This window comes from Nannocystis sp., from assembly GCF_016714285.1.
GTDB lineage: Bacteria > Myxococcota_A > Polyangia > Nannocystales > Nannocystaceae > Nannocystis.
In genome coordinates this window covers 1-57,671 of sequence record NZ_JADJNN010000010.1, presented here as the reverse complement: position 1 = coordinate 57,671, position 57,671 = coordinate 1, and the positions used below count along the sequence as shown (strand labels likewise).

Annotated in this window: 46 protein-coding genes (1 of these 46 running past the window's edge); 25 read left to right on the top strand and 21 right to left on the bottom strand. The window is 71.7% G+C overall.

The window, feature by feature from the left end:
• The 3 genes from IPJ59_RS18430 to IPJ59_RS18420 all read right to left on the bottom strand — a co-directional run.
• On the bottom strand, positions 1–270 hold the 5' portion of the coding sequence (locus IPJ59_RS18430; protein WP_293272697.1) for a TPM domain-containing protein. The gene continues 261 nt to the left of window position 1, outside the view; 270 of the gene's 531 nt are visible here — the first part of the coding sequence; its start codon is at positions 268–270; its stop codon lies off the left edge, out of view.
• 16 nt (positions 271–286) lie between these two features.
• Positions 287–949, bottom strand: coding sequence for a TPM domain-containing protein (locus IPJ59_RS18425; protein WP_293253080.1), 663 nt, complete (start codon positions 947–949; stop codon positions 287–289).
• Positions 950–1,065: 116 nt separating this feature from the next.
• Positions 1,066–1,662 carry a LemA family protein gene (locus tag IPJ59_RS18420; protein WP_293253078.1) on the bottom strand — a complete coding sequence of 199 codons (597 nt, stop codon included), beginning with the start codon at positions 1,660–1,662 and terminating at the stop codon, positions 1,066–1,068.
• A gap of 235 nt (positions 1,663–1,897) precedes the next feature.
• Here IPJ59_RS18420 and IPJ59_RS18415 point away from each other — a divergent pair, with 235 nt between their 5' ends.
• The 5 genes from IPJ59_RS18415 to IPJ59_RS18395 are packed head-to-tail and all read left to right on the top strand — an operon-like array spanning position 1,898 to position 6,844.
• Positions 1,898–2,443 carry a hypothetical protein gene (locus IPJ59_RS18415; protein ID WP_293272696.1) on the top strand — a complete coding sequence of 182 codons (546 nt, stop codon included), beginning with the start codon at positions 1,898–1,900 and terminating at the stop codon, positions 2,441–2,443.
• Positions 2,444–2,452: 9 nt separating this feature from the next.
• The gene (locus tag IPJ59_RS18410; protein ID WP_293272695.1) at positions 2,453–4,459 is read left to right on the top strand and encodes a S8 family peptidase; all 2,007 of its coding nucleotides are present in this window, start codon (positions 2,453–2,455) and stop codon (positions 4,457–4,459) included.
• Between the two features lie 19 nt (positions 4,460–4,478).
• The gene (locus IPJ59_RS18405; protein WP_293272694.1) at positions 4,479–5,639 is read left to right on the top strand and encodes a ComEC/Rec2 family competence protein; all 1,161 of its coding nucleotides are present in this window, start codon (positions 4,479–4,481) and stop codon (positions 5,637–5,639) included.
• A gap of 44 nt (positions 5,640–5,683) precedes the next feature.
• The gene (locus tag IPJ59_RS18400; protein ID WP_293272693.1) at positions 5,684–6,322 is read left to right on the top strand and encodes an SIMPL domain-containing protein; all 639 of its coding nucleotides are present in this window, start codon (positions 5,684–5,686) and stop codon (positions 6,320–6,322) included.
• A 27-nt stretch (positions 6,323–6,349) separates the two neighbouring features.
• Entirely contained in the window at positions 6,350–6,844 is a 495-nt protein-coding gene (locus IPJ59_RS18395; RefSeq protein WP_293272692.1) for a hypothetical protein, read from the top strand.
• Between the two features lie 50 nt (positions 6,845–6,894).
• Here IPJ59_RS18395 and IPJ59_RS18390 read toward each other — a convergent pair whose 3' ends face one another.
• Both IPJ59_RS18390 and IPJ59_RS18385 read right to left on the bottom strand, forming a co-directional pair.
• Positions 6,895–7,263: a hypothetical protein gene (locus IPJ59_RS18390; RefSeq protein WP_293253060.1), complete on the bottom strand. Its 369-nt coding sequence runs from the start codon at positions 7,261–7,263 to the stop codon at positions 6,895–6,897.
• Between the two features lie 139 nt (positions 7,264–7,402).
• Positions 7,403–8,755 carry a sensor histidine kinase gene (locus IPJ59_RS18385; RefSeq protein ID WP_293253057.1) on the bottom strand — a complete coding sequence of 451 codons (1,353 nt, stop codon included), beginning with the start codon at positions 8,753–8,755 and terminating at the stop codon, positions 7,403–7,405.
• A 207-nt stretch (positions 8,756–8,962) separates the two neighbouring features.
• Here IPJ59_RS18385 and IPJ59_RS18380 point away from each other — a divergent pair, with 207 nt between their 5' ends.
• The 3 genes from IPJ59_RS18380 to IPJ59_RS18370 all read left to right on the top strand — a co-directional run bounded on the left by IPJ59_RS18380 (position 8,963) and on the right by IPJ59_RS18370 (position 10,751).
• On the top strand, positions 8,963–9,292 hold the full coding sequence (locus tag IPJ59_RS18380) for an ArsR/SmtB family transcription factor (RefSeq protein WP_293253054.1): 330 nt from the start codon (positions 8,963–8,965) through the stop codon (positions 9,290–9,292).
• Between the two features lies 1 nt (position 9,293).
• On the top strand, positions 9,294–9,818 hold the full coding sequence (locus tag IPJ59_RS18375) for an SRPBCC family protein (protein ID WP_293272691.1): 525 nt from the start codon (positions 9,294–9,296) through the stop codon (positions 9,816–9,818).
• Positions 9,819–9,953: 135 nt separating this feature from the next.
• Positions 9,954–10,751 (top strand): SPFH domain-containing protein, encoded by a 798-nt coding sequence (locus tag IPJ59_RS18370; RefSeq protein ID WP_293253049.1) that lies wholly within the window; start codon positions 9,954–9,956, stop codon positions 10,749–10,751.
• Here the strand turns inward: IPJ59_RS18370 and IPJ59_RS18365 are convergent.
• Together IPJ59_RS18365 and IPJ59_RS18360 are read right to left on the bottom strand one after the other, a co-directional pair.
• Entirely contained in the window at positions 10,723–11,676 is a 954-nt protein-coding gene (locus IPJ59_RS18365) for a hypothetical protein (RefSeq protein ID WP_293272690.1), read from the bottom strand. The genes IPJ59_RS18370 and IPJ59_RS18365 overlap by 29 nt on opposite strands.
• A gap of 17 nt (positions 11,677–11,693) precedes the next feature.
• Positions 11,694–12,833, bottom strand: a complete 1,140-nt coding sequence (locus tag IPJ59_RS18360) for an MYXO-CTERM sorting domain-containing protein (protein ID WP_293253044.1) — start codon at positions 12,831–12,833, stop codon at positions 11,694–11,696.
• Positions 12,834–12,983: 150 nt separating this feature from the next.
• Between IPJ59_RS18360 and IPJ59_RS18355 the strand changes: the two genes are divergently transcribed.
• The 5 genes from IPJ59_RS18355 (at position 12,984) to IPJ59_RS18335 (ending at position 19,698) form a co-directional block, all read left to right on the top strand.
• Entirely contained in the window at positions 12,984–14,027 is a 1,044-nt protein-coding gene (locus IPJ59_RS18355; protein WP_293253041.1) for a hypothetical protein, read from the top strand.
• Positions 14,024–14,902, top strand: coding sequence for a hypothetical protein (locus IPJ59_RS18350; RefSeq protein ID WP_293253038.1), 879 nt, complete (start codon positions 14,024–14,026; stop codon positions 14,900–14,902). The genes IPJ59_RS18355 and IPJ59_RS18350 overlap by 4 nt, the downstream gene beginning before the upstream one ends.
• Before the next feature lie 96 nt (positions 14,903–14,998).
• A complete protein-coding gene (locus IPJ59_RS18345; RefSeq protein WP_293272689.1) occupies positions 14,999–17,266 on the top strand; it encodes a serine/threonine-protein kinase in 2,268 nt (755 codons plus the stop codon).
• A gap of 135 nt (positions 17,267–17,401) precedes the next feature.
• On the top strand, positions 17,402–18,430 hold the full coding sequence (locus IPJ59_RS18340) for a histidine kinase (protein WP_293253032.1): 1,029 nt from the start codon (positions 17,402–17,404) through the stop codon (positions 18,428–18,430).
• 23 nt (positions 18,431–18,453) lie between these two features.
• Complete coding sequence (locus tag IPJ59_RS18335; RefSeq protein WP_293253030.1) at positions 18,454–19,698, top strand: Mur ligase family protein; 1,245 nt, start codon at positions 18,454–18,456, stop codon at positions 19,696–19,698.
• Here the strand turns inward: IPJ59_RS18335 and IPJ59_RS18330 are convergent.
• The gene (locus tag IPJ59_RS18330) at positions 19,685–20,284 is read right to left on the bottom strand and encodes an LDL receptor domain-containing protein (RefSeq protein ID WP_293272688.1); all 600 of its coding nucleotides are present in this window, start codon (positions 20,282–20,284) and stop codon (positions 19,685–19,687) included. The two genes, IPJ59_RS18335 and IPJ59_RS18330, sit on opposite strands and share 14 nt — an antisense overlap.
• Before the next feature lie 257 nt (positions 20,285–20,541).
• Between IPJ59_RS18330 and IPJ59_RS18325 the strand changes: the two genes are divergently transcribed.
• Together IPJ59_RS18325 and IPJ59_RS18320 are read left to right on the top strand one after the other, a co-directional pair.
• Entirely contained in the window at positions 20,542–24,462 is a 3,921-nt protein-coding gene (locus IPJ59_RS18325) for a serine/threonine-protein kinase (protein ID WP_293272687.1), read from the top strand.
• 11 nt (positions 24,463–24,473) lie between these two features.
• On the top strand, positions 24,474–27,554 hold the full coding sequence (locus IPJ59_RS18320; RefSeq protein WP_293253022.1) for an NAD(P)-binding protein: 3,081 nt from the start codon (positions 24,474–24,476) through the stop codon (positions 27,552–27,554).
• Between the two features lie 40 nt (positions 27,555–27,594).
• Here IPJ59_RS18320 and IPJ59_RS18315 read toward each other — a convergent pair whose 3' ends face one another.
• Both IPJ59_RS18315 and IPJ59_RS18310 read right to left on the bottom strand, forming a co-directional pair.
• Positions 27,595–28,695 (bottom strand): fibro-slime domain-containing protein, encoded by a 1,101-nt coding sequence (locus IPJ59_RS18315; RefSeq protein WP_293253019.1) that lies wholly within the window; start codon positions 28,693–28,695, stop codon positions 27,595–27,597.
• A gap of 171 nt (positions 28,696–28,866) precedes the next feature.
• Positions 28,867–29,844: a class I SAM-dependent methyltransferase gene (locus IPJ59_RS18310; protein WP_293253016.1), complete on the bottom strand. Its 978-nt coding sequence runs from the start codon at positions 29,842–29,844 to the stop codon at positions 28,867–28,869.
• A 137-nt stretch (positions 29,845–29,981) separates the two neighbouring features.
• On the opposite strand from IPJ59_RS18310, the gene IPJ59_RS18305 reads away from it, so the two are divergent.
• Positions 29,982–31,127, top strand: coding sequence for a Rieske 2Fe-2S domain-containing protein (locus tag IPJ59_RS18305; RefSeq protein WP_293253013.1), 1,146 nt, complete (start codon positions 29,982–29,984; stop codon positions 31,125–31,127).
• Positions 31,128–31,148: 21 nt separating this feature from the next.
• Here IPJ59_RS18305 and IPJ59_RS18300 read toward each other — a convergent pair whose 3' ends face one another.
• Both IPJ59_RS18300 and IPJ59_RS18295 read right to left on the bottom strand, forming a co-directional pair.
• Complete coding sequence (locus IPJ59_RS18300; protein ID WP_293253010.1) at positions 31,149–31,424, bottom strand: hypothetical protein; 276 nt, start codon at positions 31,422–31,424, stop codon at positions 31,149–31,151.
• 80 nt (positions 31,425–31,504) lie between these two features.
• Positions 31,505–31,984, bottom strand: a complete 480-nt coding sequence (locus IPJ59_RS18295; RefSeq protein ID WP_293272686.1) for a MarR family winged helix-turn-helix transcriptional regulator — start codon at positions 31,982–31,984, stop codon at positions 31,505–31,507.
• 102 nt (positions 31,985–32,086) lie between these two features.
• Here IPJ59_RS18295 and IPJ59_RS18290 point away from each other — a divergent pair, with 102 nt between their 5' ends.
• The 3 genes from IPJ59_RS18290 to IPJ59_RS18280 all read left to right on the top strand — a co-directional run bounded on the left by IPJ59_RS18290 (position 32,087) and on the right by IPJ59_RS18280 (position 35,651).
• On the top strand, positions 32,087–33,019 hold the full coding sequence (locus IPJ59_RS18290; RefSeq protein ID WP_293272685.1) for an alpha/beta fold hydrolase: 933 nt from the start codon (positions 32,087–32,089) through the stop codon (positions 33,017–33,019).
• 5 nt (positions 33,020–33,024) lie between these two features.
• Positions 33,025–35,046, top strand: coding sequence for a peptide-methionine (S)-S-oxide reductase MsrA (gene msrA / locus IPJ59_RS18285; protein ID WP_293272684.1), 2,022 nt, complete (start codon positions 33,025–33,027; stop codon positions 35,044–35,046).
• Positions 35,047–35,117: 71 nt separating this feature from the next.
• Positions 35,118–35,651 (top strand): cupin domain-containing protein, encoded by a 534-nt coding sequence (locus tag IPJ59_RS18280; RefSeq protein ID WP_293272683.1) that lies wholly within the window; start codon positions 35,118–35,120, stop codon positions 35,649–35,651.
• Between the two features lie 28 nt (positions 35,652–35,679).
• On the opposite strand, the gene IPJ59_RS18275 is transcribed toward IPJ59_RS18280, so the two are convergent.
• Positions 35,680–36,657, bottom strand: coding sequence for an SMI1/KNR4 family protein (locus tag IPJ59_RS18275; protein ID WP_293252995.1), 978 nt, complete (start codon positions 36,655–36,657; stop codon positions 35,680–35,682).
• Between the two features lie 850 nt (positions 36,658–37,507).
• Between IPJ59_RS18275 and IPJ59_RS18270 the strand changes: the two genes are divergently transcribed.
• Positions 37,508–38,356 carry a hypothetical protein gene (locus tag IPJ59_RS18270; protein ID WP_293272682.1) on the top strand — a complete coding sequence of 283 codons (849 nt, stop codon included), beginning with the start codon at positions 37,508–37,510 and terminating at the stop codon, positions 38,354–38,356.
• Positions 38,357–38,387: 31 nt separating this feature from the next.
• Here IPJ59_RS18270 and IPJ59_RS18265 read toward each other — a convergent pair whose 3' ends face one another.
• The 7 genes from IPJ59_RS18265 to IPJ59_RS18235 all read right to left on the bottom strand — a co-directional run bounded on the left by IPJ59_RS18265 (position 38,388) and on the right by IPJ59_RS18235 (position 49,164).
• A complete protein-coding gene (locus tag IPJ59_RS18265; RefSeq protein WP_293272681.1) occupies positions 38,388–41,279 on the bottom strand; it encodes a M16 family metallopeptidase in 2,892 nt (963 codons plus the stop codon).
• A gap of 18 nt (positions 41,280–41,297) precedes the next feature.
• On the bottom strand, positions 41,298–41,729 hold the full coding sequence (locus tag IPJ59_RS18260) for an organic hydroperoxide resistance protein (RefSeq protein WP_293272680.1): 432 nt from the start codon (positions 41,727–41,729) through the stop codon (positions 41,298–41,300).
• Between the two features lie 37 nt (positions 41,730–41,766).
• On the bottom strand, positions 41,767–42,564 hold the full coding sequence (locus IPJ59_RS18255; RefSeq protein WP_293272679.1) for a hypothetical protein: 798 nt from the start codon (positions 42,562–42,564) through the stop codon (positions 41,767–41,769).
• On the bottom strand, positions 42,564–44,168 hold the full coding sequence (locus tag IPJ59_RS18250) for a YHYH protein (RefSeq protein WP_293272678.1): 1,605 nt from the start codon (positions 44,166–44,168) through the stop codon (positions 42,564–42,566). Before IPJ59_RS18250 ends, IPJ59_RS18255 begins: the two co-directional genes overlap by 1 nt.
• Positions 44,169–44,310: 142 nt before the next feature.
• Positions 44,311–45,702, bottom strand: a complete 1,392-nt coding sequence (locus IPJ59_RS18245; protein ID WP_293272677.1) for a sigma-54-dependent transcriptional regulator — start codon at positions 45,700–45,702, stop codon at positions 44,311–44,313.
• Positions 45,702–46,952 (bottom strand): sensor histidine kinase, encoded by a 1,251-nt coding sequence (locus IPJ59_RS18240; RefSeq protein WP_293272676.1) that lies wholly within the window; start codon positions 46,950–46,952, stop codon positions 45,702–45,704. Before IPJ59_RS18240 ends, IPJ59_RS18245 begins: the two co-directional genes overlap by 1 nt.
• 199 nt (positions 46,953–47,151) lie before the next feature.
• Complete coding sequence (locus IPJ59_RS18235) at positions 47,152–49,164, bottom strand: VCBS repeat-containing protein (protein WP_293272675.1); 2,013 nt, start codon at positions 49,162–49,164, stop codon at positions 47,152–47,154.
• A gap of 103 nt (positions 49,165–49,267) precedes the next feature.
• On the opposite strand from IPJ59_RS18235, the gene IPJ59_RS18230 reads away from it, so the two are divergent.
• Together IPJ59_RS18230 and IPJ59_RS18225 are read left to right on the top strand one after the other, a co-directional pair.
• Positions 49,268–50,131, top strand: coding sequence for a hypothetical protein (locus IPJ59_RS18230; RefSeq protein WP_293252959.1), 864 nt, complete (start codon positions 49,268–49,270; stop codon positions 50,129–50,131).
• 9 nt (positions 50,132–50,140) lie between these two features.
• Positions 50,141–51,364: an esterase/lipase family protein gene (locus tag IPJ59_RS18225; RefSeq protein WP_293252956.1), complete on the top strand. Its 1,224-nt coding sequence runs from the start codon at positions 50,141–50,143 to the stop codon at positions 51,362–51,364.
• Between the two features lie 15 nt (positions 51,365–51,379).
• Here the strand turns inward: IPJ59_RS18225 and IPJ59_RS18220 are convergent, their stop codons facing one another.
• On the bottom strand, positions 51,380–54,295 hold the full coding sequence (locus IPJ59_RS18220) for a serine/threonine-protein kinase (protein WP_293272674.1): 2,916 nt from the start codon (positions 54,293–54,295) through the stop codon (positions 51,380–51,382).
• Positions 54,296–54,379: 84 nt separating this feature from the next.
• On the opposite strand from IPJ59_RS18220, the gene IPJ59_RS18215 reads away from it, so the two are divergent.
• The 3 genes from IPJ59_RS18215 (at position 54,380) to IPJ59_RS18205 (ending at position 57,571) form a co-directional block, all read left to right on the top strand.
• Positions 54,380–54,916 (top strand): GNAT family N-acetyltransferase, encoded by a 537-nt coding sequence (locus IPJ59_RS18215; RefSeq protein ID WP_293252950.1) that lies wholly within the window; start codon positions 54,380–54,382, stop codon positions 54,914–54,916.
• A gap of 132 nt (positions 54,917–55,048) precedes the next feature.
• Positions 55,049–56,536, top strand: a complete 1,488-nt coding sequence (locus IPJ59_RS18210; RefSeq protein ID WP_293272673.1) for an eCIS core domain-containing protein — start codon at positions 55,049–55,051, stop codon at positions 56,534–56,536.
• Positions 56,537–56,635: 99 nt separating this feature from the next.
• Positions 56,636–57,571 (top strand): FHA domain-containing protein, encoded by a 936-nt coding sequence (locus tag IPJ59_RS18205; protein ID WP_293252944.1) that lies wholly within the window; start codon positions 56,636–56,638, stop codon positions 57,569–57,571.
• Positions 57,572–57,671 lie beyond the last annotated feature (100 nt).

The window sequence follows — 57,671 nt, the reverse complement described above, 5'->3', positions numbered from 1 at the left end:
AGCGCCGACCACGGCGTGGATCGCTGCGTCGCCGATCACCGCGAGGCCCCGCCGCGACGGGACCAGGAAGATGAGCACACCGTTATGCGCACGTGTCGAGCCGATGCCGAGCCGCACGAACGCACGTTCAGCGGTGTCGCGGATGCTGCCCCAGAAGAATGGGGCCAGCGCCACCCGGATCTCCGCCGAGGTCCGCGACTCGGCGCGGGCGATCGCCGCCTCGACCGCAGGTGCGTCCACGAGTCGCAGCAGTTGGCGTCGGGTCAGCATGGTCACGCTCCGGAACTCACCAGCGGCCGGTGGCCCCACCACCACCGGAGCGGCCGCCGCCGCCGCGAAAACCACCACCCCCGCCGCCGCCACCACCACCGCCACCACCCATGCCGCCGCGGCCGAGCATCAGCAGGAGCATGAGGGCGCGCCGGGGGTGGGTGATCAGGAGGATGAGGAACAGCCCGCCGAGGATCAGCGCGACGATCGTCTCGAGGCGGCCGAAGCTCGGCGCTCCTGCGTCGTCGTCGCGTCCGTCGGCGGGCAGCGCCCCCGGTCGACCCTCGATGGTATCGACCAGCGACTCGACACCATGGACGACCGCCCCGTCCCAGTCGCCGCGCTTGATGAGGGGGATCATCGTCGTACGAATCACCGCGGACGCGGCGAGATCGGTGACGCTCGCCTCGAGCGCGTAGCCGACCTCGACCCGCAGCGCGTGATCGTCGGTCATCGCAAACACGGCCAGGCCGTCGTCGAGGCCAGCCCGGCCGATCTTCCACGCCTCGAAGGCCCGGACCGCGAAGTCCTCGATCGCCACACCATCACTGCTGCGACCGATCCACACGACGATCTGGTGCCCGCTGCCGGCCTCGTAGCGCGCCAGGCGGCGGGCGAGCGAGCCCCTGACCTCCGGCGACAGCACGCCCGCCTGATCGGTGACCGCAGACTCGGGCATGGGTGGCACGGCAGCCGCCGCGTGCACGGCCCCGGCGACCAGCCAGCCCGCGACCAGCGACGCGCGCGGTGTCCATGCAACGATCGCTGCGACGCCTCGCATGGTCACCCCTCCCGCTAGAATTCGACCTTGGGCGCCTCGGCCGCGCCCGCGGCCGCGGTGAAGTAGGCCTTGGCCTTGAACCTGTCCCCGAGGACACCCGCGAACACGACCGTGGGGAACGACTCACGCCGGGTGTTGAAGTCGCGCGCGGCCTCGTTGAAGCGCCGACGTTCGACCGAGATGCGGTTCTCCGTGCCCTCGAGCTGCGACTGCAGGGCGAGGAAGTTCTCGTTGGCGCGCAGCTGCGGATACGCCTCCGAGACCGCCACCAGGCGCGTGAGCGCCGACGAGAGCTGGTCCTGGGCCGCCTGGTAGCGCTGCAGGACCTGCGGGTCGGCTGCGGCACCGACGCCCGTCACGCTGCCGACCCGCGCCCGCGCCTCGGTGACCGCCTCGAGGGTCTCGCGCTCGTGAGCCGCCGCACCCTTGACTGTCTGGACCAGATTCGGGACCAGGTCAGCGCGGCGCTGGTAGGCGTTCTCGACCTGCGCCCACTGGCTGTCGACCTCCTGGTCGAGGGTGACGAGGGTGTTATAAGTCGAGATGGTACCCCCACCGATGAGGAGCACGAACACCACGACGGCGCCAATGATCAGACCGCGACGTTGCATCCGTCCGCACGATGATGCCGATGTGCGAGCGCGTCCAGTGAAAACTTCAGCGGACCCGCTGCTCCCCTCCGTAAAGCGCGTGCAGAAGCTGCGTATCGCCGCAAGCGATTCAGGTCGCGCGCACTGGAGCCTCGATTTCCCTCACGATTGCCCGCCATCGCGGTGGCATGAATGCTGCTCCAGGAGCGACGCCGCGGGCCGACGCTCGCTGGCCTGAACTCCCAGGGACCACGTCATGCCAGCCACCATCGACATCCAGAAGTTCGTCGCCGACATCGACCTCCACCGCAAGCGCATGCAGGGCACGAACCGGCGCTTCACCGGCCTCGATGCCGGCGCTCTTGCTGCGCGCCTGGCGGTCCGCCGCGCCGGGTTGCCCGTCGCCGCGCCGCTGCCGATGATCACCTGGCAGGGCTGGAGCAGCTCGACCAGCGCCGGCGGTATCATCGACTACACCGTCGGGATCGCCAACCCTTCGGCCAGCGATGAAGTCTGTCTGTTCGCCCACGCGTTCGTCGGCCCGGCCAACTTCATCGCCGACCCTGGAATGGCCGTGCAGGCCGTCGATCCCCGGTTTCCGCGGCTCACCGAGCCGGCGTTCGCGGGGCTGCAGATCGCCGCGGGCGCGACCGCGTCGCTCAACTTCCAGCTGCGGGTGCCCTCGGAAACCGAGCCCAGCAATTACCTCGGTAACACCTTCCTGTTCCGCGCCGACTGGCACGACGTCGGCACATACCTCGATCGCGGCTTCTGGCCCTTCGGCGTCGGCGGCCCGCAATAGCGATCCACGATGGACGAGACGATCCACGCCGCCAGCATCGCCCTGGAACGGATGATCCAGCGGGCGCTCCGCAGCACCCGCTTCACGCAGGACTCGCCGGTGCTGCCGGATGTGTGGATCGCTTACGGCCTGCGCAGCGGGGCGCTGGATCTCCTGCTCACGCCGAATTGGCAGAGCGGCGCCGTCGCCCTCGCGGGGGCGCTGTACGCCCAGCTACGCGGTGGTCCGCGGCGCGCCGATGGCAGCGAGCCTGCCCGCGTCGCGACCATCGCTGTCACCCAGAGCACGGTCGCCGCCAGCCTCACCCTCGCCGAGTTGGTGTGGGCCGCGCTCCCGCTGAGTCGGTGGTGGCACGAATACCTGATCGAGCCAGTAAGCGGGCCGCCCCACGGCGAGCTCGTCGCGCTCTGGCGTGACCCCGCGACCCAGCCCCACCTGCGCGCCGCGCTGCTCAGCGAGCTCGACGCGCTCGGCAAACCAGCGGGCGCACCGAGGCTGCCGATCGCGCTCGACAGCGGCCGCGAGCTCACCGTCCAGGAGCATCGCGCGCGCCACATCACCGGCGACCTGGTGTGGCTCGTCGAGGTCGCCGGCACGCTCGCGCGCCTGGACGCCGCCCGGGCCGACGGGGCCACGCCGCTGACGACCGGCACCGCGGACGCGATGACGGCCGAGCTCAGGGCGATCCGCGGGAGCTCGGAAGAGGTGCTGACCGCCTTCTTCGCGCTGTTCACGGGCATGCCCGTCGCACCCGGGCCGCAGGCGAGCCTGTGGCGGGTGAACCGCAACCGTGAGGGCATGCTGGCGATGTTCTACTCGACCGCCGTGGTCAAGGCCGACGCGGCGCGGAAGGTCTTCGGGGTCCGCGGCGCGGGCGTCCGCTGGGCGGTCGTCGATAGCGGGATCGACGCGACCCACCTGGCATTTCGCCGCCGCGACCCGAATGGCGAGGTGCTGCGCGACTGGACCACCGGCACGCGCGTGCTGGCCACCTACGACTTCTCCCGCGCCCGCGCGCTGCTGAGCGAACATACGATGGAGACGCTCGGCGGCATCGCCGGCGCGTTCCGGGCCAGCGGCGGCGCGGTCCAGGCAGCCGCGGTGCCGCTGTCGACGCTCCACGGCATCGACTGGGATGAATGGGAGGATCGCCTGCGGGTCCCACACACCGCGGACGGCTACCGGCCGCCGACGAACCGCCACGGGACGCACGTCGCGGGGATCCTCGCCGCGGATTGGCGGCCCGAGGACAGCCCCGACGACGACCTCTCGCCCTCGCTGCTCTCGCCGCAGCACGAGCAGCCGCGCACCGGTATTGCCCCGGAGGTCGAGCTCTACGATATCCGCGTCGCCGACGACGACGGCAAGTGCAATGAATTCGCCGTCATCGCCGCCCTGCAGTTCATCCGTGCGATCAACGCGCGACGCGAGCACCTGGAGATCGTCGGGGTCAACCTCAGCCTGTCGCTGCTGCACCACGCGGCCAACTACGCCTGCGGACGCACGCCCGTGTGCGAGGAGTGCGAGCGCGTGGTCGCCAGCGGCGTCGTCACGGTGGCCGCCGCGGGCAACCAGGGGCGAGCGCGCTATCTGACGACCGACGGCGAGCTCGACGAGGGTTATCGTAGCATCAGCATCACCGACCCCGGCAACGCCGCCTCGGTGATCACGGTGGGAGCGACCCACCGACGCGACCCGCACGGCTTCGGGGTGAGCTACTTCTCGAGCCGCGGACCGACCGGCGACGGCCGCCAAAAGCCCGACCTGGTCGCCCCGGGCGAGAAGGTGATCTCGACGGTGCCCGGTAACCGCGAGGAGGCGATGGACGGCACCAGCATGGCCGCGCCGCACGTGAGCGGGGCCGCCGCGCTGCTGCTGTCACGCCACCCGGAGTTCGCCGGCCGTCCGGCGGAGATCAAGCGGATCTTGTGCGCGGCCGCCGTCGACCTCGAGCGCGAGCGCTACTTCCAGGGCGCCGGCCTCCTCGATATCCTGCACGCGCTCGAGTCCATCTGAAAGGCGAGGCGACGACACCATGCTGTTTACACTCGAGGCGCTCGACGCGAGCGAGGGAGATTGCCTGCTGCTGCTATACGGGACCGCCAGGCAGCCGCGCCTCGTGGTGATCGACGGCGGGCCCCGTTCCACCTGCGACGCCGCCCTGTTGCCGCGGCTGCTCGCGCTGCGCTCCGCGTTCCCCGCCGACGCGCCGCTGCCGGTCGAGCTCCTGGTGGTCACCCACGTCGACAGCGACCATATCGCCGGCGTCGTCGCGCTGACCGGCCGCTTGCTCGAGCTCCGCGCCGCCGGGGCCGAGCCCCCGCTGGTGATCAAGGAGCTGTGGCACAACAGCTTCGACGGCGTGCTCGGCGAGCAGCAGGTGCGCCGGGCGATCGACTTCGTCAACCGCCTTTCGGAGGCCGAGACCAGCGCCGACGTGGTCGCCAGCGCCAGCGAGGGCCGCAAGCTCCACGACGACGCCGTCGCCCTCGGCATGGCGATCAACGCGGAGTTCGCCGACCTCGTGGCCCGGGCCGACGACGGCGGGGTCCAGGTCCCCTGCGGCGACGGCCTCACCCTCACCGTGCTCGGCCCGGCGCGCCAGCAGCTCGACGACTTTCGCCGCGAATGGGACGCGACCCTGGGCAAGCAGGCGAGCGCGCACGGGCAGGTCGCGGCGACCCCCGACACCAGCCGGCCGAACCTCGCCAGCATCGTGCTGCTCGCCGAGTGCCGCGGTCGCAGCATGCTCCTCGCCGGTGACGCCCGCGGCGACCATATCCTCGCGGGCCTCGAGGCCGCCGGCAAGCTGCCACCCGGCGGGACGATGCACATCGACGTGTTCAAGCTCCCCCACCACGGGAGCTGCCGCAACAACAGCGAGGAGCTGCTGCAACGCGTCACCGCGGACACCTACGTCATCTCGGCCAACGGCAAGCACGCCAATCCGGACCGCGAGACGCTCGAGCGCCTGGCCGTCGCCCGCGGCGTCACTCAATACACGGTCGTGTGTACATTCCCCGAGGCGGCGTACAAGCTGGTGAAGCCCGACGCGGCCGGGGCTGAAGAGCGACGCGAGGCGCTGCTCGGCTTCCACGAGTGGGCCCAACGACAGACGGCGCGCGGCGTCACGATCAGGTATCGCGAGGCGAGCGCGCTCTCGCTGGCGATCGAGCTCGGCGACGAGGAGCTATAATCGCACCGCCCCGTGCGTGGCATGGGCCTTGCTATGAGTCCTCCATGAGCAAAGAACACAAGCAACACCTCGGCACGCTCTCGGTCACCGGCGATGGCAGCGTCACCGCGCGCCCGGACATCGCCAGCGTGCGCCTCGGCGCCAGCTCGCAGGCCAAGACCGCCGGCGAGGCGACCGCACACAACGCCGAGGTCGCGACCCAGATCATCGCCGCGATCAGGGCCGTCGGCATCGACGACGCCGCGATCCACACCGCCGCGCTCTCGCTCGAGCCGGTCTACGAGTGGGACGAGCCGGGCAAGAAGAACGTCCTCGTCGGATACCGCGCGAGCAACAGCGTCGTCGTGCGGGCGCCGATCGACAAGGCGGCCGAGGTCTTCGACGCCGGCGTCAGCGCCGGCGCGAACGAGGGCACCGGCGTCTCGTTCGGGCTGCGGGACGACGGCGAGCTGCGGAAGAAGGCGCTGCAGCTGGCCACCAGCGACGCGCTGGAGCGCATCCAACTGGTGGCCCAGGTGCTCAAGGTCGACCTGATCGGGCCGCTCGAGGTCCAGATCTTCGACAGCGAAGCGCCGCAGGCGACCGAGCTCGTCCGCAAGGTGGCGAGCGCGAGCACACCGATCATGCCCGGCGAGCTCGAGGTACACGAGCGCGTCCGGATCGTGTTCCAGACCAGGACGTAGGGAGAGATCATGGCCTCACACCCGCGAATGAGTCGACACCTGCACCCGCTCGCGCTCGTCCTGCTGGTGGCATGCGCCTCCACGCGGGCGAAGGCCTGCCACGACGGCGACGATACCACCACGCAAACCACCACCGCCGCCACCGCCGCCACCACGAGTCCCTCGACCGGCGCAGCGACGGCCGGGGAGATCGACGACACCGACGTGGTGGCGGTCGATCGCGCCCTCCAGGCTCTTCTCGGCGGCATCTATCGCGAGGCCAGACGCAGCAGCTGGAAGCGCGAGAGCGGGCCGGGCAGCATCGTTTTCACGCTCGAGTACAGCCTCGGCCAGGCGCACAGCAAGGCCTCGGTGGCGGCGCTGTCGGCCGGCATGACCAGCCACGGCTTCACCGTCGACCGGGTCCTCGACGACGACGCCGTGACCACGGTGTTCGCCGCCCGTGATGGCTTCCCGGTGAGCGTCACCGTCGACGTCGGCGCCAGCACCCTCGTCGCCACGGTCGAGCGCGCGGGCCCCTGACGCTTGCGGCCGCGGCGAGCACGACCTCGTGCTCGCCAGCGTCGCGCCCCTCAGACCTGCGCGTGCGGCACCGGGAAGTGCTTGCGGGCATACGCGACCAGCTGCGCGTCGCTCGGGTGGTCCGAGGCTTCGACGCCCACCACGGTGCGGGCCAGCCCCTCGTGGTGGTGCTGCTGGAGGTGATGGACGAACTGGTCCTTGGCGACGCCCGGCCCGAGCACGAGCAGTCGCTTCATGCCAGCGAGGTGCTGGGCGACCTCATGAAAGAAGTGCTCCTCGAACTGGCCCTGTCGCGGGGTATGGGAGTGGATGTGCTTCTCGGGCTCGTCTCGGTGAAATACCTGACCCCGGACTTCTTCGCCCGAGACCTCGAAGACCTTGGCGGTCTTGCTGTCGATCCAGATGATGGCAGAACGCATGCCGGGACCATAAACCCGAAACGCCGCGGCGCACCGGCGCCCGCCCTCCGGTCGACGAGAGCCTGAGCACGCCCGCGACGACTGCGAGGCGCACGAGCTGCGTTGCGGTGCAAGATATTCATCGGCCGCTGGCCGCGAATCACCGGTCAAGCGCCGCATCGGCGACGGCTCGCAGCGGGAGCCACACGCCGAACTCCGTGCCGCGCCCGTACTCGCTGGTCACCGCGATCCGGCCCCCGAGGAGCTCGACCAGTCGACGCGCGATGGAGAGGCCGAGCCCCGAGCCCTTCTCGCGCCGCTCGAGCGAGCTATCGACCTGGACGAAGGGCTCAAAGATCTGCGCCAGCTGCTCCGGCGTCATGCCGATCCCCGTGTCGCGGACCCACAGATGGACCGAGCCGACCGAGCCGACCGGGCCGACCACCGCAGCGCCGAGCGTGATCTCCCCGCGCTCGGTGAACTTGCAGGCATTGCTCACCAGGTTGAGCAGCACCTGTCGCAGTCGGCGGGCGTCGCTCGCCACCGGCGGCAGCGGGCCCGCGACCGCGAGCTTCAGCTCGGTGTGCTGGGCGCTGGCGAGCGGCCGCATCGTATCAGCGACCTTTGTCAACATATCCTGGAGGTCGATCTCGGTGATATCCAGATCGACCGCGCCGGCCTCGATCCGCGAGATGTCGAGCAGCTCATTGATCAGGGCCAGGAGGTGCTCACCGGCGTCGCTGATCCGCGTCACGTCGGCGACGAGCGAGTCCTGCCCGGTTTCGGCGAGCTCCTCGCGCAGCAGCTCGCCGTGGCCGAGGATACTGTTCAAGGGCGTGCGCAGCTCGTGGCTGACGTGGCGCAGGAACTCCGTCTTGCTGCGATTCGCCGCGTCGGCCACCTGCCTCGCATCCTCGAGCGCGACGTTCAACGCGCGCAGCTCCGCCTCGGCCTGCTTGCGCGCGCCCTCGTAGACCCACGCCAGGTACGCGCTCATGAAGGTCGCCAGCGCACCCACCACAATGAAGGTGCGAGACAGCGTCGCCAGCAGCTCGGGGTCGGGGTTCGGCAGCAGCGACCCGAGCACCAGCGTCGCGCCCGCAAGCGCCGCCGCGCTCAGCAGACCGACCACCGGCCCGAGGAAGAACGCAGCCAGCAGCGGGACGATGGGATAGACCAGCAACGCCGGCGCCGGGAACACCCCGAGCAAGATGATATAGGTCGGCAACGTCACCAGCAGGAACGCGGTGATAAGCCCGGCCGGGATGCGATAGGAGCCGGTCTTGTATTGCAAGTACGGCAGCAGCCCCAGCGCCAGCACCGTCATGAAGGTGATCACGAGGTTCAGGTCGGGCGGCGCGGTCACCATTCGCACCACGTTGATGACCAGCGCGCACACCGTCAGGCCGAGCGAACCCACCACCAGAGTCCTGGCGCGGAGCCTGGTCTCGTGGTTCGCCAGCAGCGTCGCCGGGATCATCCGCTCGATCAGGCCTGGAGGGTCGTACGCCACGGACGAACCACAGTCGCAGATGAACGCTCGCGGCGGCAACCCCTCGGAGGGACACGGCGCCCCTCGTCATGCGCGCACTCGACGCACAGGACAGCTGTCCGATCACCGACAGCGCCGCAAGCCCGATCGCTCGCAAGGAGCTTGACAGAGGCCTCTGTCGGCTGTACTAAACCGATCGGTTACGAAACCAACTGGTTCACAAAGCAGATGCAGCCCGCTCGCCTCAACACCACCTTCGCGGCCCTCGCGGACCCCACGCGACGGGCGATCCTCGCCCGGCTCGCGCTGGGCGAGGCCTCGGTCTCGGAGCTGGCGGAGCCGTTTGCGATGAGCCTGCCGGCGATCTCGAAGCACCTCCGGGTGCTGCAGCGCGCCGGCCTGATCGCCCGCGGGCGCGACGCGCAGCGGCGGCCGTGCCGGCTGGTCGCGGCGCCGCTCCAGGATGTCAGCGAGTGGACCGAACATTACCGACACCTCTGGGAGCAGAGATTCGATCGTCTGGACGACTATTTGCGCGACCTTCAAGGGAAGAAGTGACATGAACGCAAAGATCCAAAACAACTCTGACGCACTCGACGAATTTGTGATCTCGCGTGAGTTCGCCGCACCGCGCGCGCTCGTGTTCAAGGTGTGGACGGAGGCCGAGCACCTGGCCCGCTGGTGGGGCCCCAAGGGCTTCACCCTGGGCGTGGCCCGCCTCGACCTGCGCCCCGGCGGCGTGTTTCACTACTCGATGCGCTCCCCGCAGGGCCACGAGATGTGGGGCAAGTTCGTCTACGACGAGATCTCGCCGCCCTCGCGGATCGTCTTTGTCAGCTCCTTCTCCGACGCAGCTGGCAACCTGACCCGCCACCCCGGCAGCGCGACCTGGCCGCTCGAGGTCAGGAGCACCCTGACGTTCAGCGAGCATCAGGGCATCACCACCATCACCCTGCGAGGCGAGCCCATCAACGCCAGCGCGGACGAACGCAGGACCTTCCGCGACGGGCACCGGTCGATGCAGGGCGGCTTCGGCGGCACCTTCACCCAGCTCAGCGAGTACCTGGCGACCCTCCGCGGATAGCCCCGGCCTCGCCGGGCACCAGGGCAGCGACGTGATGGCGATGCTTCCATGTCGTGGTCGCGCGCAGCGACGCGCCGCTGCTCGCCAGCGAAGCGGCCACCTGAACGAGCCGCGACTCGGGTACGATGCCGAGGCATGGGAGACCTCGGCCTGATCGCAATCGTCGCGGGCGCGATGCTGCTGGTGATCGTCGGCGTGCTCGTCGCGCTGACGCGGCTGTACCAGCGGGTCGACCGCGGCAGCGCCCTCATCATCAGCGGCGCGCGCGAGGCCCGGGTCAGCTTCACCGGCGCCCTGGTCCTGCCACTGCTGCACCACGCCGAACACATCGCGCTGGGCATCCAGGCGATCGTCGTCGAGCGCTCCGGCGCCCAGGGGGTCGTGTGTCGCGACAGCATCCGCGCCGACCTCCGGGCCACCTTCCTGGTCCGCATCAACCAGACCATCGAGGACGTGCTGAAGGTCAGCCAGTCCGTCGGCTGCGCGCGCGCCTCTGATCCCGCGGTGCTGCACGAGCTGTTCGCGGCCAAGTTCACCGACGCGATCGAGACGGTCGCGCGTGCCATGGACTTCGCGGAGCTGCACCGCCGCCGCGACCTGTTCCGCGACGAGGTCCTGGCCGTGATCGGCCAGGACCTGCAGGGCTTCGTCCTCGACGACGTGGCGATCGACCGCATCGAGCACACACCCCTCACGGCGCTCGACCCCAACAACCTCTTCGACGCCGAGGGCATCCGCAAGCTCACCGAGGAGACCGCGCGCCACAATGTGGTCACCCACGAGCTGCGCCAACGCGAGCGCATGGACATCGCCCACCAGGAGCTCGTCGCCGCCGAGGCCGACCTGCGCGTCAAGCAACAGCACGCCGAGGCCGAGGCCCACCACCGCCGCCAGCTCGACAGCTTCACCGCGCCGCGACCGGCAGGCAAATGAGCCGCGCGCTGCTGCGGGCGTAGCGAAACTCGCGACTGGCCGCGAGCTGCACGCTGACATACTCGCCGAAGCGCGCACGCGTCATCCGGGCCAGCGCCACCCCGCGGATCCCCGTCGTGTCGAACACGTCGAAGGCGTCGGCCTCGCCGCGGGCCAGCACGATCATCATGTGGTGGTGGAGGCGGAGCCGGCCGCGGGCGTTCGCCTCGTGCGACACCGTGCACAGGTGCATCGCCCCGGCCGCGCTCAAACGGTCGAGGTCCTCCGCCCGATCCGGCGCCAGCGTGATCAGCCGCGGCCCCGCCGGCAGCTGGCTCGGCCGCAGGCGCACCGCGATGTTGCGCAGCGCCAGCCAGCCGTAGTCGCGCTGCGGCTCGCACTCAGTGGGTCCGCCCGCGACCGCGTCCGCCTCGACGTCGCAGCGGTCGAGCTCGCCGATCGCCAGGTCCGGCACCAGCGTCAGGCGCACGCCCTCGAGGAAGCCGCCCGCGCAGCCGAGGTCGTGGCGGTCACCGGGCTGGGAGATCAACGCACCCGACACGCGGGTCACGAAGCCAGGCCGCGGCCCGTGCAGGTCGATGAAGCCGTGGCGGTCCCAGTCGAGCGCGCTCGGCCAGCGGTACGGCGCCATGGTCGCTGCGAGCCCCGCGAGGATCTCCCGCGGACCACCCCCGACCAGCGCGGCCGGCAGCGCCGCTGCGAGCGACGGATAATACGCGAGCGACGGATACCGGTCGGCGAGCGCCGGATCGACGACCACAGGCTCGCTCCGCGGCGCCGCCGGGGCGCTCGGCCCGACCTCCGCGATCGTCCCTGCCGTCGGCGCCGCGGCGCTCGGCCCGACCTCCGCGATCGTCCCCGTCGTCGTCGCCGCGGCGACCACCCGCGACGGCGCCGCGGGCTCGCAGGCGACGAGCAACAGCACAAAACAGCCGGCGCGCCTCATCCGCGAGCGCGTCTTCGCCGGGCCAACCCGACCAGTCCGACCAGCGCCAGCAAGCCTGCGTCGCCAGTCGGCCGCACCGCGCAGGCGCAGCCCTTGTCACCGTCGCCCTCACCCGCCGTCGCCGAGCCTGACCCCGAGCCGTCGCTCGCACTGTCACCGCCGTCCGAGCCCGTCGGCTGGGAGGGATCGTAGGGTACGCACATCATCGGGTCCCAGGTGTTATCCGCGGTCGCACATTGCTCGAGCACACATTGCAGAGTCGCCGCGGGGTCGAGCACCTGGGGCCCGAGCATCTTGACCATGTCCTGGCCGAAGCACTGCTCCTCGCTCGCCGTGACCGCACCGCTCGCCAGATAGCTCGCCTCGATGACCGCGCAGAACGGCGCATCGCGGGACACGCTGAACTGCGGCACGCGGTTGCTCGTCTCGACCTTCCCGTCGACCTTCAGCGTGTACACGATCTGCTCCGCCGTCGGGCCCGCAGCCGCCGCCTGGCCGCTGATCTCCACCGTTAGATAGCCGTGACCCAGGGTCGGGGCGCACTCCTCGGCGTCCCAATAAAGATCTGGGCCGCCGCAACCATAGCCGCTCGAGGGCGCGGTCCCCTCGCAGCACACCAGAAGATCGAGGGAGGCCACCGGCGAGATCTCGACCTGGGCGACGCCCGAGAATTCGACGGGCACGAGCGCCACCCCCGGCGCGACGTCGATGTTCACCATCGCCTCGATGGGGATCGTCGGCTGCCCGCATCCCGCCCCCTCCTCGGGGTTGGTCACCATGCCGGCCACGGCATACGCGGCGTCGGTCTGCCAGGGAGCTGCGGGCCGCCACACCAGCACGCCATGCATCGAGCTGGCCTCGAGCGCGCCGGCGATCGGCTGCCCGTCCTGCGTCACCGTCAGCTCGATCGCGGGCAGCGACGCCAGGTCCTCGCCGAAATGCGTGCCCTGCAGCACGATCACCCCGTCGCTCGGTATCTTCGCCACGTTGACGACCGCGAGGTCTACCCAGTGCTCGTAGCGACTACAATCGTAGGTGCTGCAGGCCTGCGCAACGGCCGGCGTCACGGTCGCGGCGAGGATCGGGGCCAAGATCGGGAACGCGAGCGCCTGGGCGACCAGCTTCTCAGAGTCCATGCGCGACCTTATACACCCATGCGCTCGCGCCGTCATCCGCCTGCGACCCGCCGACCACCTCGGCGCTCGTTGCTGAGCGCCCCTTCGCGACCAATTCTCGGCTATCGTCGCCGACCGGGCGGCGACCTGGCATCGCGGCCCCAACACGAGATGTCGATACCACCCACAGCGTCGCCGGGCGACAAGCTCATCAACCTGAACCCACACGATCGCTTCGTGGCGACCGAGCTGCTCAGGCGCGCATACCTCCGCTACGAGGGGTCACGAAACCCGTCGGCGATCAACCATGTCCACCTCGGCGATGGCCTCGAGCTCGGCATCGTCTCGAGCGCGGTCCCCGAGCTCGCCAGGGGCATCTCGTCCATGTTGAGCCGCTCCCTTGAGGACGCGAGGAGCGACCGGGGCGGGCACCTGCCCGTCGCGGTGGTCCAGCGGGTCCAGACCGAGATCATCTCGCCGTACGGCGTCGCCAACCTGTGGGGGACGACCGGCCACCGCTTCGTCCTCTCGCGCACGGTCGACGCCGCGACCAGCGAGTTGCTGGCCACGATCCTCGTCGGCCGGCGCAAGGGCACGATCTTCTTCCTCACCGGCCGGTACAACAACCTGAGGCACTCGAAGATCGCCGAGGAGGTCGACTTCCAGCAGCCCGCGGGCGGCGATCCGACGCAGCGGTGGTTCGACCAATTCGCGTTCCCCGACCTCCCCCGCTTCAAGCCCACGGCGTATCACCAGATCGCCAATTTTGTGGTCGCCAGGGAGCACCGCGGCGAGGGCCTGGCCGAGCGCCTCCTCGCCGCGATCGTCGAGAAGTACGCCCGGAACGCCATCGAGGCCCGCGGCGGTAGCATCGAGCACTCGCAGTATCTGCTGTGCGGACGGGGCCTCTGGCAGATCGGCGATCCGCCGTGGCTCTCGCGCATGGAGAAGCTCGGCTTCTACCTCCGCTGGGGCGCCGAGAGCTTCTTCATCGAGCACGACTGGGCCCCGCTGCCACCCACCTTCGATCGCGGGCAGAGGATCTCCAACCTCGATTACAACCGCTCCTTCGGGCTGCCGCGAAGATACGAGGAGGGGCGCGCCCCGCCGGCGTCGACCGAGCATATCCTCGACCGCGTCGACGCCGTCGTTCGCCTCTCGCAAGACCCGCGGGCGAAGCTCCAATACTTTCAGACGATGTTCGATTTCCGATGAAGACCTACCTCAGACAAGCACGATCGATCGCGGCCCAGGAGGTCGCGCAATTCACGGGCGAGGGCGCGTACCACGGGTCCACCAGGCCCAGGCCCGCGCCCGTCGCCGAGGCTGCCCCCGCCCCGGTCGTCGACGAGATGTGGCCGCGCTCCCTCGACAGGTACAGCGCGACGGAGCGCCGCAGCATCGACACCTTCACGGCCCGCTTCGCCAACCGCTACGAGACGGTCGCCGCCCTCCCGGTCCCCACCCAGGAGGCGGTCATGGCGGACGGCGTCACCTTCTGCTGGTGCCCCATCGACGAGGCGATCCGCGAGGCCGGGCCGCTGACGCGCAGCGTCCTCGACGAGATGCAGCGCCACGTCTCGGGCCGCAAGCGCTATGTCTATATCGACTCGAAGATCCAGTATTTCCGACCCGGCGACGTCCCGGTCGACAGCCAACACTGGCACGTCGACGGCACGATCGTCGCGCGTGACCCACGCGTGCAGCGCCTCGGCCACGCGCTGCTCCACGACATGCGGGCGCGGCTGGAGGGCCCCGCGGAGCCCCCCACGTATCTCTCCTACCAATCCTCGGAGCACTGCGCGACGCTGTTCGTGACGGCGCCCGTGTCGCTGACGCTACCCGAGCTGATCCCCAACTTCGACGACCTCGATCGCCAGGTCCGCGCGCTCGCCCCTACGAGCGTGTCGCAGCCGGCCGCGGTGATCGTCCGCTTCGACGGTGGCTCCTTGCACCGAGCCGTCGCCGCCAGCGACACGGGCTGGCGGTTGTGGGTCCGCTGCGCCGAGACCGACCGCCGCGTCGAGCTCAGCTCGTCGATCATCGAGTGCTACGGCATGGTCTACAGGACCGCGACCGGCGCGACCTGAGGACCTTCACCGATACCCCGCGGATTCGCCCGGACAATCCCCCGGCGATGCGGTATCGTCGACTGGATGAGCGGTCCTGGTCTCGAGGAACGTACCGTGATCGGAGCGGACGACGCCGAGACCGACGATTGCGACATCCCGCCGGTCGTCGCCGGCCGCTACCAGGTGCACGAGCGGATCGGCGAGGGCGGGATGGGCATCGTCTGCACCGCCCTCGACCTCGACCTCGAGGAGATCGTCGCCGTCAAGTTCCTCCGCTCCGACCTCGCCGACGACGACTCCCTGCGCACCCGCTTCCGCCGCGAGGTGAAGCTCGCCCGCCGCGTCACCCACCCCAACGTCGCCCGCGTCTTCGAGTTCGGCCGCGACGGCGCGCTGTGCTTCCTCACCATGGAATACGTGCCCGGCGAATCGCTGCAGGCGCTGCTGCAGCGCGAGGGCCCGCTCACGCCGCCACGCGTGCTCGGCCTCGCCGTCGGCCTGTGCGAGGGCCTGGCCGCCGCCCACGCGGCCGGCGTCGTCCACGGCGACATCAAGCCCGCCAACATCCTCGTCGCGCCCGAACGCGGCGCCGTGCTGACCGACTTCGGCATCGCCCAGGCGCTGTCCGACGCCGGCCGCCAGGAGTCCGGCACCACCGGGACCCCGTTCTACATGGCCCCCGAGCAGGCCCGCGGCGAATCGATGACACCGCGGACCGACGTCTATTCGGTCGGCGTCGTCCTGTTCGAGCTGCTGACCTGCGTCAGCCCGTGGCAAGACAACGACGCCGTCGGCCTGCTGCAGGGCAAGCGCCGCGGGCACGAGCCGGACCTGACGCGCGTCGCCCCGGAGCTCGCGCCGGAGTGGGCGCAGCTGATCGGCGACTGCCTGCGCAGCGACCCGGCGGCGCGCCCCGAGGACGCGCGGGCCCTGCTCATCCGCCTCGCCGCGATGCGCGGCAGCTCGCTGGCTCCCACGCAAGGGGGACCCGCAACCGCCGACGCGCGGGCCCCCCTCGCCGTCGGCGACGGCCCGCGCTGGATCGAGGTGACAGCCCTGACGGCCCAGCCCGGGGCCGCCACGGAGCTCGCGTGGGTCACCGCGGACCTCGTCGCCGCGCTCGGTGAATGCCGCGGCCTCCGGGTCGCGACCGCGTCCGGCGAGCGCCAGGCGGGCACGACCAGGCCGCTGCGGATCGTCCGCGTCGAGGGCGAATTGCGGCCCGCCGCCGACGGCCTCACCGTCGCGCTCCGCATCCTCGACGACACCTCCCCCAACCCGATCGCCGAGCTCGAGCTGTCCCAGGCGCGCGCCGACCTGCACAACCTCGGCGCCGAGCTGGCGAGCCGCATCGCCGCCGTGCTCGACCGGGCCGCCCCGCCGCGGGCCCGCGCCGTGCTCGACGCCGAGGTCTCCGAGCTGTACGTCCAGGCCCGCCACGCCTACCGGACCCTCCACTTCGATCGCTCGCTGCGACTGTTCGAGGCGGCCCTGCGGCGCTCGCCCGACAACCAGCTGCTACGCCTCGGGCACACGCTGGCCCGCGTGCAGTCGGCCTTCATGTTCCGCGGATCGAGCTCGGCGGAGATCGCCGAGCTGCGAGCGGCGGTGGAGGAGGCGGTGGCCAACCACGCGGGCCACGGCGAGTCGTACCTGGCGCGCGCCCGCATCGCCCTGGCGCTGGGTGACGCGCCTGCCTGCGCCCGGGACCTCTGCGCCGCCATCGCCTGCGCCCCGAGCCTCGTCGAGGCCTACGCCATGCTCGGCGATCTACTCCTCGATATCGGCCGCCTCCCCGACGCCGAGCGCCGCCTCGACATCGCCATCGCCCTCGACCACGGGGCGCTCCACGCCTGGACCGTCCGCGCCCGCCTCCTCGCCTACCAGGGCCAGTGGGACCGCTTCTACGCCGACGTTTCCACCTTCGCCGCGCTCGGCCACCGCAACGTCCTGCTCGCCCGCCTGATGCTGTGGAACCCGCAGCGCCCGGCCCTCATGGCGTTCAAGGCGGTGCTCGCCGTCAACGGCGACGACCTCCCGCCGCCGGTGCTGAGCTCGTCCCGGCTGCTGATCGCGTACGGCCTCGGCGAGGTGTCCCCGGCGGAGGTGCTGCAGGGCATGCAGGCCTACTACACGACCTCGACCAACATGCGCCGAAACGGCTACTTCGCCCAGCTCCTGTGCGAGCTGGCGTGCATCGCCGGTGAGCTCGCGCAGGCCCGCATCCACCTGCTCGCGGCCGACACCTACCTGCTCAGCGACTGGCAATGGATCGAGGAATGTCCAGTGATCGCCCCGCTGCGCGGCGACCCCGGATTCGCGGCCGTCCGCGCCCGCGTCCGCGTCCGGGCCGATGCAATCGCCGAAGCCATCTGGGGCTGAGCCGCCGCCAAGTGCCCAGATAACGCCGTTCTCGGCGGCCAAAGTGAGCTTCTGCACCCGGCGATCCGCATTGCCCACTGTCGCAATCTGCCGCGGCCGTCGACCATGCGGCGGTCAACCTCGCCGGAGCGCACGATGGACTACGAAGAACAGCTCGCCCTCGCCCCTTGCGACCTCACCTATACGCGACCGACCCGCTACGACGGCTCCGGCTTCTCGGTCCAGCTGAGTCACTTCGCCCCGGCCGACCTCGACCTGCTCACGCGCGTCTATCGTGTGATGCGGCGGGCCCACGGCCTGTGGCTGCACCTCCGCGACGCGACGCGGACCGGCGCCCCGCTGCACATCGACCTCCTGCGCCGGCACATCCTCCGCGAGCTCCGCGATCGCAACTTCCTGCTGACCTTGCGTGAGCTCGGCGCGGCCACCTACGCGCTCGGCACCCCCGGGCACGGTGTCCCCGGCGCGCTGCATGACATCCGCGGCGGGGCCCTGCTGGCCCTGATCGGCTTCGCCGCCGCCGAGGCGCGCGGTGAATCCATCAGCGACGGCGAGATCCGTCACGCCGCCCTGCGCGCCCGCGACCACGCCAGGATCATGCGCCACGCGGTCAGCGACCTCGATCCTCAGCTCCGCGAGATCGACGCGGAGATCAAGACCCACACGATCCTCGACTTCGTGGACAAGTGGGACAGCTCGATATACCGCGCCGGCGAGCGCATGGTGGCAATCAGCGCCGAGGTCAACTTCGACGGCATGGTCGCCAATCATGACCTCGAGACCGCCGCCATCGACCGGGTCCTCTGCACGCATATCAACAACGCCGCGCGCTACACCGCCAACGATCGCGTGAGCATCACCGCGCTGCCGATCAACGATCAACTGATCCGCTGGGTGATCGAGAACCCGATCTTCCCCGATCAGAGCCAGAACCTGCGCGAGGCCACCGGCGGCGACCTCGGCAAGCTCTATCGCGGCGGGACCACCCGCGGCGGCCACAGCATCGGCCTCGCCCAGTGCGCGGAGATCGTCGCCGTGGCCTGCGGGCAAGGGAGCGCCGATGAGGCGGTCTACCGCGGCTACATCGGCTCGACCGTCCGCGACCTGCGCTACGCCGCGTGGTTCCACTGGCCGATCTTCCGCAAGCCCGCGGGCAAGCGCTGAGCCCCGCGGGTTAGCATGCCGGTGTGATCCCGCCGAACGCACGCCCCGTCGCCGCGCCCGCCCCCTGGGCCGAGTCCTACTTCTCGATCGGCGTGACCGGCACCAACGGCAAGACCTCGACCGTGTGGATGATCGCCGCGGCCCTGCGCGCCGCGGGTCTCCCGGCCCTGCGGATCTCCACCCTCGGCGTCGCCCTGGGCGACGAGCCGATGCACCGCGGCAAGCGCTACGCCGACTTCCTCGCCGTGCTCGCCAGCGCCGCCGAACGCGGCTGTCGCCACGCCGTCATCGAGACCACCAGCCTCGCCCTCGCCCAGGGTTACGCCCGCCGCTGGCGCTTCGACCTCGGCGTGTTCACCAACCTCTCGGTCGACCACTTCGGCAGCCACGGCAGCTGGGAGCACTACCTCGCCGCCAAGGCCCAGCTGTTCATGCAGCTGGGCCCGGGCCGCAGCGCCGTGCTCAACGCCGCCGACCCCCACGCCCTCTTCCTCGACCAGGCGATCCCCGGCGACGTGCTCCGCCGCTGGTTCGCCGCGCCCGGTCGCGGCCCGCGTCTCTGCCCCGCCGACCTCGAGGCCGCGGCGATCGAGCTCGGCCCGACCGGCACCCGCGTGCAGCTGATCCCCTCGCCCGCCGCCGACGCCCTCGGCGGCTCGCTCTCCACCCGCATGGTCGGCGAAGTGTTCGCCGAGAACGCCCTCGCCGCCGCGCTCGCGGGCCTCGCCGCCGGCCTCCCCGGCGAGGCCGTCGCCCGCGGCATCGCCGACTGTCCGGTCGTGCCGGGCCGCTTCGAGGTGATCGACCACGGCGCCGACCGGGCCACCGTCGCCGTCGACTACGCACATTCCCCCGACGCCCTCAAGCACACCTGCGCGACCGCTCGCCGGCTCGCCGGCGCCGCTCAGGTGATCGTCGTATTCGGGGCCGGCGGCGGCAGCACGGCCGACAAGCTGCGCGAGATGGGCGAGGCCGTGGGCGCCGGCGCCGACCTGGCGATCGTCACCAGCGACAACCCCCGCGACGACGACCCAGCCACCATCGCCGCCGCCCTGACCACCAGCATTGGCCAGAGCGCCAGCGCCCGCTGGGAGATCGAGCTCGACCGCGGCCGCGCGATCGAACGCGCGATCGCCCACGCGAAGGCCGGCGACGTGGTCGTCGTCGCCGGCAAGGGCCACGAGCTCGGGCAGGTCACGCGGGGCCGCAGCGCGCCCTTCTCCGACGTGGAGGCGGTGCGCCGCGGCCTCGGGCTCACATGCAGTTGAGCTCGTCCGAGCCGTCCTCGCAGTCGGGCAGCATGTCGCACTTGCCGGTCAGCGGCACCTCCATGCCGTCGGCGCAGGTGAAAGCCTCGATGTCGCAGCCCGTGACCTCGTCCGAGTTATCGATGCAGTCGCCGAACTCGTCGCAGACATAGTCCGCCGGGATCTCCTGCCCGCTCTTGCACAGATACGCCGGGAGGCCACAGCCCGAGACCTCGTCCGAGTAGTCGGCGCAGTCCGGGTTCTCGTCGCAGACGAACGCGGGGTCGATCGTCTGGCCGTTGGTGCACGTGAAGCCGCCGCCCGTGGTGCCCCCGGTGCCCTCGCTGCCGCCGGTCGGATCACCGGAGGTCGGCACGCCCGAGGTCGGTGTCCCGGTGCTGCCATCGCCCGTACCACCCTCCGTCGCACCGCCGGTGCCCCCCGTGCCGCCCGTCGCGTCACTGCCGGTGCTGGGGTCGCTGGTCTTCGTGGTGTTGTTGGTCGTGGTCTCGCTGTCGGTGTTGCCGTCGAGGATCACGCAGGCCGTGTTGAGCCCCTGGCTCATCATCGCGGCCATGGCCAGGAACTGCTTTAGATCGATCTTCACACCCATATCCCAAGTCCATCCTCGCCCGACAGGTTGCCACGAAGCCCCGCACAGGTGCGCGCGTCACCCCGGCCAACCACGTCTCGCACGCGCGGCGCTCACGCGCAGCTCGCACGCTCGGCCCTCATCCCGCGCGCGCGGCCACGATCCGCCCGCAAACCACGTTTCCCCCCCCAATGCCAGGCCGACGCCAGTCCGACCAACCAGACCCTCGCGCGTGTTGACGCCCCGGGCGCCCCTGACGTATCCAGGTCACCATGGCGGGCAACCCACGGGAGGGATCGTCACCCCTCCACGATGGCATCGGCCTCGCAGCGACGATCACCCGCGACTTCGTCGCCAGCGACCCGTCCTTCGGCCTCGCCTCCGATCACACCCGCGACGCCAGCGGCGAGCGCGGCGATGACGTCGCCCCGCGACCGCGCCGCCCCGACTTCGCCGGCGACCACTCGATCGTCCGCCTGATCGGCGCCGGCGGCATGGGCTCGGTGTTCGAGGCCCGCGCCCCCGACGGCACCACCGTCGCCCTCAAGTTCATCAGCGACTCCAGCCCCGAGCGCCTCTACCGCTTCAAACGCGAGTTTCGCACCCTCAGCGCGATCGTCCACCCGAACCTGGTCGAGCTCTACGAGCTCCTCCAGGTCGAGGCCGGCGGCGGCCAGAGCAACGTCTTCTTCACCATGGAGCGCCTGCACGGCGAACACTTCGTGGCCGCCGCCCGCCGCGACTACGAGCCGCTCCAGCCGCTCGACGACCCCGGCCTGCGCCGCCTCCAGCACTGCCTCGTCGGCCTCGCCAGCGGCCTCGCCTGCATCCACCGCCACGGCCTCGTGCACCGCGACGTCAAGCCATCGAACGTGATGGTCACCGAGGCCGGCCGCGTCGTCGTGCTCGACCTCGGCCTCGTGCGCGAGGTCCGGAGCGCCTCGCTCGACAGCGCCGCGATCGTCGGCACGCCGCTCTACATGGCGCCCGAGCAGATCATCAACTCCGAGTCCGTCGGCCCGCCCGCCGACTGGTTCGCCGTCGGCGAGATCCTGTGGGAGAGCCTCACCGGCGCGCTGCGCCACCAGGGCTCGCTGCACGCGATGCTCGAGCACAAGCTGACCCGCGATCCGCTCCCGCCCAGCAGCGAGGGCGTCGCCGTCCCGCCCGAGCTCGACCGCCTCTGCCTCGACCTCCTCGCCCGCGACCCCGCCGCGCGCCCGACCGCCGCCGAGGTGCTCACTCGCCTCGGCCGCGCCGACCTCGTCGCCATCGAGGTCGTCACCCACGGCCTGGTCGGCCGCGCCAGCGAGACGAAGGCCCTGCTCGCGGCGATCCTCGCAGCCCGCTCCGGCCAGCCCAGCGTCGCCGCGATCTCCGGCCGCTCCGGCTTCGGCAAGACCACCGTCGTCGCCCACGTCGTCGAGCTCGCGCGCCGCGAACACGGCCTGCTCGCGTTCACCGGCCACTGCTCCGAGCGCGAGTCGATCCCCTTCAAGGCCCTCGACACCGCCCTCGACGAGCTCGCCGTCCACCTCTGCAACCACCCGGACGACCTCACCCGCGCGAGCCCCTACGCGCAGTTCACCGGCAACGCGATGTGGGCCGACACCACCCAGCGCGCCCAACCGGCCCTGCCCGCCGACAGCCCCCTGCCCGCCGAGATCGCCGCCCTCGCCCGCCTGTTCCCGGTGCTCCGCTCGGTGCCGCAGATCCGCGAGCTCGATGACTCCCACTTCCACGGCACCGACCCGGTCCAGGTCTTCCGCCACGCCGCCGACGCGCTCGCCGATCTGCTCACCCGCGTCGCCGCCGGCCGCCCGCTCGTGCTCGTCCTCGACAACCTCCAGTGGGCCGACCTCGACAGCGTGCAGCTGCTCGAGTCGGTGCTGCTGCGCCCCCAGCCCCCGCCGCTCGCGCTGCTGTGCAGCTTCCACGAGGGCGCCGACACCACCCGCCCGCCGCTGATGCGCCTGCTCGCCAAGCTGCGCGCCGCGGACCACGTGCAGATGCACGCGCTCGCGATCGGCCCGTTCTCGGACGACCAGGCCAGCGCCCTCGCGGCCCACCACCTCGGCCTCGAGCCCGCCGACCCGCTGCCGCGACGCATCGCCCGCGAGGCCCAGGGCAGCCCGTTCTTCATCGGCGAGCTCGCCCGCTTCGCCCGCGCCCGCGGCGGCCTCGGCGAGTCGATCGCCAACCTCAACCTCGACGAGGTCATCCGCCTCCGCCTCCAGGCCCTGCCGCCCGCCGCCCGCCGCCTCGTCGAGATCCTCGCCATCGCCGGCGGCCGCCTCCCCCGCGCCGTCGCGCTCAAGGTCGTCGCCACCACCGCCGGCGCCGTCGACCGCGGCACCCTCGCCCGCCTCCGCGCCGAACACCTCCTCCGCGCCGACGCCTCGGATGACGACAACCTCGAGACCTTCCACGACCGCATCCGCTCCACCGCCGCCAACGACGCCCACGCCAGCGACCCCGCCGGCCTCCGCGACGCCCATCGCATCATCGCCGAGGCCCTGCTCGTCGCCGGCGACGCCGACAAGGCCACCCTCGCCCACCACTTCCGGGCCGCGAAGGACACCGCCCGCGCCACCCACTTCACCCTGCTCGCCGCCGAGGAGGCCGCCGCCCAGCTGGCCTTCGAGCGCGCCGCGGAGCTGTTCGCCGCGCTGCTCGAGCTCGGCGGCCTCGGCCCGCGCGAGGCCACCCGCGTGCGCATCCAGCTCGCCGAATCGCTGGCCAACAGCGGCCAGCTCTACGCCGCGGCCCAGGCCTACCGCGAGGCCGCCGACCACGGCGAGGGCGCGACCGAGGCCGAGCGCAGCGAGTGGCTGCGCATCGCCACCGTGCAGCTGCTGCAGACCGGCCAGCACGACGAGGGCAAGGCCACGCTCGAGCGCCTGCTCCCCCGCGTCGGCCTGCGCATGACCCACGGCCTCGCCTCGACGATCTTCCGCCTGCTCGCGCAGCGGCTCCGGCTCGCGTTTCGTCGCCTCGCGCTGCCCCGCGGCGGCGGCCCCGAGCTCGCCGAGGCCGCCGCCCAGCGCCTCGACGTGTGCTGGACCGCCACCCGCGGCCTGATCTACGTCGACGGCATCACCTCGGCCCTGTTCCACGCCCGCCACCTCGGCCTCGCCCTCGACAGCGGCGACCCGGTCCGCGCCGCGCGGGCGATCGGCTTCGAGGCCTACCTGCGCGTCGTGATGAAGGGCAGCCCCGCCGCGGCGACGAGCTTCGCCACCCTCGACAGCCTCGACGCCGCCCCCGCGGTCCAGCAGAGCCCCTACGCCCGCGGCATGCTCTGCCAGTACCGCGCCTCCACCCACCAGATGCTGTGCCGCTTCGCCGCCGCCCTCCCGATCTACGAGCAGGGCATGACGATCCTCCGCTCGCAGTGCACCGGCGAGATGCACGAGGTCGCCCAGATGCAGGCCCACCACGCCATGTCCCTGCTGTACCTCGGCCGCGTCGACGCCCTCCGCGAGGCCGCCGCCCTGCTCGTCCGCGACTGCTCCGCCCGCCCCAACCCCTACGTCGAGGGCTTCGCCCGCGGCCTGCTCGGCAACATCGTCGGCCTCGCCACCGACGCCGTCGACGAGGCCGCCGAGCACATGGCCACATACCGCCGCGACGCCCCCAAGCGCTTCGAGGTGCACTACTTCAATTGGTCGTGCCAGCGCGCCGAGCTCGAGCGCTACCGCGGCGACGGCGAGCAGGCCTGGGCCCTCCACCGCGAGGACACCCCGACGATCGAGAAGATGGCCTTCCTCCGCACCCCCTGGGTCGCCGTCGAATTCCAGCGCGCCCGCGCCTGCAACGCCCTCGCCCTCGCCGTCCGCCGCAAGGACCCCCGCGAACAGCTGGCGATCGCCCGCAAGGCCGCCAAGCGCTGCCTGAAGCAGCCCCTCCCCATGGCCGAGGCCTACGGCCGCCTCGCCCTCGCCGGCGCCGCAGCCCTCGCGCGCCACGACGACATCGCCGTCCGCGAGCTCCGCCGCGCCGTCAGCGTGTTCGACGAGCTCCAGATGGCCAGCTACCTCGCCGCCAGCCGCCGCCGCCTCGCCGCCCTGCTCGGCGGCGACGAGGGCCGCGAGCTGCTGCGCCTCGCCGACCACTGGGCCGCCGCCGAGCACGTGCGCCGCCCCGACCGTTACACCGATATGATGGCACCCGGATTCCACCCACAATCGTAGCGAGGAGCACCATGCCGACAGCCGCCCCCGACCTGAAACGCGCTCAAATCGTCGCCACTGCCCTCGCAGAGTCCAGCGATTCGACCCACCCCGCCAGCCACGTCGGCGAGCTGAAGCAGATCTTCGCGATCGCCGGCTCGCCGGTGACCGACGCGCACGGCACGATCGACACCCGCGTCACGGTGCTGGTCCTGCCCGCCGACCAGGTCCGCAGGCTGCTGCCCGCCGGCCTCGAGCTGGCGCCGCAGCCGGTCGTGGCGAGCGGCTATCACCCGGTCTACCTGCTGTCCTCCCACGATATCTTCAAGGCGTGGTTCGGCGACATGGACTACCAGGAGCTGATGCTCGCGGTCCCCTACGTGCAGATCAGCGAGCCCCGCGACCGCTACCCCGGCCCGTATATCTACATGCCGCGGCTCTACCTCAACGCCACGGTCCCGCGGGTGCTCGGCGTGCACCTCTACGGCTGGGAGAAGCAGGCCGCGACGATCACCAACGTCAGCACCGGCCCCAACACCACCTATACCGTGATCCCCGAGGGCGCCTCGATCCCCGCATTCACCGGCAAGTTCCACGAGGTCCCCGGCACGACCCCGCAGCCGCCCTCCGCCTACGCCAACTTCACGATCGTCCGCCAGCTCTTCGAACAACCGACGATCTCCCAGGCCCTGCGCATCGTCGACCCCAACGCCTTCAATGCCCGCGTCCCCGGCCCGCTGCTGGCCACCACGGTGCTCTACCAGGTCGACCAGCCCGGCACCACGATCCAGCCGATCGAGGCCGAGATCACCATCGGCGCCGCCCTCACCCCCGCGGGCATCCCCCCCGGCACCTACCGCAGCCCCAGCCTGCTCGCCTCCCAGCTCGGCTCCTTCCGCCTGCAATGCAAGCAGTTCGTCACCCTCCCCGGCGGCACCCGGAATGTCAAGTTCCCCCGACCGCCGCCCCTGCGCCGCCTCAAGGTCGCCGTATTCGGCGGCGGACCGGCCGCCTGCACCGCCGCGCTCTACCTCGCCCGCCAGCGCGACCGCTACGAGGTATCGCTCTACACCACCGGCTTTCGCCTGGGCGGCAAGTGCCAGTCGTGGCGCAACCAGGCCAAGGCCTGGCGCATCGAGGAGCACGGCCTGCACGCGTTCCTCGGCTTCTATCATAACGCCTTCACCGCCGTGCACGACGCCTACCTGAGCGCCTTCCCGAACGACGGCCTCGGCGAGGCGCTGTACCGCCAGGCCTTCCACGCGGAGCCCTACAACGGCGTGATGGTCCACCGCAACAATGTGTGGACTTACTGCGCGACCCCCGGCCTCAAGAGCTCGACGAAGTCGCCGACGACCGCCAACCTGCGCCCCGGCCACGCCCTGCAGCTGGCGCTCGAGGGCGCGCTGGCCCGCGCGCTCGACCACATCGACGCGATCGGCCACGAGCACCGCTGGCTCGGGCTCGCCCTGGCCCCCGCGCGGCTCGCCCTGCAGAGCGCCAGCACCCGCGTACGCAGCGACGCTGGCGGCGCCACGACCCGCAAGGCGAGCACCTCGAGCGACCTGCTCGGCGACCTCACGGCCGACGTCGTCGCCGGCATCCGCGACACCATCGCCGCGATCGTCCGCCTCGACCCCAAGATCTCGACCCAGGCCTGGTTCATCTGGACCGGCATCGACACCCTGCTCACCATCGTCGTCGGCCTGCTGCGCCAGCCGGTCCGCAACCTGTCGGAGCTCGACGCCTGGGACTTCCGCGACTGGCTGCGCCACAACGGCCTCCACGAGCAAGCCACCGAACATTGGGCCGTGATCGACCAGGTCTACGAGACCCTGTTCGCCCACCAGCCCGCCCCCGCCGACCGTCCACCCTGCGCGCCGATCGACGACGACGTGTACGCCGCCCGCCTCGCCTGCGGCGTCGCGGCCCGCTGGTTCCTGCTCGAGGCCTTCGGCGACAACGGCAACCCGTCGTTCCGCTTCCGCTACAGCTGCGCCCAGACGATCATGACCCCGCTCTACAAGGCGCTGGTCGAGCTCGGCGCCAAGGTCCACTTCTTCCACACCGTCACCGGCCTCGAGCTCGCCGGCAGCGGCGCCGAGCGCCGCCTCAGCGCCGTCCGCCTCCAGCGTCAGGCCGAGGTCCGCGCCGGCTCGGCCGCCTACCAGCCGCTGCTCACCCAGACCCTGCCCAACAACCCGCCCGAGCTGCCCGACTGGCCGATGGACCCCCATTACAACCAGCTCGTCGACGGCGACTGGTACCGCGATAACAAGATCGACTTCTTCGACGCCTGGCAGACGACCAACACCCACGCCACAAACATCACCCTGCGCGAGGGCGCCGACTTCGACCTCGCCGTCCTCGGCGTCCCCCTCGGCGCCCTCCCCCTCATCGACTCGCCACTCACCGACGGCAAGGACCCCGGCAGCGACCCGGTGCTCACGCAATGGAAGACCATGATCGACGGCATCGCCGTCACCCAGACCATGTCCTTCCAGCTGTGGTTTAACGTGCCGTCGTCGTCGCTGCTCGCCGAGCCGCGCGGCCTGCTCACCACATACGTCCAGCCCGAGCCCAGCTACGGCGATTTCACGCCCCTGCTGGCCTACGAGCAATGGCCGGACCCCAAGCCGCAATATGTCGCCTACTTCACCGGCGCCTCCTACTCCGGCAAGCCCCCGCTCCCGCCGCAGTGCGGCGCCGACTACCCCGCCCGCATGCAATCCGCCTGGAACGACCAGGTCCGCGACTGGCTGCGCGACAACTACGCCGCCTTCTACGACGGCCAGGGCACCCCGCACAACTTCGCGGGATTCCTCGCCCTGCTCTCCGTCACCGGCGCCCCCAAGACCCCCGCCCAGCGCCTCGAATGGCAACACCTCATCGCCGACGTCCAGCCGTCCAATCTCTACGTCCTGAGCCAGCCCGGCGCGACCGCGCTGCGCCTCGGCCAGGCCGAGAGCGGCGTCAAGGGCCTCCTGCTCACCGGCGACTGGACCCGCACCGATATGAACTGCGGCTGCGTCGAGGCGGCCACCAGCTCCGGTATGCTGGCGGCCCGCGCGATCAGCAATGAACCCGCGAACGTGTGGCGGCCAGGGTTCTGAAACCCACGTCGCGGCGGCGGCGAGCCGCCGCCGTCCCCGCTCACTGCGGCACGAAGCAGCTGATCGACGTGTCGATGCGGAAGTTGCTGCCGCTGTCGCAGCGCTCGGCGTGGAAGGCGTCGAGCGGGTATTCCATGCCCTCGACCAGCCCGAGCGTGTCGAGGTTGATCGCCCCGTTGACCGGGCCGTGCAGGCCGCCGAGGTCCATCGCCAGCTTGCCGTTGATGAACACCCACACGTCGTCGTCGCCGCTGAAGTTGAAGGTCTGGCCCTTCTCGTAGATGAACTTGGTGTGGATCTCGGTGGTGAAGGCCCCGTTCTTGTCGGGGTACACCTCGTTCGCCCAGTTCGGGGTGACGTTGTTGCCGAAGCCCATCCCGGTCAGCGGATAGAAGTTATTGCTGGAGAAGCTGTAGATCCCCGGCATGATCTCCATCAACATCAGCTCGCCCGCGATCTCGATGTTGATCCCGTCCTTGGTGTTGTACCAGTCGCTATAGCTATTCGCCGAGGTGATCTGCGGGACCGAGCCGTTCCAGCCGTTCGGCGGCGGCGGCGGGTTCGGGTTGTACACCGGCTTGCTGTCGCCGCCGATGTTCTGCATCACCAGCCCCGGGCGCGCGCCGTTGCCGTACATGTGACAGCCAAAGTCGGTGTGCAGCGGCTTGAAGTCGCGGTACACCACCGGCAAGCTGTCGCACACTACCGGCTCGCCGGTGGTCTGGTCGCCGCCGCCCGTCGTGTCCGTCGTCCCGCTCGTCGTGTCCATGCCGGTGGTCGTGTCGACCACCAACCCGGTCGAATCACCCGTGTCCGCCGTCGTCGTGCCCGAGGTCTGCGGCTCGCTATCGCTGACCGTGCCAGTGGTCGCGCTCGCGCTGGTCGGCCCCCCGGTGGTCGGCGCGTTGGTGTCGGCGTCCATGCTGTCGCTGCCGACGGTCGCGCTCGTGCCAGTGGCCGAGCCCTCGGTCGGCGCGCTCGCGCTGCCCGTGCTGGACGCCGTGACCGGACCGTCCGTCGTGCTGACCGTCACCGTGCCCGTACCCGTGCCGCCGCTGCTCTGACCATTGTCATCGCCGCAGCCGCACAGCCCGGCCCACGCGCCGAAGTACACCGCGCACAGACCCTTCGAACCACCCATGATTGCTCGCATTCCAACACCCACTTTTTCGAGGAAGACGCCGCCCACGCTACGGGCCACGACCGGCGCGGTCAAGAGGGCGATCCCCACGCGCCACGGAGGTGTATGTCCGACACGAGCGCGCCCGATCGCGCCAGCGCTGCGACCGCTGCGACTCGCTGCGACCGCGGCTCACGCGACCGCGGTGACCAGCAGATAGTGCTTGCCGGTGACGTGCACCGTGCGCCGGTGCTGCTGGAGATAACGCCGGTAGAACGCGATGTCCTTGATCACCAGACCCAGCTCGGGCTGCGTGTAGTTCTTCTGGCGCGCCCCGTGCAGCAGCTCACCGTCGAGGTAGCGGCAATTGGGCACCCCGACGATCAGCGCCCCGGCCGGGGCCAGCTGGTGCTGCACGAGCTGGCGCAGCAGCGCCCGGTCGTCGACCCCGGGGCTCTGCAAGGTCCCCATCGCCAGCACCAGGTCGAACTCGCCGAGGCCCAGCGACGCCAGCGCGTTGACGTCGGCCGCGATGAAGCGGTGCCGCGGCCCCGGGAAGCGCTCGCGCGCCAGCGCCAGCGCCGACGCGCTGTGGTCGACGCCGACGAACTCGGCCGCCCCGACCAGCGCCGGCCGCAGCGCGGCGATCAGGGCGAAGCTGTCGCCGCGGTTCACCCCGAGCTCGAGGATCCGCGGCGCCGCCGGCAGCCCGGCCCGCGTGAGCGCGTCGTCGAGGTCGATCACCAGGTCCGGGTCCTCGAGCTTGGAGATCCGCGCGTAGCCGCTGTCGCGACCGTAGCGCTCGCTCGCCGGCACGTCGTCCGCCGCCTGCCAGCGCGCCCGCTCGTCGAGCCGCTCGAGCCGCAGCTCGAGCGTCGCCGCGTCGACCCGCCGCGGCGTGGCCATGCGCAGCCCGAGACGTCCCGCGAGGTCGAGCCACGCGCGCCATGATCGATGCAGCCGGTGCAGCCGGTGCTCGCCCCCCGCGACCATCACCCGCTCGCCCGAGTAGCAGCCGCGCCCGAGGTCCGGGTCGAGGGCCAGGACCCGCAGCACCCGCTCGCCCGCCGCGAGCCGCCGACGCAGCGCCGCGATCAGCTCGACCATCGACATGTCCACCGCCAGCACCCGGCCCTCGTGCTCCGCGTCGTCCACAGCCAGCACCGGCATCGCGGCGCGAGGATAAGGCGGGCGTCACCACGGCGACAAGCGCCGGCAAACTTCGCGGGCCCGGCCCGCAAATCCGGCTTGAAAGCGCCCGGTGTTTCCGCGCCGCCCCGTCCCAGCCCCGTGTTACGGTGTTCGCCATGGCCTCGGTGCTCAACGCCACGAAACGCTACATGCGGCCGCCGCCGCAGTACGCCCACGACTGGTTCTCGCCCCTGCGGTCCGTCGACGTCATCGCCGGCCAGATCACGAAGTTCACCTTCATGGGCAACGAGCTGGTCGCCTTCCGCGACGCCAGCGGCAAGGTCGTCGTGCTCGACGCCCACTGCCCGCACTTCGGGGCCCACCGCGGCGTCGGCGGGCGCATCGAGGACGGCTGCCTGCGCTGCCCCTTCCACGGCCTCCACTTCGACGGCGAGGGCCAGTGCGTCAAGGGTGACTTCGTGTCCGACCCCCGCAGCCTGCGCCACATCAAGTCCCAGCCGTGGACCGTGCACGAGGTCGCCTCGTCGATCTTCATCTGGCACGGGGTCGACCGCGCCCGTCCGGCCCGCCCGCTCCGCTTCATCGAGCCCGACTTCTTCGCCGGCTGGAGCACCCCCGTCACCAACGCCGGCCGACCCCTCGCCCCAACCAACATCTTCTTCCCCACCGAGAACATCATCGACATCCAGCACTTCTATGCGGTCCACAACTGGACGGTGAACAGCATCGAACAGCACCCCGCCGAGGCGCCCGACGGCTCGTTCCGCGCCATCATGCACATGACCTTCCGCGGCGGCGCCCAGAGCCCCTACGCGCTGGTCCGCCGGCTCGGCAAGGCCTACACCAGCGCGTTCGACTTCAACATCGCCGTGCTCGGCCCCGGCATGGCCCTCTCGCGCGCCAAGCTCGGCCCGGACCAGGGTGACCTCGAGCTGATGAGCATCATCCTCATCACCCCGACGAACCTCACCGACTGTCACATCCGCGTCGTCAGCTCGGTGAAGCAGCGCTTCGAGGGCAGGCTCGCCAAGCTGGCCCGACGCGTGCTCGGCGTCAGCCCCGAGGACATCCTGGCCCGCGTCTTCCTCGCCATCGCCACCAAGGACTTCGACGGCGACGAGATGATCTGGACCAACCGCAGGCACCTGCAAAACCCCAAGCCGCTGCCCGACGACGGCCCGATCGTCGCCTATCGCAAGTGGTGCGAGCGCTTCTGGCCGCCGGACTACCTGCCCGATCTGCACGCCGGCCAGGCCGTCGCCGACCCGCCCGAGTACTCGCTGCCAGCCTCGGCGAGCTGAGCCCCGCCCCGCGGAATGCACTCACTTGCAGGCCGCGTCGGCCTTCAGCGTCTTCAGCATCGCCGCGCAGCTCTCCTCGACCCTCGGCTTGTTCTGCTTCTCGAAGCCCTCGCGCGCCAGCCTGGCGACGCTGCGCAGCGCCTCGGCCTGCGCCGGCTCGGCCTTCGCCGCGCACTGCTCGGCCAGCTCGAAGTACTCGACGCACACGCGGCTCTGCAGGCCGCCGGGACAGGCGCTCGCGAGCAACAAGCCGACGAGGCCGACGAACACGAACGGGACGCTGCGCAGGGGCTTCATGGCCCGCGAGCATGGCACGCCTGCTTCGGCCTGGCGACGGGCGCCGGGCCCCTGGCGATCGCGCACGCCCGAGCGACCGCTCACTCGCCGGCTCGGGGCTCCAACGCCGCCTCGAGGGCGACCAGCGCGTCGTGCAGCGCCTTCATCCGCCCCGCCCCGATCTCCGCGGCCAGCTCCGCCTCGAGGCCCCGCAGCACCGCCAGCCCCTCGCCGATCGCCTCGGCCCCGCGGCGGGTGAAGCGGGCCAGCTTGGCCCGCCCGTCGGCCGGGTCCGGCACCAGCTCGACGATCCCCTGCTCCACCAGCTCGGCCAGGGTCTGACTCACCGCCTGCTTGCTGATCCCCAGCCGCTGCGCCAGCGCGACCACCCGGACCCCGGTGAAGTCGAGATGGGGGAACAGCGCCGTGTACGCGGCCTTGAGCACGCGCCCGCCCGCGCCCGCGTTCACCCGCGCCATCGCCCGCTCGTTCACCAGGCGCGCGCACTTGAACAGCAGCTGCGCCGTGCTCGCCCGCTTGCTCGCCGCCAGCGCGGCCGTGTCGATGCCCCTGCGCGCCACCTGCGGAGCCTAGCGAAATTTCGTCATGCTAGCTTGACTATTTTAGTCAACGTTGATTGACTATTTTGGTCAACCAACCTTGACCATCACCGGAGCATCGCCATGACCGCCCTCGCCAACCCCTCGCCCGCGTGGCTCGACCGCGCCGCCTATCCCTTCACCGCCCGCAGCCTCGAGCTCCCCGACGGACGCCTGCACTACATCGACGAGGGCGCCGGCGAGCTGGTCGTGCTGGTCCACGGCACGCCGACCTGGTCCTTCGAGTACCGCCACCTGATCCGTGCGCTGCGCTCGCGCTACCGGGTGATCGCCCTCGACCACCTCGGCTTCGGGCTCTCGCAGCGCCCGGCCGGCGCCGACTACCGGCCCGAGGCGCACGCGCGCCGCTTCGCCGAGTTCATCGCGGCGCTGGGGCTGCCACGCTTCACCCTCGTGACCCACGACTTCGGCGGCCCGATCGCCCTGCCCTTCGCGGCCGCCCACCCCGAACGCGTCGCCGGCCTCGTGCTGTTCAACACCTGGCTCGCGCCCTTCACCGACCCGGTGATGCTGCGCCGCGCTCGCCTGGTCGCGGGCGCCCTCGGCCGCTTCCTCTACCGCAGCTTCAACGCCTCCCTGCGCCTCATCATGCCCTCCGCCTACGCCCGCCGCCGCCGCCTCACCCCGGCGATCCACAGCCAGTACCTCGCCGTGTTCCGCGACCGCGACGCCCGCGTGCGCGTGCTCCACACCCTCGCCCGCGCGCTGCTCGACTCGCACGCCCACTACGCCGCCCTGCACGCCCGCCGCCACGTCCTCGCAACGCTGCCCACCACCGTGATCTGGGGCCTCGCCGACAGCGCCTTCGGCCCCGCCTACCTCGAGCGCCTGCGCGAGAGCTTGCCCGCCGCACACATCCACGCGCTCGCCGACGCCGGCCACTGGCCCCACGAGGAGGCCCCCGACGAGGTCGCAGCGCTGGTCCTGGCCCACCTCGCGCGCCACGCCCCCGCGCGTGTAACCTCGTCGGCGTGCGACCCGTTGCAATCCGCGTGAGCAGCATGACCCGCAGACTCTTCCTCGCCTCGCTCGTCGCCGTGGGCGCCGCGTGCAGCGGCGCCGACCCGTCGCAGAAGCAAGCCGCGCCGCCACCACCCAGCCAGCCCGCGCCGGCCCAGCCCGTCGCGCGCAGCGGCCAGATCGAGCTCGGCTACTTCGCCGGCGGCTGCTTCTGGGGCGTCGAGCACTTCCTCGAGGCGATGCCCGGCGTGATCGCCGTCGAGTCGGGCTACATGGGCGGCGCGAAGGACTCGCCCAGCTACGAGGAGGTCTCTGGCGGCGACAGCGGCCACGCCGAGACCGTCCGCGTCAGCTTCGACCCGCAGGCGATCACCTACGAGGCGGTCGCCCGCCGCTTCTTCGAGATCCACGACCCCACCGAGGTCGACCGCCAGGGCCCCGACATCGGCACGCAATACCGGTCCGCCGTGTTCGTCACCGGCCCCGCCCAGCGCGCCGCCGTCGACAAGCTGATCCAGCAGCTGCGGGACAACGGCTACGCGGTCGCCACCACCGTCCACGACGCCGGCTCCTTCTGGCTCGCCGAGGACTACCACCAAAACTATTACGCCCGCACCCACAAGCACCCCGTACTGCCACACGCCGGTCCCGCGCTTCGAGGTGCGCGCCGACGCCTGAGCCCCACGCAGCCGTACTGCCACACGCCCGTCCCCGCTTCACGCTGCGCGCCGACGCCTGAGCCCCACGCACCAAATCGCCCGCGTGCGCGGAGCCACGGCCGCGAAACTCTCGCCGCGCAGCCGACCGCGAGCCGCCGCAGGTGGCATGCTCTCGCCATGGCAAGGCGGCTCACCGATGTCCGGCTGCAGGCGCTGACCGGCGTGAAGTGTCGCTGCTGCGATCGACTCGCGGCGCACGGCACCGGGGCCATGGAGGAGGCGCGCGACGTGTCCGAGTGGCTGGTCGAGTACCGCTGCGACGCCTGCAGCGAGACCTTCCTGGCCTGGCGTCGCGAGGTCGACGCGCTGGTGCGACGGATCTCCCGCGAGCACGCCGAGTCGCGCGGGCGGGCCAGCTCGACGCTGTCCGGGGAGATCGGCGACGACGGCTCGGTGCGCCGCGACCAGCCCGTCCACGCCGAGCCCCGCGGCCCGGCGCTGCTGCAGCTGCACGAGACGATCTCCGAGCTCGCCTCCGCGACACGTCGCACCTTCCGCCTCCACGTCGGCGTCGACGGCGTGCTCACCCACGAGGAGATGCCAACCACGGGCGCGACCAAGTCGCCGCCGGTCCACCGCGACGCCGACGGCCTCGAGCGACTCCCGGCCCTGCACGCGCTGCTCACCCGCGTCGGCTTCGAGCGCATGCCAGCGGTGACCGGCCGCGGCGAGCAGTCCCTCGAGATCGCCTGGTACGGCGCCGGCGCGGCCCAGTCCCGCACCCTGCGCTGCACGCTGCACGCCACCCGTCGCGACTTCGCCGGCGACCCCGACCTCAGCCCCGCCGTCGTCGAGCTCGTCGACAGCATGTGGCAGCTCCTGCAGTGGGTCGACGCCGGCGGCCCCACGCCACCCTGGCCCGCGGCCGCCAGCGCCACGCCGCTGTTCCCCCGCCCGCACGACCTCCTCCACCGCACCCGCGCCGCCCGCCTCGCCGTCACCCACGACTGGGACGGCAGCGCCCGCAACCTCCACCTCCGCGAGCTGTGGGCCTCCGAGTCCGGCGCGCTCGAGCTACGAGTCCTGCGTCAGGGCCAGCGACCCACGCTCGAGGAGACCCGCTTCGCCCAGCTCCCCGCCGCCGAAGCCCGCGAATGCTTCGACCAGCTCACGCGCGCCCGCCCGCCCGAGTTTCGCCGCCAGCTCGGCTTCGTGCGCGCCAGCTGCGGCCTCGACCGCACCCACAGCCACATCTTCGACTACTTCGACGGCGAGCGGGTCCACAGCACGACCCTGGTCTTCGGCAGCGAGCGCGGCATCGGCGTCTCGTACGGCGACGTCCCGCCGCGCCCGGACGAGGCCGCCGCCTTCGCCCTGCTCGAGCAATGGATGACCCGGGTATAGACAATCTCGGACGCGCCGGCGATCGCCACGCGACCACACAATCTCCGCCGCCGTCGTGATACCCAGCCGGCATGACCAAGCCGACCGCGTCCCCGCCGTCCCCGCTGCTCCGCGCCGCCGACCAGGCCGCGCTGCCCGAGACGAGCTTCTCGCACCCCCTCAACCCCCACTCGCAGCTGCACCTGCGCTCGCTCGCCGACGGCGTCGGCCTGCAGCGCCTCGGCCTGAACCTCATCCGCGTCCCGCCCGGCAAGGAGTCCTTCGTTTATCACGCACACCACTGCGAGGAGGAGTTCATCTATATCCTCAGCGGCCGCGGCATCGCCGACATCGACGGCGTCCACCACGAGGTCGGGCCCGGCGACTTCATGGGCTTCCCCACGCCCTCGGTCGGCCACCACCTGCGCAACCCCTATTCCGAGGAGCTGGTGTACCTCAGCGGCGGCGAGCGCCGCGAGATGGAGATCGCCGACTTCCCGCGCCACGGCAAGCGCCTGGTCCGCGTCGGCATGACGGCCGCGATCCACTCGCTCGCCGACGTCGAGCTATTCCCCGGCCTCAAGGCCCTGCACGTCGCCGGCAGCCGCAGCCACGAGCCCGGCTGAGCTCCCATCGTGATCCGCAAGGACCGAATCAGGCCAACAGCTTGGCCAGCTGCATCGGCTTGATCGCCGCGCCCTTGCCCGTCACGAACTGCTCGGCGCGCTGGTCGATGCTGCCCCAGCTCGCCAGCACATTCTCGAGGTAGCGCTCGAAGCTCACCGTCGGGCCGTCCCAGGCCGCGCCGTGGTCGTCGCCCACCCGCACGCGCAGCTCGTCGCCCACCTGCACGAAGGCCGGCGTATAGAAGTTGCCGGGGAAATCGAAGCCCCAGTGCGGCGGGTCTCCCGGCATGAACTGCGCATAATCAAAGGTCGGCCGCCCCTTCACGCCGAACACCTCGCCGATCGGGTAGAGGAAGATCGCCCCGCGGGAGCCCCACAGCGATTCAATGTACATCATGGTCGGCCGCCCCTTCACCGACCGCGGACACTCGCCCTTCGGGCCCCACACCAGCGCGAGCCCGTTCACCTGCTGATAAAGGTTCCGGATCGCCGGGTCCAGCTTGAGCCCAAGCTTCGCCTCGACCGCGTCCAGCTGCGCCGCCGTCGCCCCGGGCGCCTGCCAATTCGCCACCACGTCGACCTCCGGGTGAGCCTGCAAGGCGGCGATCGCGGCGTTCAGGCGCTGCAGCCAGCCAGACAGGGCGCCGGTCGTGGCGGCCGGGGCAGCCTGCTTTGGCGTCACCTTCGTCGCGGCCTTCGTTGGCGTCACCTTCGCGGCGGCCTTCGTTGGCGTCACCTTCGCGGCGGCCTTCGTTGGCGTCACCTTCGCGGCGGCCTTCGCCGTCACCTTCGCTGTCACCTTCGCGGCCGCGGCGGCCTTCTTCGCCGGCACCTTCGCGGGGGCCTTCTTCGCCGACACCTTCGTGGCGGCCTTCTTCGTCACCTTCGCCGTCACCCTCGGGGCGGCCTTCTTCGTGGCGGCCTTCTTCGCTGGCACCTTTGCCGCCTTCTTCGCGGCGGTCTTCTTCGCCGTCACCTTCTTCGCAACCGTTTTCCCCGCAGCCACCTTGGCCGCCTTCTTCACAGCCTTTTTCCTCGCTGTGCCCGGGTCTGTGGTAGAGAGATCGATCGAGGTGAAGGGACGATGGCCTGCCATCTCCAGGCCTTATCAGCGGGCGATCGAGGTGTCAATGGCTAGCTCCCGCGACCCGGCCCTGGCCCGGTCCTCGCCCCCCTCGGGTGCCTTGTGGTGCTGCGGTCGCCAGCCTCCCGCCCCCTCCCCCCCCCCCGCCCCCCCCCCCCCCCCCGCGCCAAGCGCACGATGGGCGGGATCCATTCGTCAACCAGGCGTGCATTCCGGGTCCCCTGCGTTCCGCATCTTCCCGATGCCGCCCTCCAGCGCGCTGAACGGTCGCCTGGGAGCGGTTGAATCGGGTGCCGTTGAGCGGCGTGGCCGCCCGTTGGCCTTGGCGCGTCAGGAGGCCCGCCGACATCAGCGCCTCGTTGCCCTCGAGCGTGAGGCTGTCGACGGTGGTGAGGCCGTTGAACCCGAGCGCCGGTGACGATTCGACGGGGACAGGCGTCACCTCCCCCCATGGACCCCGCCGTGCCTGCCGTCCCGCTGGACTGGTGCTCCCGTCGGCCTGCGGCCCGCGCCCGCCCCCCCCCCCCCCCCCCCCACCCCCCCCCCCCCCCCCTCCACCCCCGCCCCCCCCCCCCCCCCCCGGCGGCCCCCCCCCGCCCCGTCCCGTCCGCCGTGCTCCCGCCCGCGTACGCCGTTCCAGGCCCGTGACGTCACGCCCGCCGGCGCGGTTGCGCCCGGCGCGGGGGCGCGCGACACTCCCGGAGCGATGCGAGAGTCACAGGCCAGGCGAGGCACAGGACGAGGGCGGAGCGCTGCGGCGCTCGTACTGGGCATGCTGGGCTTTGCGGCCTGCGCCGGCGACGACAACAGCGGTTCGAGCTTCGCCGGTCTGACCTTCCCGACCGGCGCGAGCACCCCCGGCACCAGCGCGGGCACGGAGGGCACGGGCGGCACGGGCGGCGCCACCGACTCGCCCGAGCCGACCGGCGGCGGCGCGAGCACGGGCAGCGACCCGACCGTGACCTCCGGCGCCGCGGAGGACAGCACCGCCCCCACCGACCCCACGGTGCCGAACCCGGACGGCCTGCCGAACGGAAGCGAATGCACGGACCCCGCCCAGTGCATGACCGGGAACTGCTACAAGATCCCGCTGCCGGTCGACGGTTTGCCGCCGGGCATCTGCTCCGAATGCGACGCCGACCTCGATTGCGTCGCCGCGGACATCGGCACTGCGTGTACGGTCGACGCCATGACCCTCGCGGCCAAATGCACCTACGGCGAGGCCGGGTCGTTCTGCGAGTCCCAGGCCGCCTGCCAGGACGATCTATTCTGCGTGGCCCTGCTCGACGGCGCCGACGGACTGCTGCCGCACACCTGCAGCGAATGCCGCACGGACGCCGACTGCGGCGGCGGCCTGCGCTGCCTGGCCGAGATCGACGTCGTCAAGTACAGCGGCGTCAAGCACTGCGCCGTGCCTGGCAGCGTCGGCAAGGGCGGCCTGTGCCCGCTGACCGACGGCGACGTGATGTGCGTGACCAGCAAGTGCGTCGTCTTCAACGTGGTCGGCAACCTCGACGTGGGCGTGTGCGGAGATTGCAAGACCGACGCGGACTGTGCCATGGGCCAGACCTGCAGCCCGCCCAAATTCCAGGGCGGCTTCGTCCCGTCCGCGTGTATGTGAGGCCCCCGCCTCTCGCGCCGCGCTCGCGGCTTTAGGGGCTGTAGAGCTGCCCCTCGCGCAGGTGGACCAGCTTGCCATATTTGCGCAGGCGCTCCGGGTCGGCCTTGCGCGGGTCGCCGACGATCATGATCGCCAGCGGCCGGCCGGCGACGTGGCGGCGATAGAACGCGACGATATCCGCGAATTCCAGCCCGGCGTAAGCCGGCAGCAGGGCCCGCCGCGGGTCCTGCGAATAGCCGAGCAATCGCCAGTCACGCAGCTTGTCCTGCAATTCGCGAAACGACGGACTCTCGGTCTCCTGGCCGCGGACCAGGGTGGATCGCACCAGCTCGAGGCGATCGTCGCGCTCGGGCATGTGGGAGATCAGTCCGACCATCACGTCGAGGACGTCGAAGGTCTTGTCCGCCTGGCAGCCGACGTGGCCGAGCAGGTGGCCGCGCTGCTCGGGCGCCTCGTCCCGGACGAAGCGGGCGCTCGCGGCGTAGGCCAGGGCCCGGAACTCACGCACCTCCTGGAACACGAGGCCGGCCATGCTGCCGCCGAAATATTCGCCGAATGCGTCGGCCGCGGCCTGCTGGTCGGCGGGCACCGGCTCGCCCTCGACCGCAAACCACAATTGCGTCTGCACGGCGTCGCGGCGCGGCACGAAGTAGATCGTCGTCTGCGCCGGGCTGTGCCGGGGATAGACCACGTGCGCCACCGCTGGCTTCGGCGCCGCGGCGAATCGCAGGCGGCGGTCGATCGCCCCGGCGACCGCAGCCGCCGGCTCGCGCCCGACGTAGCCGACCTCCACTGCGTATCGTTGCACCTCGTCCCAGGCGGCCAGCAAGGGCCGGGCACGCGTGTGGCGGGCGCCGCGGGGGCCGTACTTTTGGTGGTACGGAGATTTGTCGCCGTAGAGCACGTGGTCGCGCAGGGCCATGCCGACGCTCGGCGGGTTCTTGCGCTCATAGCGGCGGAAGGCCCAGGTCTCGCGCCGGATCTGCCGCAAGGGGCGGCGCTCCTGCTGCGGCGCGGACATCAGGTCGGCGAGCAGGTCGAGCGCGGCCTCCATGTGCTGCTGCGGGCCCTGCAGGCGGACCACGAAGCGATCGAGCTCGGCGGTGACAGTGAGGGTGGTGCTGAGCTCGAACAGGCGCCGCCGCAGCTGCTCGCCCGGGAAGCGCTGGCTGCCGATCCGCGCGATGTATTGGGCCAGCAGGTCGAGCTCGCGCAGCTGCTCGGTGCCGACGCCGAAGCGCAGCTCGAGGTGATAGAGGTCGTTGAAGGGGTTGGGATTGGCGCGGAGGGTCACGCCCTCGCGCAGCTGCAATGTCTGCACGGCGGCGTCCGGATCGACGAATTCGACGCGGGGCGGCGGCCTCGGCCGCGCGCGCTGCTCGGCGAAGTACTGCGAATGGCCGCCGCTCGGGGTCACGGCGGGATAGCTCGGTTTGTGCAGTCGCGTCTTCTTCGGGTAGCCGGCGCGCGAGCGGAGGATCAGCCGACGCTCGCCGAAGTACTCGCCGGCGACCCGCTGCACGTCGTCGCGGGTCACCGCGCGCAGGCGCTGGAAGTACTGCAGCTGGCCGTCCCAGCCGCCGCGGGCGACGAAGGCGTGGGCCATCGCCAGGGCCCGCTCGCGGTTGTTCTCCCAGCGCGCCGTCTCGGCGGCGAGCAGGCCCTGCTTGAGCGCGAGGAAGCTGCGGTCGTCGAACTCGCCGGCGCGGACGCGGCGAAACTGCTCGCTGACCAGGCGCTCGGCCCCGCGGAAGGTCTGGGAGATCAGCCGCGGGAGGTAGGCGACGACGTCGAGGTTGGTGTCGACCAGCTCGGCCGGCACGTACATCGCGTAGAGCAGCTTGCCCTCGTCGGAGAGGCGGTCGATGAAGCCGGAGCGCTGCTCGTTGGTGAGGAGGCGGCGGGCCAGCAAGAGCGCGGCATAATCCGGGTGCGACTCGGGCACGGTGCGATAGGCGATCGCGCCGACGCGGACCGGGGTGGCGCGGGCGCGCAGGCGCTGGTCCGCGGCGAATGGGGCAACCTCGTATTGTGTGGGGGCCGGGTCCGGGCCCGGCTTCCAGCCGCCGAACTCGGCCTCGATGCGCGGCATCACCTGGTCGACGTCGATATCCCCCGCGAGCACCAGGGCCATGTTGCCGGGCACATAATAGCGGGTGAAGTACGCCTTCATCACCTGCAGGGACGGGCGCCTCAGGTGCTCGACCTCGCCGAGGATGTCGTTGCGGCCGTAGGGGTGCCCGGGGAAGGCGCCGCGCATGAAGCCGCGGAACAGCTCATATCCGGTGACGTCGATCGCGCGGTTCTTCTCCTCGTAGACGGCCTCGAGCTCGGTGGGGAACAGGCGAAACACGGGGTCGCGGAAGCGCTCGGCGTAGAGCGCCAGCCAGGCGTCGATCTGGCTGGCCGGGAATGTGTTGTGATAGACGGTCTCGTCGTAGGTGGTAAAAGCATTGATGCCGCTGCCGCCGAGCTCACCGAGCAATTGATCGAGCTCGTTCGGCACCGCGTAGGCGTAGGTCTGCTTGACGGTCGCGGCGATCTCGCGGTCGATCGCCGCCTGCTCGGCCGCCGGGGCCGACCGCTTGCGCTCGTACAGCGCCTCGAGCCGGGCCTGCAGCGGGGCCTCCTTGGCCCAGTCGGTGGTGCCGAGCCGGGTCGTGCCTTTAAACAGCATGTGCTCGAGGTAGTGCGCCATGCCGGTCTCGTCCGCCGGGTCGTTCCTCGCGCCGGTGCGCACGACCACCGCGCCGAACACCTCGGGCCGCTCGCGGTTGACGCTCAGCATCACGGTGAGGCCGTTGGCCAGCACCCGCGAGCGCACGCTCAGCGGGTCCAGCGTGGCCGCCGACGCGGTCGCAGGGGCAGATGTTGGCGGCGTGTCGGCGGCGACCAGGAGGAGTGCGAGGAGCGGCGCGAGCACGCGGCGGTCTTAGCACGACTACGCGAGCGTCAGGTCGACGATGATGTTGCCGCGGGTCGCGTTCGAATAGGGGCACACCATGTGGGCGGCGCGCAGCAAGGCCTCGCCCTGCTCGCGTGGGAGGCCGGGGATGTCGGCGACGAGCTCGACCGCGAGGCCATAGCCGGCGCCGGCCGGGCCGATGCTGACGTGGGCGGTGATCGCTACCGGGCCGGTGTCGAGGCGCTGGCGGCGGGCGCACAGCGCGAGGGCGCTGCCGAAGCAGGCGGCGTAGCCGGCCGCGAACAATTGCTCGGGGTTGGTGCCGGCCCCGTTGCCGCCCATCGCCTTCGGCGGGGCGACGGCGAGGTCGAGGGTGCCGTCGTCGCTGAGGACGCGGCCGTCGCGGCCGTGGGTCGCGGTGGCGTGGGCAGTGTAGAGGCGCTTCTCGAGGATCACGGGCTCGCTCATGTCGCCCTTCTATTACACATGAGGCCGGCGCGCAGCATCAACCGGGGTCGCCGGCGGCGCTGGCCACCTCGACCTGGGCGCCCTGCATGAGGTTGCCGAGCACGGCGAAGCCGAGGTCTGGCTCCGACATGCTCGCGAGATCGAGGCCGTCGAATGCGCGGACCGGACGGCGGGTGATCACGACGGCGACCGGGGCGCGGCCGGGCTGCAGCGCCGCGGGCCAGCTGGTCCACCCGAGCAGGGGGCGCAGGCTGCCGTCCTGCAGGTTGATGTGGGCCCGCAGCGCGTGGCGTTCGCCGCTGCCCGGCGCCGACCAATAGCCGGTGATCGCCAGGCTCTCACGCGCGAGCGCGAAGCCGTCGTCGGCCTCGGCGGCGAGCGGGACGGCGAGCACGTGCACGCCGCAGTAGGGGTCCGGGCCGGCGAAGCCGCGGCCGTAGAGGCGCGGCTCCGGGTCAAGCAGCGACTCGACGACGGGGCTCGTGACGCCCGAGCCGTCGCTGACGCGCGCGTGCCCGGCGTGGGCGACGGGCACCAGCAGGCTCGACACGCGCGCTCCGAGCGAGGGTCGGGCGGGCTCGCAGGCCACCAGCTCGACGCGGCCGATCGCCATGTGGGCGTCGGTGATGCCGACCGTGTAGCCGCGGTCGGTCTCGAAGACGTACGCGTCGCCCTCACGCCGCGCGCCGTCCCACGACCACGCGAGCAGATAGGCGACGAGGCTGCCCTCGGCCAGCTGCAGCGGCGCGGCCGGACCGACCGGACGCGGCGGCTCGGCAGCGCCGCCGCACGCGGTGAACAGGGCCAGAGCGAGGCTCAGTCGCGCGGCGAACATCAGCAGTCCTCCGGGCAGTTGGCGGCCGTCTCGGGCCCGCCGCAGATGTTGTCGCCGCAGCACATCTTCTGGTTCGGCTGGCACTTCGGCGGGTCCATGCCATCGGGGGGCATCATCATGCCGCCGCCGGGCGCGAGGTTCGGGACGCCGCGGTAGCAGGCGCTGACGTACGGGAACGACGCGGTCGCGTGATAGGCGTAGCCGTCGGGGCCCTCGTAGCCGTTGCAGCGGTCGAGGTAGACGAAGTCGCCGCCGGCGTGGAGCGAGCGGTCGACGAAGCGGTGGGTGCACCACGAGTAGTCGAGCAGGGCGCAGCGGTGCTCGACGGCCGAGCCGTCGGCGCTGTCGTTCTCGACGACCACCGGGGCGCAGCGGAAGTTGCAGCCGTCGCTGCCGCCGGGGCAGCAGGTGTCGTCGTCGCCGCACTCCTGATTCTCGACGCCGAGGTCGGCGGCCTCGTTGGGGTCATCGCCCCAGCCGGCGAGGCCGTCGTAGACCCACGCCGAGCGCACGCGCTTGACCTCGGTGCAGGTGTCGCCGTCGCGGGCCGTGCACACGCAGGGGCCCTGGATCGGGTAACCATCGAGGCTCCAGCCGAGGATCGCGGACGGCTCGTCGCACGCGCCGGTGAGCATCTGCGGCAGGTCCCACGCCTGCGAGGCGGTGGCGTAGCTGTTCGCCGGGGTGCCGTCGGGGGCCTGGGCGAAGCAGGCCTCGTTGAAGCCGTGGTAGTGCATCGTGCCGCCCGAGTGGCCGCCGCACAGGTCGAGCGCGGCGCCCTGGCCGAGGTCGTCTGGCAGGTAGGGCTCGCCGGCGACGTCGGGCATCGCGAACAGCGGGTTGCCGTAGGGGTCGGGGATCCCGGCCTCGTTGGGGCCGTTGACGCTGACGCCGCTGATCGTCACGCCGGTGGCGCCGAGGCAGAGGATCTTGGTGTAGGTCGCGGCCTCGCCGGACTCGAGGGTCTCGCGCAGGTACGCCAGCCCGCCGCCCATCGCCGCGTTGCACAGGCTCGAGGGCTCCTGGGCGGTCGCCTGGTTGGGCGCGTCGAGGTGCTGCGCGTAGGCGTCGACGCAGCTGTCCTGCACGCTGGTCGGCTCGGCCGTCACGCCGGCCCCGGGCCGCGTCGGCGCCAGGGCGATGCGATACACGCCGAACGCCTCCACCAGCGCGTTCGGGGTGGTCTGCACATAATCGTAATGGGGCAGATCGTTGCTGGCGATGTACGCATATTCGCCGTCGCAGCGGGCCTCGACGCAGGGCTGCATCGCCTTGCCATCATTGTCGATCGTGATGCCGTCGAGCACCAGCAGCGAGCGCTGGACCGCGAGCCCGCCCGGCACTTCGGCGCAGTCCTGCAGGGTGCCGGCGTCGGCGTAGGTGTCCTTGAGCTGGTCCCAGCCGTCGTAGCAGCTCGCCGGGGTCCAGCCGGTGTCGCCGGTGTCGCCGGGTCCATCGGTGGTCGGGGTCTCGCCGGTGCTCGCGGTCTCGCCGGTGCTCGCGGACTCGCCGGTGCTCGCGGACTCGCCGGTGCTTGCGAGCGTGCTGCCGCCGGTATCTCCGGCGTCGCCGTCGACGCAGGCGGGGTGGCAGAGCAGGGCCATGAGGAGGAGCCGATAGGTGCGCATGCCACCGGCACTGCGAGCGGCGTGCCAGCGTGCGGGTGGCCTGCCGACATCGCTTTGGCGGCCCGCGCCAGGGCGGCCCTGCGGGTTTCGCCGGTCGACCCGGCGAGACCCGCCGACCTCAGGCGGACGGCGGCTCGTCCTCGAGGCCGTAGCGCTTGATCTTGTCGTAGAGCGTGCGCACGCCGATGCCGAGGGCCTCGGCCGCGCGCGTGCGGTTGTTGGCGTGGAAGCGCAGCGCCGCCTCGATCGCGTCGCGCTCGAGGTCGACGAGCGGACGCGGCTCGGCGGACAGCCCCGACGTCGGAGCCGGAGCCGAAGCCGCGGACAGCACGGCGCCGAGCGTCGGGCCCGCGAGCGCGAGGCCGGGGATCGCCAGGTCGGCGGCCGTGATCACGTCGCCGTCGGCGAGGATCGCCGCCCGCTCGAGCGCGTTGGCCAGCTCGCGCACGTTGCCGGTCCAGCGGGCCCGGTGCAGCAGGGCCCGCGCGCTGGCGTCGATGCGCAGCGGTCGGCGCCCGAGCGCGGCGCAGGCCCGGGCCAGCAGGCGCTCCGCCAGCGGCTCGAGATCCTCATGGCGCTCGCGCAGCGGCGGCAGCACCACGGGGAACACGGCGAGGCGATGAAACAGGTCCTCGCGGAAGCGGCCCGCGGCGATCTCCGCCGGCAGATCGCGGTTGGTGGCGGCGATCCATCGCACCTCGGCGCGCAGGGTCTGGCCGCCGCCGACCCGCTCGAAGCTCCGCTCCTGCAGCACGCGCAGCAGCTTGGCCTGCAGCCCGGGGGCGAGCTCACCGACCTCGTCGAGGAAGAAGGTACCCCCCTGCGCCAGCTCGATGCGGCCGCGTCGCCGCGTCGCCGCGCCGGTGAAGGCCCCGCGCTCGTGGCCGAACAGCTCGCTCTCCAGCAGCGACTCGGACAGCGCGGCGCAGTTGACCGCGACGAAGGGCCCGGCCTCGCGGCGGCTCCAGCGGTGCACCGCTCGCGCCGCGACCTCCTTGCCGGTGCCGCTCTCGCCGACCAGCAGCACCGTCGCGTCGGTGACCGCGACCTTGCGCAGCGCGTCGATCACCGGGCGCATGACGGCCGCGCCGTGGCTGAGCTCGGGCTCGTCGCGGCCGACGTGGGCCTCGCGAAAGCTGCGCAGCGCCCGACGCTCGGCCGCGCGGCGGACCAGCAGGCGCAGCTCGGCGAGCGAGCCGATCGGCTTCTGCAGGTAATCGAAGGCGCCGAGGCGCATGGCCTCGACCGCCGAGTCGACCTTGCCGTGGGCCGTGATCACGACCACCTCGACCTCGGGCTGGGCCTCGCGGACCCGTCGCAGCAGCTCGAGGCCGTCCATGCCGGGCATGCTGAGGTCGGTGAGCACGAGGTCGAAGCCCTCGCGCTCGAGCCGGGCCCACGCCGCCTCGCCCGAGGCCGCCACCGCGACCTCGTGGTCGTCGTCGGCCAGCGCCTCGCTGAGAAACTCGCGGATCCCCGCCTCGTCGTCGACCACCAGCACGCGCGCCATTACTTCGCCTCCTGCGGACCCGGCGGCAACCACAGCACGAACACCGAACCACCGCCGTGTCGGCGCTCGATCGTCACCTTGCCCCCGTGCAGCTCCACCACCCGCCGCACCACCGCCAACCCCAAGCCCGTGCCCTCCGCGCGCCCGGTCACGAAGGGCTCGAAGAGCCGCGGCCGCATCTCCGACGGCACCCCGGGCCCGCGGTCGGCGACCGTGAAGCGCAGACCATCCCCGTCATCGACCACCTTCAACTCGACCTCGGCCGGCGGCGCGCTGGCCTGGAGGGCATTGCGAAGGAGGTTGACCAGCGCCTGCTCGATGCGCATCGCGTCGAAGCTCCACCGCTCCGGCGCGCCGGCGACGTCGACCACCACGCGCGCCGGGTCGGTCAGCTCGGCGGCCCGACGGGCGACCTCCGCCGGCGAGGCGACGCCCGTGGCGAGGCGGTCGGCGCGGGTGAAGTCGAGGAGGCTGTTGGTGAGGTGCTCGAGGCGGACCGCCTCGTCGACCACGCGGTGGGCCTTGGCGTGGCGGCGCGGGTCATCGGCGAGCTGCTCCTCGAGCAGCTGGGCGTGGCCCTTGAGGCTCGCCAGCGGGTTGCGGATCTCGTGCGCGAGCACGGCCGACAGCTCGCCCAGGGCCGCCAGGTGACGCCGCTCCGCCAGCCCCTCCTCGGCCAGCTGCGCGCGCCGTCGCAGGCGATAGAACACCCACCCGGCGATCAGCAGCGCCGCCGCGACCGCGAGGCTGGCGATCAGGTCGCGCCTGGCCCGGTGCTGCAGGTCGAGCGCCAGCCGCGGCTCGTACTCGAGGAGCAGACGCGGCAGCACACCATCTCCGGGCGGCGGCGCGTCCCCCCGCGGAGGATGCTGAGGACGCGGCGGATGCAGCGGCCGCTCGAGCCGCGCCACCCCGGTCACCAGCGCGTCGCCCTCGGGCCCGGCCGGGCCCGACTCCGCGAGCACCTCGGCACCCGGCCCGATCACCGCCACCCGCAGCAGCCCCTCCGCCGCGAGCGCGGCCTGACCCGCGACCAGCTGCTCCGGCCGCGGCGGCCCAGCCTGCGCCGACTCGGGCCGCGGCAGCTCGCGCAAGCGATGAAACAGCCGCTCGCCCTCGCCCGCGACCAGCGCCCAGGTGAGCGCCCGGTCGCCGCGATAGCTCGACAGCGAGGTGCCGACCAGCAGACCGGCGAGGGCGACGACGACGGCGAGGAAGCCGAGCTCGTGCACGTGCGTGCGCCACGGCATCAGGCCGGCGAGTATATCCTGGTCGCGCATCGCGAGGGCGAGCGACAAGCGAGCCGCGTGCCGCCCTCACGCCCCCCAGATCTCGCGCACTTGCAGGCCGCCTCGGGGCGCCCCGGCGGGATCCGCCGGCCAGCTCCGCCGGGCCTCCCGCCCAGGCCCGGCATCCACCTGTCCTTTCAGACAGGGGCACCGCCGACCGTCAGCCCTCGCACATGCCTCCGTACACGATGTACGCCCGGCCCTCGTTGTTGGTGAAATCAAAGCTCGGGGCGCCGACGAAGACATCGGCGAGGCCATCGCCGTTGACGCTGGGGACCAGCGCCACGCTCGCCCCGGACTCGCTGTTCATCCCGGCGCCCGCGATCGCGTAGCCGCCCATCCCCAACGCGAGCTGGGTCACCGTACGCGGCACCGGGTCGGCCATCGATCCGAACACGACATAGCTCCGCCCGCTCATGGTCAACGGCGCCCCGAACACCACGTCGTCGATCGTGTCGCCGTTGACGTCCAGGCCGCCCCCAAGGCCCGTCCCGAGCCCGTCGAGGTCCAGGGTCGTGATCGCCTGGCCCCGCTTCGTCATCACCAGCGTCGACGCGTCGATCTCGGTGGCGAGGGTGCCACCAAACACCACCATCGCCTGCTTCAGCGTCGGCGCGCCGCCGACCAGCAGGTCCGAGAATCCATCCTTGTTGAAGTCCCCGGCCCCGCCGACCGAGAGGCCGAGCTGGAGGTTCAACTGCGGCAGCTTCTCGCCGCTGACCACCAGACCCTCCCCCGAGGCCATCATGTCGGCCAGCTGGATCTCGCCCGGGAGCTTCTCCGAGTAGATCACGTACACACGACCCTTCGACATCCAGCCCGGCTGCCCGATCGCCAGGTCGGCGAGATCGTCGTTGTTGAAGTCGCCGATGCCCGCCACGCTGGTGCCCAGATTGGCCCCGCTGGTCGGGCCAATGATGCGATAGGCCTGATTATCAATGATATATTTTTCGATCGTCCCGCCCGCCAGCAGGGCCCTGCCGAGGACCACGAACACCGCGCCGGGGACCGTCACGTTGACCTTGAAATTCGGCGCCGCCACGGCGAAGTCCGCGAAGCCGTCGCCGTTGGTGTCGCCGAGGCCCGCGACCGCGTCGCCGAACCTGGTCGGGGCGATGGTGTCTGGACCCAAGATCAACACGATGTCCTGCGGCGGCGCGCTCAGTTTGATCGCCGCCGTCGACACCCGACCAGGGATGATATAGGCCGCCCCCCTCACGCCGGTCTTGGCCGGCGCGCTCGTGCCGAGGACGAGGTCGTCCTTCCCGTCCTTGTTGATGTCGCCGGGCGCGGCGACATGGACATCAGGGCTGTTGACGTCGACCTCGATCATCAGCCCCCCGTCGCCGGCCGCCACGCCCGTGAGCGTCGCGCTCGCCAGGGTCGGCCCGCCGAACAGCACGTACACCCGGGGCGCCCCCGATTCGATGTTGTAGATCGTGCTCACGTACAGATCGCTCGTGCCGTCGCCGTTGAAGTCGCCGGCGTCGCCGACCTCGATCCCGGTCTGCTGGCCCTTCCCGATCCCGTTATAAAACAGCCCCAGCGACGGATCCCCCGGCAGATCGACCAGCGCGATCGGCTTGGGCGACGAGCCGTGGCACACCCCGTCGTCGCAGCTCTCGTCGGCCGTGCACACCAGCCCGTCGTCGCAGGCCGGCCCCGTCTGCGGCTCGTCGACGCACGCGAAGTCGACGCAGCTCGCCATGAAACACACCGCCGCGCTGCACTCGGCGTCGTCCAGGCAGGCCGGGTCGCCCAGACACTTGTCGCCCAGACACGCCATCGATACGCAGTCGCCGTTCTCCACACAGCCGAGGTCCGCCTCGCACGGCGGACACGAGCCGCCGCAGTCGAGGTCCGTCTCGTCGCCGTTCTGCTGCTTGTCGCTGCAGCTCTCCGGCACCGCCGTCGTGCCGACGCTCGGGTCGTCGCTCGTGCCGGTGGGCGGACCGCTGTCGGTGTTCACCGCGGTCGTCGGCTCGCTCGTCGGCCCCACGCTCGTCGGCCCCGCGCTCGTCGGCCCGCCGGTGTCTGCGGTCTCCGTGGCGCTCGTCGCCGCGGTGCCCGTGTCGGTCGCGGGCGCCGTGTCGCTGTCGTTGCCCGACGGATTGAAGCAAGCGGACAGCGCGAGGGTGAGCGCGGAAGCAACCCTTCGGAGAGCCAGAGCCATCGCGGCATTTAACACGAGGCGCCTCGCCTCGCATAGATCACCCGCGTTTCGCGCGACCGAGCCCCGCCACTTCGATGACCCGGTGATACACTCCGCCCGCGCCATGCGTCTCCCCCTCGCAGCATGCCTCGCCGCCGCCCTCGTCACCGCGCCGGTCCACGCAGCACCGCCTCCCGGCCCCGACCCCACGCTCGCGGCCTTCGAGCAGGGCTTCGCGGAGGGCCAGGACCTGTTTGACCAGGGCCAGCACGCCGCCGCCGCCCGCCGCTGGAAGGTCGCCGCCGACCTGCTCCCGGAGAAGACCGCCAATCGCGACCAGCGCGCGAGCATCTATGGGTACATCGCCGACGCCTATACGCGCGCCCTCGAGAGCGACACCAGCCTGGAGCTCCTGCGCGAGGCCTCGACGGTCTTCGACGACTACATCGCCGGCTACACCCGGGCCTACGGCACCGAGACCGCGAAGGACCCGAAGCTCACGGCGACCCAGCAGGACCTCGCCTGGCGCCGCGTCGAGGCCGAGGCCGCGGCCAGTGGGACCCCGCGCGAGGCCCCGGGCCCGCGCCCCGGACCCGCCCCGGCGCCCACCCCCGGCGAGCCCGCCCCGCGCCCGTGGAAGCCGCTCGTGATCTCCGGCGCGGTGCTCGTCGGTGTCGGCGGCCTCAGCGTCCTCGGCGGCGGCCTCGGCGTGCTCCAGAGCGCCAAACACAACCGCGAATACAACCTCGACTGCATGAAGGGCGACACCAGCCCCGCCTGCACCACGCTCGAACAGAAGGGCCAGGACGCCAACAAGCTCGCGATCGGCGGCTTCGTCTCGGCCGCCGTCTTGCTGGCCGTCGGCGTGCCGCTGCTGATCGTCGGCATGAAGCGCAAGCAGTCCGCGGCCGCCCACAGACCCACCCACAGCCTCGTCCCTGGGCTCGGCCCCACCCGCGTCGGCCTCGACTACACGCTGCGCTTCTGAGCGGTGCCCATGAACGATATATCCGACGAGTCGCTCGCCGAGCTGCGCGGCGCGCTGCGCCTCGCCGGCGCTGGTATCGACGCCGCCGCCGCCGTCACCCAGGACATGCACCGGGCGATCTCCGCCAAACCCTTCGGCGTGCTCGCGCAGGTCCCCGCCGGGCAGGTCGCCCGCCGCGTCCACGACGGCGTCCGTGACGGCGTATACGCGTGCGTGCGCGGGGTCAGCCGCGGCGTGTTCGCGGTCGTCGACGGCGTGCTCGCCCACGCCGGGCCCGCCGTGCAGCCGCGACGTCGCCTGCCGGGCCCGCTCGTCGGCCTGCTCCAGGGCGTCGTCGGCGACCACATCGCGCGCGCCCGCAACCCGCTCGCCGCCGACATGCAGCTGCGCCAGCGCCCGGGCTCCGCCCAGCCGCTCAGCTTGACCCGCGAGGCCCTGTGCGCCGCGCTGCCCGACGCTGGCCCCTGGCCGACCGTGCTGGTCCACGGGCTCGCGGCCGACGAGTCCTGCTGGCAGATCGGCGCGACGAAGACCTGGGGCCGCCCCGACCTCGACTACGGCGCCCTGCTCGCGCAGCGCCGCGGCGTCACCCCGCTCTACCTGCGCTACAACTCCGGCCTGCGGATCGCCGAGAACGGCCGGGCCCTCGCCGCCCTGCTCGAACAGCTCGTCGACGCGTGGCCCGTACCCGTGCGCGGGCTGGTCTTGCTCGGCCACAGCATGGGCGGCCTGGTGGTCCGCAGCGCGTGCCACCACGGACGCGTCGCCGACGCCGCGTGGACCCGCCAGGTCCGCGATATCATCTGCCTCGGCGCGCCCCACCGCGGGGCCCCGCTGGAGAAGTTCGGCGCCGCCGCCGTCGGCGCGCTCGCCTTCTTCGACGTCACCGCACCGATCGCCCGGGCGATCGACGCCCGCAGCGCGGGCATCAAGGACCTGCGCCACGGCAAGATCCACGACGACGACGCCGACCAGCTCCCGCTGCCCGGCGCCCGCTATCACGACCTCGCCGGCACCCTCGGCCGCAAGGGTAACCCGCTCGGCTGGGTCCTCGGCGACGGCCTGGTCCGTCCCGCCAGCGCGACGCCCACCCGCGCCAGCCGCGACCCGCAAAACTCCCATCATTCCGACTCCAGCGATATCCGCGCGACCCGCATCGCCGGCGTCGGCCACCTGTCGATGCTCAGCCACCCCGCTGTGCTCGCCTGGCTCGAGGCGGCGCTCGCCGAGTAGCCCGCGGGCCCGACCTCAGCGCATAACCTCCGGCCGCTCCAGCCCGCGGGCCCTCGCCTCCCGCAGCCATTCGTCGATCTCCGCGAGCGGCGACTGCCACGATAAGTCGGTCGCGGCGGCGAGCTCGGTCCGCGCCGTCTCGGCGAGCGCGAGCGCCTCGGTGGGCGCGCCGGTGGCCGCCCGAGCCCGCGCGAGGATAAGCCGGAGCCGGCCGAGATCCTCGGGCTTGAGTCGACCCGGGGGGAGCCCCAGCAGCGGCTCCCCGAGCGCCCGCGCCTCGCGGTCGCGGCCGAGTCGCTGCAGCGCCTCGGTCTCGTTGAGCTGCCAGTTGACGACGTGCCACGGGGTCGGCCCGCCATTCACCGCGGTGGCGACCTCGAAGGCCCGATGCGCGCGCTCGCGGGCCTCCTCCCAGCGCCCCTCGGCCGCGAATGCCTCGCCCATCCCGCCGATCGCCAGAGCATGCTCGGGCTGAGAGCCCTGGTGGGCCCGCCCGTAGATCGCCAGGGCGCGCGCGAACCACTCATGCGCCTCGGGTACCCGCTTCACCGCGACCAACGCGCTCGCTAGGTTGCAGATGTTCATCGCCGTGGTCGGGTGCGCGTCGCCGAGGGTCGCCAGATAGATATCAACGGCCCGACGATAGTTCGCCAGCGCCTCGACAAACTCGCCGTAATGCATCAACGAATTGCCGAGATTCGCCAGCGCCGCCGCGACCGACGGGTGATTCGGCCCGAGCACCTTCTCGCCGAGCGCCAGCGACTTGCGATAGTACATGATGAGCATATCTGGCTGCGACGCATAAGCGTTCGCCAGGTTGAGATAGATCATCACCAGCGAGGGGTGCTCCGAACCGAGCACCGTCTCCGCCAGCCGGCGCGCCTCCTCCAACACCGCGATCGTCGCCTCACCATCGCCGCCGCGGGCCCACAGGGTCCGCCCGAGGTGCAGCAGCACGGTTATCCGCTGCGGGTCATCAGCCGCCGACACCCGCTCCAGCAGCGCGAGCGCCTGACGCTGATGCGCCTCGGCCAGATCGTACTTGCGCGCGATATGCTCGGTCAGCCCGATCGTCGTCCACATCCGGGCCTCGAGCGCGCTGTCGGGATCTAACCGCCGGACCAGCGCGATCGCGGCGGGCACCCAGGCCGCGACCAGGTCCGGCTGCGCCATGTTGAACCCGACCACCTCGACGCGCAGCAGCAGCGCCTCCGCCCGCAGCAGATCGTCGCCCGCCGCCTCGGCGGCCGCGTACGCCTCGATCAACGCCGCGTCCGCGGCCGCATAGGCCGCCCCGCGGGCGAGCAGCGAGCCGCGCCGCAGCAGCGCCTCCGCCAACAGCGGCGCGTAGCCCAGCGCGCGCGCCTCGTCGACCAGCGCCGAGCTGTCCTCGAGGACAGCCGCATCATGCCCGGCGCGCTGCTCCGCCTCGACGACCACCAGCCGCTGCCGCAACGCCGCGACCGCGACCGGATCCTCGGGCGGCAGGACGGCCGCGGTCAGGGCCAGGCTCGCCCGATCGCCGCAGCGCGCCGGCGCCACCAGCTGCCCCACCGCCTCGACCGCGTGCTCGACGATCTCCGCGTCGCTGCGCGCCAGCACCTCGACCAGCGCCGTAAACTCGGCGTGACGCCGCTCCAGGCACAGCTGCCCGAGCTCGTTGTGGACCCGCTCGCCGCTGTCCTCCGCCAGGCAGCGCGCGGTCGACTCGCTCACCCACGCGGCCGCGTAGGCGTCGAGCGCCGGCGCCACGCGGGCCCAGGTCGCCGCCGCGTTGCCGATCCGCGAGCCGATCAGCGCCGCCCCGATCGCGGCGCGCCGCCCCGGGTCCCACACGCCGACGAAGCGGGCCGCGACCTGGTCGCAACGCGGGCGATCGCTCGACACGACGCTGGTGCCGACCCACCCGACCAGCAGCCCGACGAAGGCCGCGCCCACGCCCCAGCGCCGCAGCGTCGCAGCGTGATCGCGGGACAGCTCGGCGACGACCTCGGCCATCGACGCGTGGCGCAGCTCCGGATCGCACTTCAGCCCGCGCAGCACCAGCGCCCGCAGCCACGCCGGCACGCCGGCCTCGCGCGGCGCCGCCGCGATCTCCCCGGCCAACACCCGCCGCCGCACCTCGTCGGCGGTCTCGCCGACGAAGGGCCGCCGCCCGTGGAGCGCCTCGTGCAGGCTCACGCAGAACCCGAAGATATCGGAGCGGGCGTCCGCCGGCAGGCCGAGGTGCTGCTCCGGCGCCATGTAAGCCGGCGTCCCGATCAACGACCCCGCCTGCGTCACCAGCTGCTCCTGGCTGAAGGTCAGCGGCCCGCGCTCCTGCAGCTCCGCCTCGCCCTCCGGCCGCGCCAGCCCGAAGTCCAGCACCCGCACCCGCCCGTCGTCACCGACCAGCACGTTGTCGGGCTTGAAGTCGCGGTGGATGATGCCGGCGCGGTGGGCCGCCTGCAGCCCGGCGCCCGCCTGACGAAACACCTCGACGACCTCGCGCCAGCTCCGCGTCTGGCCCTTGAGCCAGGTGCGTAGATTGACCCCCTGGACCAGCTCCATCGCGATGAAGACCCCGCCCGGCAGGCTGCCGACCTCGAACACCTGGACGATGTTCGGATGCGACAGCCGGGCTAGCGCCAGTGCCTCGCGGTGCATCCGCTGCTGACCGATCGACGCCCGCTCGCCGTAGAGGTCGGCGCGCATCACCTTGATCGCGACCTTGCGGTCGAGCTCGGGGTCGTAGGCCCGCAGGACCAGCGCCATCCCACCCTCGCCCAGCGCGCCGAGGATCATGAAGCGCCCGAGGCTCTTGCCCGGCGCCAGCGCCAGCGCCAGCTCGCGGGCCGCGTCGCCGCTCGCAGCACCACCGAAGCGGGTCGCCACCGAGTCGTGCAGCGAACGCGACCGCGACAGCCGCGTCCTCTCCTCGTCGCCCGCCACGGCCCGCATTGTCGCCGTTCCCGTCGCCGCTGGCAGCGGGCGAGTTCACGCGCGCCGACGGCGAACACCGCTACCATGCTCGCCATGCCCGTGCCCCTGGAGCTCCGCAGCGAGCGGCTGCAGCTGCGTCGCCTGACGCCCGACCACCTCCCCGACCTCATCGAGCTCGACTCGGACCCCGAGGTCATGCGCTACATCAGCGGCGGCGCCCCCAACTCGCGCGAAGACTATGTCGACAGGCTCCTGCCCCGCATGCTCGCGTGGGACGAGCACCCCTTCGGCTTCCTCGCCGCATACGAGGCGGAGCGCTTCCAGGGCTGGTTCCACCTGCGTCCGAGCGTGGCCGACGCGAGCGTGCTCGAGCTCGGCTACCGCCTGCGCAAAGCAGCCTGGGGCCGCGGCCTGGCGACCGAGGGCGCACGAGCGCTGATCGGCCACGCGTTCGAGCAGCTGCGACACCCGGCCGTCGACGCCTGCGCCCACCCGGACAACGCCGCGTCGATCCACGTGATGGTCAAGTGCGGCATGCACAGCGTCGGGACCTTCATCCACCCGCGGATCTCCCTCGAGGTCGTGCGCTACATGATCGGGCGCGAGGCCTGGCCGCCCGCCTGTATCTGATCAGGCAGCGCGAGCTCACGCGCGTGAATGACACCACGCGAGGCGCCGACGGGCGAAGCGACGCGTGGACCATTGCGACCAGGTTTGGCACCCTCGAGCCACGCGACGTCCGGGCGTCGCCAAGGAGTCGGGATGAAGTTCGGCGGCCAGGTGGGTCCACGGCGTGATCGCAGCCAGCACAGTCCAGGCAGCTCACAAGGCGGACTCGCTACGCCAGCCTGGGCCCACACACCCGGCAACCAGGCGCTGACCCGGCTGCTCGGCGCCGGCGCGTCGACCCGCGGGTTCGCGGCGGGACATCACGCAGGGCTCGGGAACCAGGCCCTGACCCGCCTGCGCAGCAAGCGAGCCCCCGACGCCTTGCGGCTCGGCGCGCACGACGACCGCTTCGAACGCGAGGCGCACGCGGTCGCCGACGCAATCCTCGCACCCACGATCGCGGCCGGCGCGGCGGGCCCGCAGATCCAGCGGATCGGCGACGCATCGGGCGTCGGCCTGCGCGAGACCCCACCCGGGGTCGAGGCCGCGATCGCGGGCGCTCGCGGCGGCGGACGCCGCTTGCCCGGCGAGATCGCCACGACGATCGGTCAACGCCTCGGCGCCGACCTCGAGGGCGTCCGCGTGCACACCGACGATCGCGCCCACGCGCTCAGCCGGACCCTGCACGCCCGCGCCTTCACCACCGGCAGCGATATCTTCTTTGGCCGCGATCAATACGACCCCGCCGGCGCCGCCGGACGCAAGGTCCTCGCCCACGAGCTCACCCACGTCGTCCAGCAGCGCGGCCGCGGCGGCGGCCGCAGCGAGCGCGGGCCGATCCAGCGCTTTATCATGCAGGTCGGCGTCGACGACGGATACACCGCGACGATGTCCGCGCAATTGACCGAGGCCCACAGCGACGAGGGCTTCCTGCAGTTCAAGGCGGCGTGGGACAAGACCTGGTTCGGCCTGGCGACCTACGGCACCTACGCGCCCACCAGCTGGCACAAGCCCAAGGCCGACGAGACCCTGCCGAGCCACGGCCCGAGCAAGAAGCTGAAGGGCGTCGCCGACGCGGAGCCGCTGCGCATCGTCGGTCACGGCAACATCCGCGGCCAGATCGGCGGCTACAGCGGGGAAGAGATGGGCGGCCTGCTGCTGGCCCTCGGCCTGCCCCAGGCCCACACGGGCGGCGTCGACGTCCACGGCTGCCTCCCGGCCAGCAACTGGACCGACGCCGACGACACCGTCCACGCGGCCCATATCGTCGCGCTCGAGGACTTCCTCACCGGCCAGGGCGTCAAGGACACGGTCCGCGGCTACGAGCATTGCATCTACCCCGACCAGGACACCGAAGTCGCCTCGAGCGCCTACGGATTCTTCGAGATCGCCCGCGCGTTCAATAACCTGCCCAAGGGCACCAAACAGGCGCTCACCGACACCCAGGAGGCGACCATTCGCCGGGTCATGGGCGCCGACGCCGACGCGTTTATCAAAGACGTCACGCGGGGCACCGACACCGTCGTCGATGGCCTGTACTTCTTCCTCGAGGCCAAGAAATACCTCGTGGCAAAGGGCCTGATGCGGCGGGCCAAATTGGTCGATACCACCAAGGCCCGCGCCGAGATGGCGAGCGACTGACGAACGATCGCGGATATCTCCCAGCTCGACCGCGAGCCGGAGTAATCCACACCTCCGCGCGCCGTTGCCCGCCGCCGCGCGTCAGGGTAGCCTCGCGCCATGGGACGATTACACACGCAAGAACCCGAGCGAGAGATCGAACTACCGACGCGCTGCCTCGTCGGGCGCGCACCCACCTGTGACCTGGTGCTCGACGGCAAGACCGTGTCCGGACACCACGCCGTCGTCGAGTGGAACGGGACCGCCTGGGAGGTCCAGGACCTCGGCAGCCGCAACGGCACCTACCTGGGCGACCAGAAGATGACAGGCGGCGGCCGAAGCATCCTGACCCGCGGTATGCGGCTGTGCTTCGGCCGAGCCTCCGCCACCTGGACCCTGGTCGACGCGGCCGCTCCCCAGCTCATGGCGAAGAACCTCGGCTCCGGCGAGACTCGCGTCGCGGACGGCGGCTATCTCGCGCTCCCGGAGGGCGCCGCGCCAGAGTGCTGCATATATCAAGACCCCCTCGGTAACTGGGTCCTGGAGCTGGCCGGCGAGCCCGCGCCCGTCGACGACCAACGCGTGGTCACCCTGAGCACCGGCGCGTGGCGGATCTACCTGCCCACGTCCGTGGCCGGCACCCTGAATGAACAGGACGGCGGCGTGTTGCTGGTCCGCCTGCGCCTGCGCTTCTCGGTCAGCCTCGACGAGGAGCACGTCGCGCTGCTCGCCACCTGCGGCGACCAAACCTGGGACCTCCAGTCCCGCGCGCACCACTATCCCCTGCTGGTCCTCGCCCGTCAGCGCCTCGCCGACCTCCGCGCCGGCCTCGCCGAGTCCGAGCAAGGCTGGATCCGCCAGGACGAGCTCTGCAAAATGCTGCGAATGGACGACAACCATATCAACATCAGCATCCACCGCGCCCGCACACAGATCGGCAAGCTCGGGGTCGTCGACGCGGCGTCCCTGGTCGAACGCCGCTCGGGCACCCGGCAAGTGCGCCTCGGCCTGAGTCAGATCGAGGTGACGGTGCTCGGCGCACCGCCTCAGCCCTGAGGCGGGCCTGGGCGGTCGAGCGCATCGCCGAACGATGACGCTCGGGGCTCATTGGGGCTTCAGACAGCGCCCGAGGGTCTCCCTGAACGGATCCTCACCC

Excerpts from the sequence above, each read along its gene's own strand:
- IPJ59_RS18425 (WP_293253080.1), bottom strand. The coding sequence starts at position 949 with ATGCCCGAGTCTGCGGTCACCGATCAGGCGGGCGTGCTGTCGCCGGAG.
- IPJ59_RS18420 (WP_293253078.1), bottom strand. The coding sequence starts at position 1,662 with ATGCAACGTCGCGGTCTGATCATTGGCGCCGTCGTGGTGTTCGTGCTC.
- IPJ59_RS18415 (WP_293272696.1), top strand. The coding sequence starts at position 1,898 with ATGCCAGCCACCATCGACATCCAGAAGTTCGTCGCCGACATCGACCTC.
- IPJ59_RS18410 (WP_293272695.1), top strand. The coding sequence starts at position 2,453 with ATGGACGAGACGATCCACGCCGCCAGCATCGCCCTGGAACGGATGATC.
- IPJ59_RS18405 (WP_293272694.1), top strand. The coding sequence starts at position 4,479 with ATGCTGTTTACACTCGAGGCGCTCGACGCGAGCGAGGGAGATTGCCTG.
- IPJ59_RS18400 (WP_293272693.1), top strand. The coding sequence starts at position 5,684 with ATGAGCAAAGAACACAAGCAACACCTCGGCACGCTCTCGGTCACCGGC.
- IPJ59_RS18395 (WP_293272692.1), top strand. The coding sequence starts at position 6,350 with ATGAGTCGACACCTGCACCCGCTCGCGCTCGTCCTGCTGGTGGCATGC.
- IPJ59_RS18390 (WP_293253060.1), bottom strand. The coding sequence starts at position 7,263 with ATGCGTTCTGCCATCATCTGGATCGACAGCAAGACCGCCAAGGTCTTC.
- IPJ59_RS18380 (WP_293253054.1), top strand. The coding sequence starts at position 8,963 with ATGCAGCCCGCTCGCCTCAACACCACCTTCGCGGCCCTCGCGGACCCC.
- IPJ59_RS18375 (WP_293272691.1), top strand. The coding sequence starts at position 9,294 with ATGAACGCAAAGATCCAAAACAACTCTGACGCACTCGACGAATTTGTG.
- IPJ59_RS18370 (WP_293253049.1), top strand. The coding sequence starts at position 9,954 with ATGGGAGACCTCGGCCTGATCGCAATCGTCGCGGGCGCGATGCTGCTG.
- IPJ59_RS18360 (WP_293253044.1), bottom strand. The coding sequence starts at position 12,833 with ATGGACTCTGAGAAGCTGGTCGCCCAGGCGCTCGCGTTCCCGATCTTG.
- IPJ59_RS18355 (WP_293253041.1), top strand. The coding sequence starts at position 12,984 with ATGTCGATACCACCCACAGCGTCGCCGGGCGACAAGCTCATCAACCTG.
- IPJ59_RS18350 (WP_293253038.1), top strand. The coding sequence starts at position 14,024 with ATGAAGACCTACCTCAGACAAGCACGATCGATCGCGGCCCAGGAGGTC.
- IPJ59_RS18340 (WP_293253032.1), top strand. The coding sequence starts at position 17,402 with ATGGACTACGAAGAACAGCTCGCCCTCGCCCCTTGCGACCTCACCTAT.
- IPJ59_RS18325 (WP_293272687.1), top strand. The coding sequence starts at position 20,542 with ATGGCGGGCAACCCACGGGAGGGATCGTCACCCCTCCACGATGGCATC.
- IPJ59_RS18320 (WP_293253022.1), top strand. The coding sequence starts at position 24,474 with ATGCCGACAGCCGCCCCCGACCTGAAACGCGCTCAAATCGTCGCCACT.
- IPJ59_RS18315 (WP_293253019.1), bottom strand. The coding sequence starts at position 28,695 with ATGGGTGGTTCGAAGGGTCTGTGCGCGGTGTACTTCGGCGCGTGGGCC.
- IPJ59_RS18310 (WP_293253016.1), bottom strand. The coding sequence starts at position 29,844 with ATGCCGGTGCTGGCTGTGGACGACGCGGAGCACGAGGGCCGGGTGCTG.
- IPJ59_RS18305 (WP_293253013.1), top strand. The coding sequence starts at position 29,982 with ATGGCCTCGGTGCTCAACGCCACGAAACGCTACATGCGGCCGCCGCCG.
- IPJ59_RS18300 (WP_293253010.1), bottom strand. The coding sequence starts at position 31,424 with ATGAAGCCCCTGCGCAGCGTCCCGTTCGTGTTCGTCGGCCTCGTCGGC.
- IPJ59_RS18290 (WP_293272685.1), top strand. The coding sequence starts at position 32,087 with ATGACCGCCCTCGCCAACCCCTCGCCCGCGTGGCTCGACCGCGCCGCC.
- msrA (WP_293272684.1), top strand. The coding sequence starts at position 33,025 with ATGACCCGCAGACTCTTCCTCGCCTCGCTCGTCGCCGTGGGCGCCGCG.
- IPJ59_RS18280 (WP_293272683.1), top strand. The coding sequence starts at position 35,118 with ATGACCAAGCCGACCGCGTCCCCGCCGTCCCCGCTGCTCCGCGCCGCC.
- IPJ59_RS18270 (WP_293272682.1), top strand. The coding sequence starts at position 37,508 with ATGCTGGGCTTTGCGGCCTGCGCCGGCGACGACAACAGCGGTTCGAGC.
- IPJ59_RS18260 (WP_293272680.1), bottom strand. The coding sequence starts at position 41,729 with ATGAGCGAGCCCGTGATCCTCGAGAAGCGCCTCTACACTGCCCACGCC.
- IPJ59_RS18255 (WP_293272679.1), bottom strand. The coding sequence starts at position 42,564 with ATGTTCGCCGCGCGACTGAGCCTCGCTCTGGCCCTGTTCACCGCGTGC.
- IPJ59_RS18250 (WP_293272678.1), bottom strand. The coding sequence starts at position 44,168 with ATGGCCCTGCTCTGCCACCCCGCCTGCGTCGACGGCGACGCCGGAGAT.
- IPJ59_RS18245 (WP_293272677.1), bottom strand. The coding sequence starts at position 45,702 with ATGGCGCGCGTGCTGGTGGTCGACGACGAGGCGGGGATCCGCGAGTTT.
- IPJ59_RS18240 (WP_293272676.1), bottom strand. The coding sequence starts at position 46,952 with ATGCCGTGGCGCACGCACGTGCACGAGCTCGGCTTCCTCGCCGTCGTC.
- IPJ59_RS18235 (WP_293272675.1), bottom strand. The coding sequence starts at position 49,164 with ATGGCTCTGGCTCTCCGAAGGGTTGCTTCCGCGCTCACCCTCGCGCTG.
- IPJ59_RS18230 (WP_293252959.1), top strand. The coding sequence starts at position 49,268 with ATGCGTCTCCCCCTCGCAGCATGCCTCGCCGCCGCCCTCGTCACCGCG.
- IPJ59_RS18225 (WP_293252956.1), top strand. The coding sequence starts at position 50,141 with ATGAACGATATATCCGACGAGTCGCTCGCCGAGCTGCGCGGCGCGCTG.
- IPJ59_RS18215 (WP_293252950.1), top strand. The coding sequence starts at position 54,380 with ATGCCCGTGCCCCTGGAGCTCCGCAGCGAGCGGCTGCAGCTGCGTCGC.
- IPJ59_RS18210 (WP_293272673.1), top strand. The coding sequence starts at position 55,049 with ATGAAGTTCGGCGGCCAGGTGGGTCCACGGCGTGATCGCAGCCAGCAC.
- IPJ59_RS18205 (WP_293252944.1), top strand. The coding sequence starts at position 56,636 with ATGGGACGATTACACACGCAAGAACCCGAGCGAGAGATCGAACTACCG.